The sequence below is a fragment of the Paracoccus sp. NBH48 genome (assembly GCF_015390265.1).
Taxonomy (GTDB): Bacteria; Pseudomonadota; Alphaproteobacteria; order Rhodobacterales; family Rhodobacteraceae; genus Paracoccus; species Paracoccus marcusii.
This window is the reverse complement of sequence record NZ_VUOJ01000009.1, coordinates 1-57465: the sequence shown is the minus strand read 5'-3', so window position 1 is coordinate 57465 and position 57465 is coordinate 1. Positions and strand designations below refer to the sequence as shown.

47 protein-coding genes, 2 tRNA genes and 8 pseudogenes (1 of these 57 only partly in view) are annotated in these 57465 nt (G+C 67.0%); 16 read left to right on the top strand and 41 right to left on the bottom strand.

Going from position 1 to position 57465, the window contains the following annotated elements; all coding sequences use genetic code 11:
• From metZ to F1642_RS13445, 7 genes and pseudogenes are all read right to left on the bottom strand, one after another.
• Window positions 1–803, bottom strand: a pseudogene (gene metZ, locus F1642_RS13475) (O-succinylhomoserine sulfhydrylase); it reaches 401 nt to the left of the window's first position.
• A gap of 404 nt (window positions 804–1207) precedes the next feature.
• Window positions 1208–2534, bottom strand: a pseudogene (locus F1642_RS13470) (sigma-54-dependent transcriptional regulator).
• Between the two features lie 23 nt (window positions 2535–2557).
• A pseudogene (locus F1642_RS13465) lies at window positions 2558–4248 on the bottom strand (ATP-binding protein).
• A 167-nt stretch (window positions 4249–4415) separates the two neighbouring features.
• Window positions 4416–5084, bottom strand: a complete 669-nt coding sequence (gene purQ, locus F1642_RS13460; protein ID WP_046001358.1) for a phosphoribosylformylglycinamidine synthase subunit PurQ — start codon at window positions 5082–5084, stop codon at window positions 4416–4418.
• 172 nt (window positions 5085–5256) lie between these two features.
• Window positions 5257–6469: pseudogene (locus tag F1642_RS13455) on the bottom strand (NADP-dependent isocitrate dehydrogenase).
• Between the two features lie 102 nt (window positions 6470–6571).
• Window positions 6572–7696 (bottom strand): HD domain-containing protein, encoded by a 1125-nt coding sequence (locus tag F1642_RS13450; protein WP_194886457.1) that lies wholly within the window; start codon window positions 7694–7696, stop codon window positions 6572–6574.
• A gap of 11 nt (window positions 7697–7707) precedes the next feature.
• Window positions 7708–8371, bottom strand: a pseudogene (locus tag F1642_RS13445) (alpha/beta hydrolase).
• A 181-nt stretch (window positions 8372–8552) separates the two neighbouring features.
• On the opposite strand from F1642_RS13445, the pseudogene F1642_RS13440 reads away from it, so the two are divergent.
• From F1642_RS13440 to F1642_RS13425, 4 genes and pseudogenes are all read left to right on the top strand, one after another.
• Window positions 8553–9010, top strand: a pseudogene (locus F1642_RS13440) (Rrf2 family transcriptional regulator).
• A gap of 107 nt (window positions 9011–9117) precedes the next feature.
• Window positions 9118–10800: a YadA-like family protein gene (locus F1642_RS13435; protein ID WP_194886456.1), complete on the top strand. Its 1683-nt coding sequence runs from the start codon at window positions 9118–9120 to the stop codon at window positions 10798–10800.
• Window positions 10794–10967: a hypothetical protein gene (locus F1642_RS13430; RefSeq protein ID WP_194886455.1), complete on the top strand. Its 174-nt coding sequence runs from the start codon at window positions 10794–10796 to the stop codon at window positions 10965–10967. Before F1642_RS13435 ends, F1642_RS13430 begins: the two co-directional genes overlap by 7 nt.
• Before the next feature lie 8 nt (window positions 10968–10975).
• Entirely contained in the window at window positions 10976–11311 is a 336-nt protein-coding gene (locus tag F1642_RS13425) for a hypothetical protein (RefSeq protein WP_194886454.1), read from the top strand.
• A gap of 66 nt (window positions 11312–11377) precedes the next feature.
• On the opposite strand, the gene arsC is transcribed toward F1642_RS13425, so the two are convergent.
• Window positions 11378–11752, bottom strand: a complete 375-nt coding sequence (gene arsC, locus F1642_RS13420) for an arsenate reductase (glutaredoxin) (protein WP_194886453.1) — start codon at window positions 11750–11752, stop codon at window positions 11378–11380.
• Window position 11753: 1 nt separating this feature from the next.
• Entirely contained in the window at window positions 11754–12269 is a 516-nt protein-coding gene (locus F1642_RS13415; RefSeq protein WP_045981429.1) for an Lrp/AsnC family transcriptional regulator, read from the bottom strand.
• Between the two features lie 99 nt (window positions 12270–12368).
• Between F1642_RS13415 and F1642_RS13410 the strand changes: the two genes are divergently transcribed.
• The 6 genes from F1642_RS13410 to F1642_RS13385 all read left to right on the top strand — a co-directional run bounded on the left by F1642_RS13410 (window position 12369) and on the right by F1642_RS13385 (window position 18856).
• On the top strand, window positions 12369–12716 hold the full coding sequence (locus tag F1642_RS13410; protein ID WP_045981428.1) for a DUF2849 domain-containing protein: 348 nt from the start codon (window positions 12369–12371) through the stop codon (window positions 12714–12716).
• Window positions 12709–14367 (top strand): nitrite/sulfite reductase, encoded by a 1659-nt coding sequence (locus tag F1642_RS13405; RefSeq protein WP_194886452.1) that lies wholly within the window; start codon window positions 12709–12711, stop codon window positions 14365–14367. The genes F1642_RS13410 and F1642_RS13405 overlap by 8 nt, the downstream gene beginning before the upstream one ends.
• Entirely contained in the window at window positions 14360–15091 is a 732-nt protein-coding gene (locus F1642_RS13400) for a phosphoadenylyl-sulfate reductase (RefSeq protein WP_194886451.1), read from the top strand. The genes F1642_RS13405 and F1642_RS13400 overlap by 8 nt, the downstream gene beginning before the upstream one ends.
• A complete protein-coding gene (locus F1642_RS13395) occupies window positions 15088–15474 on the top strand; it encodes a DUF934 domain-containing protein (RefSeq protein ID WP_045981425.1) in 387 nt (128 codons plus the stop codon). Before F1642_RS13400 ends, F1642_RS13395 begins: the two co-directional genes overlap by 4 nt.
• A gap of 47 nt (window positions 15475–15521) precedes the next feature.
• Window positions 15522–16352, top strand: a complete 831-nt coding sequence (locus F1642_RS13390; RefSeq protein WP_045981424.1) for a ferredoxin--NADP reductase — start codon at window positions 15522–15524, stop codon at window positions 16350–16352.
• Between the two features lie 167 nt (window positions 16353–16519).
• A complete protein-coding gene (locus F1642_RS13385; protein WP_194886450.1) occupies window positions 16520–18856 on the top strand; it encodes an OmpA family protein in 2337 nt (778 codons plus the stop codon).
• A 61-nt stretch (window positions 18857–18917) separates the two neighbouring features.
• On the opposite strand, the gene F1642_RS13380 is transcribed toward F1642_RS13385, so the two are convergent.
• Window positions 18918–20762, bottom strand: a complete 1845-nt coding sequence (locus F1642_RS13380; protein WP_194886449.1) for an ABC transporter ATP-binding protein — start codon at window positions 20760–20762, stop codon at window positions 18918–18920.
• 146 nt (window positions 20763–20908) lie between these two features.
• On the opposite strand from F1642_RS13380, the gene F1642_RS13375 reads away from it, so the two are divergent.
• Window positions 20909–21409 (top strand): ferritin-like domain-containing protein, encoded by a 501-nt coding sequence (locus tag F1642_RS13375; RefSeq protein ID WP_194886448.1) that lies wholly within the window; start codon window positions 20909–20911, stop codon window positions 21407–21409.
• A 44-nt stretch (window positions 21410–21453) separates the two neighbouring features.
• Here the strand turns inward: F1642_RS13375 and F1642_RS13370 are convergent, their stop codons facing one another.
• The 22 genes from F1642_RS13370 to rlmB form a co-directional block, all read right to left on the bottom strand.
• Window positions 21454–23028: a GMC family oxidoreductase gene (locus tag F1642_RS13370; protein ID WP_194886447.1), complete on the bottom strand. Its 1575-nt coding sequence runs from the start codon at window positions 23026–23028 to the stop codon at window positions 21454–21456.
• Between the two features lie 11 nt (window positions 23029–23039).
• A complete protein-coding gene (locus F1642_RS13365; RefSeq protein ID WP_046001345.1) occupies window positions 23040–23561 on the bottom strand; it encodes a twin-arginine translocation pathway signal in 522 nt (173 codons plus the stop codon).
• 57 nt (window positions 23562–23618) lie between these two features.
• Entirely contained in the window at window positions 23619–24014 is a 396-nt protein-coding gene (locus F1642_RS13360; protein WP_045983085.1) for a VOC family protein, read from the bottom strand.
• 92 nt (window positions 24015–24106) lie between these two features.
• The gene (locus tag F1642_RS13355) at window positions 24107–24394 is read right to left on the bottom strand and encodes a ribbon-helix-helix domain-containing protein (RefSeq protein WP_046001342.1); all 288 of its coding nucleotides are present in this window, start codon (window positions 24392–24394) and stop codon (window positions 24107–24109) included.
• A 207-nt stretch (window positions 24395–24601) separates the two neighbouring features.
• Window positions 24602–25777: an elongation factor Tu gene (tuf, locus tag F1642_RS13350; protein WP_045983513.1), complete on the bottom strand. Its 1176-nt coding sequence runs from the start codon at window positions 25775–25777 to the stop codon at window positions 24602–24604.
• 61 nt (window positions 25778–25838) lie between these two features.
• On the bottom strand, window positions 25839–27962 hold the full coding sequence (gene fusA / locus F1642_RS13345; RefSeq protein WP_045981370.1) for an elongation factor G: 2124 nt from the start codon (window positions 27960–27962) through the stop codon (window positions 25839–25841).
• 18 nt (window positions 27963–27980) lie between these two features.
• On the bottom strand, window positions 27981–28451 hold the full coding sequence (rpsG, locus tag F1642_RS13340) for a 30S ribosomal protein S7 (RefSeq protein WP_042252807.1): 471 nt from the start codon (window positions 28449–28451) through the stop codon (window positions 27981–27983).
• Window positions 28452–28463: 12 nt separating this feature from the next.
• Window positions 28464–28835, bottom strand: a complete 372-nt coding sequence (rpsL, locus tag F1642_RS13335) for a 30S ribosomal protein S12 (RefSeq protein ID WP_042252808.1) — start codon at window positions 28833–28835, stop codon at window positions 28464–28466.
• Between the two features lie 256 nt (window positions 28836–29091).
• A complete protein-coding gene (locus tag F1642_RS13330) occupies window positions 29092–29907 on the bottom strand; it encodes a glycosyltransferase (protein WP_194886446.1) in 816 nt (271 codons plus the stop codon).
• Entirely contained in the window at window positions 29907–30845 is a 939-nt protein-coding gene (locus tag F1642_RS13325) for a DMT family transporter (RefSeq protein ID WP_052715330.1), read from the bottom strand. The genes F1642_RS13330 and F1642_RS13325 overlap by 1 nt, the downstream gene beginning before the upstream one ends.
• Before the next feature lie 530 nt (window positions 30846–31375).
• Window positions 31376–35614 carry a DNA-directed RNA polymerase subunit beta' gene (gene rpoC, locus F1642_RS13320; protein ID WP_255522449.1) on the bottom strand — a complete coding sequence of 1413 codons (4239 nt, stop codon included), beginning with the start codon at window positions 35612–35614 and terminating at the stop codon, window positions 31376–31378.
• Window positions 35615–35666: 52 nt separating this feature from the next.
• Window positions 35667–39812, bottom strand: coding sequence for a DNA-directed RNA polymerase subunit beta (gene rpoB, locus F1642_RS13315; protein WP_046001340.1), 4146 nt, complete (start codon window positions 39810–39812; stop codon window positions 35667–35669).
• Between the two features lie 228 nt (window positions 39813–40040).
• A complete protein-coding gene (gene rplL / locus F1642_RS13310) occupies window positions 40041–40412 on the bottom strand; it encodes a 50S ribosomal protein L7/L12 (RefSeq protein ID WP_042249114.1) in 372 nt (123 codons plus the stop codon).
• Between the two features lie 65 nt (window positions 40413–40477).
• Window positions 40478–40993, bottom strand: coding sequence for a 50S ribosomal protein L10 (gene rplJ, locus F1642_RS13305; RefSeq protein WP_045981375.1), 516 nt, complete (start codon window positions 40991–40993; stop codon window positions 40478–40480).
• A gap of 236 nt (window positions 40994–41229) precedes the next feature.
• Window positions 41230–41928 carry a 50S ribosomal protein L1 gene (gene rplA, locus F1642_RS13300; protein WP_046001339.1) on the bottom strand — a complete coding sequence of 233 codons (699 nt, stop codon included), beginning with the start codon at window positions 41926–41928 and terminating at the stop codon, window positions 41230–41232.
• Window positions 41929–41930: 2 nt separating this feature from the next.
• Window positions 41931–42383, bottom strand: a complete 453-nt coding sequence (rplK, locus tag F1642_RS13295) for a 50S ribosomal protein L11 (protein ID WP_045981377.1) — start codon at window positions 42381–42383, stop codon at window positions 41931–41933.
• Between the two features lie 76 nt (window positions 42384–42459).
• The gene (gene nusG / locus F1642_RS13290; protein ID WP_045981378.1) at window positions 42460–42996 is read right to left on the bottom strand and encodes a transcription termination/antitermination protein NusG; all 537 of its coding nucleotides are present in this window, start codon (window positions 42994–42996) and stop codon (window positions 42460–42462) included.
• A gap of 172 nt (window positions 42997–43168) precedes the next feature.
• Window positions 43169–43363, bottom strand: a complete 195-nt coding sequence (secE, locus tag F1642_RS13285) for a preprotein translocase subunit SecE (protein ID WP_042249102.1) — start codon at window positions 43361–43363, stop codon at window positions 43169–43171.
• Window positions 43364–43460: 97 nt separating this feature from the next.
• Window positions 43461–43536 (bottom strand) — tRNA-Trp (locus tag F1642_RS13280).
• A 55-nt stretch (window positions 43537–43591) separates the two neighbouring features.
• On the bottom strand, window positions 43592–44023 hold the full coding sequence (locus tag F1642_RS13275; RefSeq protein WP_046001338.1) for a CoA-binding protein: 432 nt from the start codon (window positions 44021–44023) through the stop codon (window positions 43592–43594).
• 206 nt (window positions 44024–44229) lie between these two features.
• Window positions 44230–44631 (bottom strand): YHS domain-containing (seleno)protein, encoded by a 402-nt coding sequence (locus tag F1642_RS13270; RefSeq protein ID WP_045981380.1) that lies wholly within the window; start codon window positions 44629–44631, stop codon window positions 44230–44232.
• Between the two features lie 89 nt (window positions 44632–44720).
• Window positions 44721–45524, bottom strand: coding sequence for a 23S rRNA (guanosine(2251)-2'-O)-methyltransferase RlmB (gene rlmB, locus F1642_RS13265; protein ID WP_045981381.1), 804 nt, complete (start codon window positions 45522–45524; stop codon window positions 44721–44723).
• A gap of 124 nt (window positions 45525–45648) precedes the next feature.
• Between rlmB and F1642_RS13260 the strand changes: the two genes are divergently transcribed.
• Together F1642_RS13260 and F1642_RS13255 are read left to right on the top strand one after the other, a co-directional pair.
• Window positions 45649–45732, top strand: a tRNA-Tyr gene (locus tag F1642_RS13260).
• A gap of 116 nt (window positions 45733–45848) precedes the next feature.
• Entirely contained in the window at window positions 45849–46850 is a 1002-nt protein-coding gene (locus F1642_RS13255) for a hypothetical protein (protein ID WP_194886445.1), read from the top strand.
• On the opposite strand, the gene F1642_RS13250 is transcribed toward F1642_RS13255, so the two are convergent.
• The gene (locus tag F1642_RS13250; protein WP_194886444.1) at window positions 46847–47083 is read right to left on the bottom strand and encodes a DUF3253 domain-containing protein; all 237 of its coding nucleotides are present in this window, start codon (window positions 47081–47083) and stop codon (window positions 46847–46849) included. The two genes, F1642_RS13255 and F1642_RS13250, sit on opposite strands and share 4 nt — an antisense overlap.
• A pseudogene (gene ileS, locus F1642_RS13245) lies at window positions 47080–49976 on the bottom strand (isoleucine--tRNA ligase). Before ileS ends, F1642_RS13250 begins: the two are co-directional and overlap by 4 nt.
• A gap of 201 nt (window positions 49977–50177) precedes the next feature.
• Here ileS and F1642_RS13240 point away from each other — a divergent pair.
• Entirely contained in the window at window positions 50178–51005 is an 828-nt protein-coding gene (locus F1642_RS13240; protein ID WP_194886443.1) for a DUF6635 family protein, read from the top strand.
• A gap of 7 nt (window positions 51006–51012) precedes the next feature.
• Here F1642_RS13240 and queF read toward each other — a convergent pair whose 3' ends face one another.
• Window positions 51013–51474 carry a preQ(1) synthase gene (queF, locus tag F1642_RS13235; protein WP_045981386.1) on the bottom strand — a complete coding sequence of 154 codons (462 nt, stop codon included), beginning with the start codon at window positions 51472–51474 and terminating at the stop codon, window positions 51013–51015.
• Window positions 51475–51576: 102 nt separating this feature from the next.
• Here queF and F1642_RS13230 point away from each other — a divergent pair, with 102 nt between their 5' ends.
• On the top strand, window positions 51577–51975 hold the full coding sequence (locus F1642_RS13230) for a group III truncated hemoglobin (RefSeq protein ID WP_232303373.1): 399 nt from the start codon (window positions 51577–51579) through the stop codon (window positions 51973–51975).
• Here the strand turns inward: F1642_RS13230 and F1642_RS13225 are convergent.
• The 6 genes and pseudogenes from F1642_RS13225 to F1642_RS13200 all read right to left on the bottom strand — a co-directional run bounded on the left by F1642_RS13225 (window position 51972) and on the right by F1642_RS13200 (window position 56620).
• Complete coding sequence (locus F1642_RS13225; protein WP_232303372.1) at window positions 51972–52628, bottom strand: trimeric intracellular cation channel family protein; 657 nt, start codon at window positions 52626–52628, stop codon at window positions 51972–51974. The two genes, F1642_RS13230 and F1642_RS13225, sit on opposite strands and share 4 nt — an antisense overlap.
• Entirely contained in the window at window positions 52625–53077 is a 453-nt protein-coding gene (gene rnhA, locus F1642_RS13220; protein WP_045981388.1) for a ribonuclease HI, read from the bottom strand. The genes F1642_RS13225 and rnhA overlap by 4 nt, the downstream gene beginning before the upstream one ends.
• Window positions 53070–53675, bottom strand: coding sequence for a glutathione S-transferase family protein (locus F1642_RS13215; protein WP_194886442.1), 606 nt, complete (start codon window positions 53673–53675; stop codon window positions 53070–53072). The genes rnhA and F1642_RS13215 overlap by 8 nt, the downstream gene beginning before the upstream one ends.
• 63 nt (window positions 53676–53738) lie before the next feature.
• Window positions 53739–54068, bottom strand: a complete 330-nt coding sequence (locus tag F1642_RS13210) for a DUF1330 domain-containing protein (RefSeq protein ID WP_045981390.1) — start codon at window positions 54066–54068, stop codon at window positions 53739–53741.
• Window positions 54069–54136: 68 nt separating this feature from the next.
• Window positions 54137–55094, bottom strand: a pseudogene (gene ispH / locus F1642_RS13205) (4-hydroxy-3-methylbut-2-enyl diphosphate reductase).
• A gap of 95 nt (window positions 55095–55189) precedes the next feature.
• Complete coding sequence (locus F1642_RS13200) at window positions 55190–56620, bottom strand: cobyric acid synthase (RefSeq protein ID WP_194886441.1); 1431 nt, start codon at window positions 56618–56620, stop codon at window positions 55190–55192.
• A 165-nt stretch (window positions 56621–56785) separates the two neighbouring features.
• Here F1642_RS13200 and secG point away from each other — a divergent pair, with 165 nt between their 5' ends.
• Window positions 56786–57397 carry a preprotein translocase subunit SecG gene (secG, locus tag F1642_RS13195; RefSeq protein ID WP_255522447.1) on the top strand — a complete coding sequence of 204 codons (612 nt, stop codon included), beginning with the start codon at window positions 56786–56788 and terminating at the stop codon, window positions 57395–57397.
• The last annotated feature ends 68 nt before the right edge of the window (window positions 57398–57465 follow it).

The following is a 57465-nucleotide window of genomic DNA, read 5'->3' as shown; positions in this document are numbered from 1 at the left end:
AGGTCCATGGTCTGCAGCCCGTTCAGCATGATCCAGGAATGGAACGGGCTGATCGCCCCGCCGGTATGCTTCAGATAGGGCTCGGCCACCTCGCGCACGAACTGGCGCGTGCCGCAGATCACCCCGGCCAGCGCCCGCCCGCCGCCGTCGATATGCTTGGTCGCGGAATAGACGACCACATCGGCCCCCTGCTCAACCGCGCGGGAAAAGACCGGGGTCGCAAACACATTGTCGACCACCACCGTCGCGCCCGCCGCATGGGCAAGGTCCGCGACGGCCCGGATGTCGATCACCTCCAGCGTGGGGTTCGACACGCTCTCGAAGAACACCGCCCGCGTGCCGGGCGTGATCGCCGCGGCCCATTGGTCCAGATCGGTGCCGTCGACATAGCTGACCTTGACCCCGAACCGCACCAGCAGATCCAGCACGTACAGGCAGGACCCGAACAGCGCCCGCGCCGCGACGACGTGATCGCCCGGCTTGCACATCGCGAACATCGCGCCGTTGACCGCGGCCATGCCGCTGGCGGTGGCAAAGGCGTCCTCGGTCCCCTCCAGCGCGGCGATGCGGTCCTCGAACATGCGGCTGGTGGGGTTGCCGTAACGGGCATAGATGAACTCGTCCGGGCCGGTGCCCTGGAACCGCGCCTCGGCCGAGGCGGCGTCGGGATAGACGAAGCCCTGGGTCAGGAAGATCGCCTCGGCCATCTCGCCATATTGGCTGCGCCGGGTGCCGTGATGGACGGCCTGGGTCCGGGGATGGGGGGTGCGGGGGGTGAACTTGTCGTCGGACGAAACGCTCATGCGGGCTGCCTTTCCGTGGTCCCCTGCGGCGTAATCCCCACAGGCATCTTTCGCAAGTCCCGCGACCCCGGGCGCGCCGAACTGTCGCCTGGCCGACAAATTGCAGGAAATGCAGATAAAGGGTTAGTTTACAGGGGGATGCTTGATCTTCCTGTCCAAATGGACAGTTGGAAACCGACGGGTCGCAAGCTATGGTTGAACCACGGTCGGGTGATGTTCACCCAAAACCGGTACGGGGCTTTCGCCCCGCTTTCACCAGTGTCCCGCAGGTGCGGGGTCGTGTCACAAGTTTTTCTGAAGACGGTTCCTGCGGTCCAGTGTGTTGCTGTGACCATCGCGTGTTTATTCGGACGGCGGGACCCGGACAGTTGGGGGCGGCAGGTCGCGCCGCCCCCAATGGTCCCTTACAGATAGTCGCCGCGCTGCAGGCCGTACTTGGCCATCTTCTCGTTCAGCGTCCGGCGCGGCAGGCACAGTTTCGTCCATCACCCCGGAAATGCTGCCCTTGTGGCGGCGCATGGTGTTGTCGATCAGCATCTTCTCGAAGCTTTCGACATATTCCTTCAGCGGCTTGCCCTCGGTGGTGGTGGCCTGCTGGTTGTCCTCGCCATCCGCCATCAGCAGCGACGCGATCGACCCCGATCCGCGGCGGTTCTGCAAGACGGCGCGTTCGGCCACGTTGATCAGTTGGCGGATGTTGCCCGGCCAGGGCGCCTGCAGCAGCTGCGCGGCCTCCTGCGCGCTGACCTGAGGCGGCTCGCAGCCGTATTCCTCGCTGAACTGCTCGGTCATGCGGGTGAACAGCGCCAGGATGTCCTCGCCCCGCGCACGCAGCGGCGGCAGGGTGATCTTCAGCGCCGACAGGCGATAGAACAGGTCGGGGCGCAGCGAATCCTCGGCCTTGCGGCCCTCGCCACGGGCGTTGCTGATCGCGATGATGCGCGTCTCGGCAGGTGTGCCCTGCTCGCTGATGAAGGCCAGCAGGCGGGCCTGCAGGGCCTCGGACAGGGCCTCGACATCCTCCAGGCACAGCGTGCCGGCGCGGGCCTCCTCGACGGCGGGCAGCCCGTCCTCGATAGGCCCGAACAGGCGCGATGCCAGGGCCTCGTCGTTATAGGCCGCGCAACTGACCGGCACGAACTTCTTGGACGCGCGTGGACCGACCGCGTGCAGGGCATGCGCCACCAGCGTCTTGCCAGTGCCGGTCTCGCCGTCGATCAGCACGTGGCCGTCGGCCTGGCCCAGGTCCAGGATGTCCTCGCGCAGGCGCTCCATCACCGGGCTGGCGCCGATCAGCTTGGACATGACCTGCTGGCCTTCGGACAGGTCGCGGCGCAGGGCGCGGTTGTCCAGGGTCATGCGCCGGGCCTGCGTGGCCTTCTTGGCCAGCTGGGTCATGCGGTCGGGGTTGAAGGGCTTCTCCATGAAATCCATCGCGCCAAGGCGCATCGCCTCGACCGCCATGGGAACGTCGCCATGGCCGGTGATCATGATGACGGGCAGGTTCGAATCCAGGCCCATCAGGCGTTTCAGAAAGGCCATGCCGTCCATGCCGGGCATGCGGATGTCGCTGACGACGATGCCGGGCCAGTCGGACCCGATGACCTTCAGTGCGTCCTCGGCGCTGGCAAAGGTCTCGGTCTCGAAGCCCGACAGGACCAGCCACTGGCTGATCGATTCGCGCATGTCGGGTTCGTCATCCACGATGGCGATCTTCAGCTTGCGGGACATTCTTGTCATCCTCTCGTGTTGCGTCATTCGGCCGCCAGGGCCTGACGGGGCTGTCCGGGGCGGTGCAGCGGCAGCTCGACCCGGAACACCGCTCCGCCGGTGTTTTCGTTATGGGCGGTCAGGCGACCCCCGAAATCGGCGACGATCGTGGACGAGATCGCCAGCCCCAGCCCGGTCCCCTCGCCGGGCTTCTTGGTGGTCCAGAAGGGGTTCAAACAGCTTTTCCAGGTCCGAGACACCCGGCCCGTTATCGCGGACGGACACATAGGCGTGAGCCGCGGCCTCGACCGTGATCTCGATCGCGGCGTCGGGGCGGCCCTTGACCGCGTCGACCGCGTTGCGCAGCAGGTTGATCAGCACCTGTTCCAGCCGGATGCGGTCGGCCATGACCATCACCCGCTCGCGCGGCACGATGCGGATGATGCGGATGGGCCGGGTGCGCAGCTGGGGCTCCATCATGGTCAGCGCGCTGCTGACCGCGGCGCGCAGATCGACCGGCTCGACCGCCTCGCCGCCCTTGCGGCATAGGACTTCAGCTGCCGGGTGATCGCACCCATCCGGTCGATCAGGTCGTCGATGCGCTGAAAGCTGGACAGCGCTTCCTCGGGGCGGCCGCGCTGCAGCAGCAGCCGCGCCCCCGCCAGATAGGTCTTCATCGCGGCCAAGGGCTGGTTCAGCTCGTGGCTGACGCCGGCCGACATCTCTCCCAGGGCGGCCAGCTTGGAGGATTGCTGCATGGTCTGCTCGGCCACGCGCAGCTCCTTCTGCACGCGCTCGCGTTCCGCGATCTCTCGGGTCAGGCGGGGCGTTCAGGGCGCGCAGGTCGGCCGATTCGCGCATATAGGCCTGGCTCTGGATACGCGCGCGCCGCGACAGCATCCAGAACGCCCCCGCCAGCAGGATGGCGAAACCCATGATCTGCAGCGCCAGGATGGCGTTGACCCGTTCGCGCACGGACGAATAGGCGGTGAAGCTGATCATCCGCCAGCCGCGGAACGGCACCCGCGCCTCGGACTGCATCACCGCGCGGCCCTGGACATAGGCGTCCGCGGGGCTGGAGGTCCAGTCCGCCGTCACCTGGAACGCCCGCCGGATCGCAGAGGGCGCATCGCGCACCGCCTGCGCCTCGGCGACGGTCAGGCCTCGCCAGCGCGGCTCGGTCGACAGGATGATCACGCCCTCGCTGTCGGTGACGGCCACGGCATCGGAAATGCCCGCCCAGGACCGCTCCAGCCGTGTCAGGTCGGCCCCCACGACGATCACGCCCAGCGTCCGCCCCTCGGACACCACGGCGCGGGAATAGGCGAACTCATGGGCGCCCGATGCCAGTTCGGACACGGTGAAGACCGTGTCGCGCGACCGCAGCGCCTCGACATATTGCGGGGGCCGCGACGCTGTTCGTGCCGATCTGATAGCGGTCCGTGGCCCCCACGACCCGCCCCGATGCGTCCAGCAGGCGGATCGAGGCCGCGCCGATCTCTTTCTGCGCGGTCATCAGCCGCGCCGAGGTGGTGGAAAAATCGTTGCCGTTCAGCGCCCCGATCAGCGCCGGATCGCGTGCCAACAGCAAGGGCACGACAGAATTGCGCTGCAGTTCCGACATCAGGTTGCCCGAATACAGCGCCAGACGCAGTTCGGACCGCACGCGCGTGTTCTCGGAGAAGCGGTCGGTCAGCCATGCGTTGGTGACCCAGATCGTGCCCAGCGCCGCCATGCAGATCAGCGCGATCGTCGCACGCAGCCACCACGGGTTGACCGGCTGGCCGACCCTGCCGCGCCGACGTTCGGCGCTGTCTTCGATATGATCCTCAGTGACCACGCACGGACCCGTCCCACAAGATCGGCTGACGCAATCTATGGCGAAGAACGGTCCGGCTCAAGTCAGGCGTGCGTCAGCGCCGTGGCCAGCCCCGTGAACAGCGCCGCCCCGTCGGTGCCGCCCGTGACCGGATCGGCGGCGCGTTCGGGATGCGGCATCATGCCCAGGACGCGCCGGTTTTCCGACAGCACGCCCGCGATGTCACCGACGGACCCGTTGATCGCCGGGGCATAGGTGAAGGCGATGCGGTCCTGATCGCGCAGCTGCGCCAGGCCTTCGGTGCCGATCTGATAGTTGCCGTCGTGATGGGCCACCGGAATGCTGATCCGCTGGCCCTTGGCGTAACCGCCGGTGAAGGCGCTGTCCGCGGTGCCCACGGTCAGGACCGACGGCTTGCACAGGAAAGTCAGCCCGGTGTTGCGCATCAGCGCGCCGGGCAGCAGGCCCAGTTCTGTCAGCACCTGAAAGCCGTTGCAGATCCCCAGCACATAGCCGCCCCGCGCCGCATGGGCGCGCAGCGCGTCGGCGATGGGGGAATGCGCGGCGATCGCCCCGCAGCGCAGATAGTCGCCATAGGAGAACCCGCCCGGCACACCGACCAGGTCGATCCCGTCGGGCAGCTGGCTGTCCTTGTGCCAGACGCGCACCACCTCGGCCCCCGCCTGTTCCAGCGCGACGGCAAGGTCGCGGTCGCAATTCGATCCGGGAAAGGTGACGACGGCGGCTTTCATCGCGGGACTCCTGCTTGGGACGCCCTGCCCTTAGCGCAGGCCGGGTTCCAAAGAAAGGGGGGCCAGCCCCCCATCGCCTTGCGGCGATCCCCCCGGGGGTATTTGGACAACGGAGAAATGCATCCTGCGCCCTCGGAAAGCAGAAGGCCGGACGATTGCCCGGCCTTCGTGATCAGTTCAGCGCCTTGTTCAGGTACTGATCGACCTTTTCCAGATAGCCCATCGTGGTCAGCCATTTTTGGTCGGGACCCACCAGCAGCGCCAGGTCCTTGGTCATGTGGCCGTCCTCGACCGCCTGGACGGTCACCTTCTCCAGCGTCTGCGCAAAGGTCAGCAGGGCGGCGTTGTCGTCCAGCTTGGCGCGGTGCTTGAGGCCGCCGGTCCAGGCAAAGATCGACGCGATCGAGTTGGTCGAGGTCGCATTGCCCTTCTGGTGTTCGCGATAGTGGCGGGTGACGGTGCCATGGGCGGCCTCGGATTCAACGATCTTGCCATCCGGCGTCATCAGGACCGAGGTCATCAGACCCAAGCTGCCAAAGCCCTGCGCGACGGTGTCCGACTGCACATCGCCGTCATAGTTCTTGCACGCCCAGACGTAGCCGCCTGACCATTTCATCGCGCTTGCGACCATGTCGTCGATCAGGCGGTGTTCGTAATGGATGCCGGCCGTCTTGAACCGGTCCTGGAACTCGGCCTCGTAGACCTCCTGGAACAGGTCCTTGAAGCGGCCGTCATAGGCCTTGAGGATCGTGTTCTTGGTCGACAGATAGACCGGATAGCCGCGCGCCAGGCCATAGTTCAGCGAGGCGCGGGCGAAATCGCGGATCGAATCGTCCAGATTGTACATGGCCATCGCGACCCCCGGCGGCGGGGGCGTCATAGACCTCGTGCTCGATCGTCTCGCCGTCCTCTCCGACGAACTTGATGGTCAGCTTGCCCTTGCCCGGAAAGCGGAAATCGGTGGCCTTGTACTGGTCGCCGAAGGCGTGGCGGCCGACGATGATCGGCTGCGTCCAGCCCGGCACCAGCCGCGGCACGTTCTTGCAGATGATCGGTTCGCGGAAGATCACGCCGCCCAGGATGTTGCGGATCGTGCCATTGGGGCTGCGCCACATCTTCTTCAGGCCGAATTCCTCGACCCGCGCCTCGTCGGGGGTGATGGTCGCGCATTTCACGCCGACCCCGTGGCGCTTGATCGCCTCGGCCGCGTCGATGGTGATCTGGTCGTTGGTGCGGTCGCGCTCCTCGATGCCCAGGTCATAATATTTCAGGTCGATGTCCAGATAGGGCAGGATCAGCTTTTGCTTGATGAAGTCCCAGATGATCCGCGTCATCTCGTCCCCGTCCAGCTCGACGACGGGATTGGCAACCTTGATCTTCGACATGAACTGCCCCTTGTGCGGTGGATACGGTCGCGCCGCTTCTAGCCGCAAAAGGGTCCGATTGAAAGACGGTATGCGATGGTATGCAAAACGCCCGCCTGGTGATCAGCTGCCTGCGAAATGGGCGCGAAGGCCGTGGTGCAGCCATTGCCACAGCGGTGCGCAGCCGCGTTCGACCCAAGGGCCCACGCGGCTTTCCACCTGCGCCAGGGTCACGTCGTATTCGACCCAGCCCGCGCCGCCCGACCGCAGGTTCTGGACCGCGGGCTGGCAGCGGTCCAGCGCCTTGGCGAAGACGGCATCGGGGCTGGCCGCCGCCTCGAACTCGCGCCACAGGGCTAGCATCTGCTCTCCTTGCAGGTCGGGCAGCAGGCCGAACAGGCGCCGCGCGGCGGCCTCCTCGGCGGCCTGGATCGCCGCCGATCCATGCGCCTGCCCGCCGGCGGAGTGCAGGGGCACATCGCCCACGTCGATCTCGACCAGATCGTGGATCAGCAGCATGCGGATGACGCGGCCCGGATCGACGCCCGGCCCCGCCAGACCGCCCAGCACCAGCGCGTACAGCGCCAGGTGCCAGCTGTGCTCGGCGCTGTTCTCGCGCCGCGATCCGTCCATTAGGCGGTTTGCGCGCAGGACGCCCTTCAGCGCGTCGGCCTCGGCCAGAAAGGCCAGGCGGCGGGTCAGATCGCCCTGGGCGACCTCCTGCCCGGACAGCAGCGCATGCGCGGCCTGCCACCCCTGCGGCCATTCGCGTTCGAACCGCGCCGCGCGTCCGGCCGACAGGTTGTCGCGCACGATCCGGACATGGTCGGGGATCGGATCGCGCGCCTGCAGTACCTGAAAGATGGGCTGTGCGTGATCCATCCGCTTGGCGGTCACCGCGGCAGCGTCCGCGCGCCCCTCGAAATCGCGCCAGAGGGCGGCCAGCCGCGCCCCGTCCGGCGCCAGGCCGAAGATGCGATCCGCCGCCGCGGCCTCGGCGATGGCCAGTCCTTCCACGTCATGATCCAGGTGGATCGGCTGATCGCCCGTGTCGATCTCGACCAGGTCGTGGATCAGGATCATCGCGATGGCGCGGTCGCTGGCGCCCATCACCATCGCCCACAGGGCGACGTGCCAGCTGTGTTCTGCGCTGTTCTCGGGGCGCGACAGGTCCATCAGGACGCTGGCGCGGTGGACCGACTTCAGCCGGTCCGCCTCGCACAGAAAGGCGAACGCATCGTCCAGCATGGCCGCAGCCCTCAGCGCGACGTCTCGGTCAGGCGCTTCCTGACGTAACCCTGCACCAGGTCGATCATCGGCTTCATGTGGGTCTCGTCGTCGCGGAAGAAATGGTCCGCGCCCTCGATCTCCTCATGGGTGACGGTGATGCCCTTCTGCTCGCGCAGCTTGCCCACCAGGGTGGCGGTGTCCTTGGGCGGGGCGACGCGGTCAGCGGTGCCGTTCACGATCAGGCCCGACGACGGGCACGGCGCCAGGAAGCTGAAATCGTACATGTTTGCGGGCGGCGCCACGCTGATGAAGCCGGTGATCTCGGGGCGGCGCATCAGCAGCTGCATCCCGATCCACGCACCGAAGCTGAATCCCGCGACCCAGCAATGCTTGGAATTGGGGTTCATCGCCTGCAGGTAATCCAGCGCCGAGGCGGCATCGGACAGCTCTCCGATGCCCTGGTCGAATTCGCCCTGGCTGCGGCCCCACGCCGCGGAAGTTGAACCGCATCACCGTGAATCCCATGCGGTGGAACGCATAGTGCAGGTTGTAGACGACGCGGTTGTTCATCGTCCCGCCATATTGCGGGTGCGGATGCAGCACGATGGCGATGGGGGCGTCTGGCTTGCCGGGCTGAGGGTGGTAACGGCCTTCGAGACGGCCTTCGGGGCCGGGGAAAATCAGCTCGGGCATGGTTGTCCTTCACAGGTCCTGTCGGGTTTCTTGACGCGTGCGCGCATGGCTTCTAGACGGGATATCTGGGCAGCCGGCACAGGTTTGGCAAGAAACATGCTGGGCCGGGCATAGCGCGCGACGACGGCGCGCGTCAATGCAAAGGCAGGCCCGGCAGGGACCATCGGGGGGAAGACGCGCCATGAAACTGTCCACCAAGGGACGCTACGCGATCATCGCGCTGACCGACCTGGCCATCGCCAAGGGGGCGACCTGACCTCGCTGGCCGAAATCTCGAAACGCCAGGACATCTCGCTGCCCTATCTGGAACAGCTGTTCGTGCGCCTGCGCCGGGCGGGGCTGGTGGCATCCGTGCGCGGTCCGGGCGGCGGATACCGCCTGGCCCGCACCCCCGAGACGATCCGCGTGGCCGAGATCCTGGAGGCCGTGGACGAGACCGTCAGCGCCATGCATATCGGCGCGGGCGCGTCGGGCGGCATTTCCGGGTCGCGGGCGCAGACCCTGTCGAACCGGCTGTGGGAAAGCCTGTCCGCGCATGTCTATGTCTTCCTGCACAATCACACGCTGGCCGACGTGGCGAAGAACCAGCTGCTGCCCTGCCCCGCGCTGCCCAAGATCCTCAACGTCGTGGACGATTGAGGCCGCCCGGGAATTAATTCGACAAATCCTGCATCCGGTCGGCGGTTTCCCGCGTCCCCCGGTCAGAGGCCCGCAAAAGGCCCTGTCCAACGGATGAGGAGAATCCCATGACCCACCTGACCCGTACCCGCGCCATGCTGCTCGGCGGTGCTGCCGCCATCGCGATGATCGGCGCCGTCGGCACGGCCGCCGCACAGGAATGCCAGCAGGGCGCAGGCGGCGCCGGATCGCTGGCCTGCGGCCCGACCGCCATCGCCGAGGGCCCGCTGTCGGTCGCCATCGGCGACAACGCCTCGACCGATGCGACCGCCGTGGACGGCGTGGCCATCGGCGGAGAGGCGACCGCCACCGGCCCCTCGACCACTGCGGTCGGCGGCGAATCGGTCGCGACCGGTCCCGGCGCCAGCGCCATCGGCTGGCAGGCCCAGGCCACCGCGGAACGTGCGCAGGCCATCGGCCACCTGGCGACCGCCCAAGGCGTCCGGTCCCTGGCCGTAGGCGAGAACGCCGACGCACAAACCGACCTGTCCACCGCCATCGGCAACGAATCCGTCGCCAACGGCGTCGACGCGCTGGCCGTGGGCGACACCGCGGCAGCGAACGGCAACTCGACCACTGCGGTGGGCGGCGAATCGGTCGCGACCGGCCCCGGCGCCAGCGCCATCGGCTGGCAGGCCCAAGCCACCGCCGAACGCGCCCAGGCCTTCGGCCACCTGGCCACCGCACAGGGCGTCCGGTCGATGGCCATCGGCGAGAATGCCGACGCCCAAACCGACCTGTCCACCGCCATCGGCAACGAATCCATCGCCAATGGCGTCGATGCGCTGGCCGTAGGCGACACGGCGGCGGCGAACGGCAACTCGACCACCGCCATCGGTGGCGAATCGGTCGCGACCGGGCCGGGCGCCAGCGCCATCGGCTGGCAGTCCATGGCGACCGCGGAACGCGCCCAGGCCATCGGCCACCTGGCCACCGCCCAGGGTGTCCGCTCGCTGGCCGTGGGCGAGAATGCCGACGCCCAGTCGGATTTCTCGACCGCGATCGGCAACGAATCCATCGCCAACGGCACGGACGCGCTGGCCATCGGCGACACCTCGGTCGCGAGCGGCACCTCGACCACCGCGGTCGGCGGTGAATCGGTCGCGAACGGCACCGCCGCCACCGCCTTCGGCTGGCAGGCGCAGGCCACCGCCGAACGCGCCCATGCCTTCGGCCACCTGGCAGCGGCCAGTGGCGTGCGCTCGACCGCCATCGGCGAGGCCGCGATGGCCATGGGATCGGGGTCGATCGCGCTTGGCAACCAGGCGGTCGCTGCGGCCGACAACTCGGTCGCCATCGGTGATGGCGCGACCGCAACCCGCGCGAACGAGTTCGTGCTGGGCAACGGTGCCAACACCTATCGCGCGGCGGGCATCGCGTCGGATGCCAGCACGGCGGCGCAGGGCACCCCCATCGGCGTCGTGACCTCGGACGCGCAGGGCAACCTGGCGGTCGACCGGTCGATCGGCGAGAGCATGTCGTCGCTGAACGGCCGCGTGCGCTCTTTGGGCCAGCAGGTCGAGGACAACAAGGAAGGCATCGCCATGGCGATGGCGCTGAACACCCCCTATGTCCCCGAGGACAAGACCTATGCCGTGTCGACCAGCATCGGCAGCTTCGAGGGATCGCAGGCGCTGGCCGCGTCGATGGGCTACCGCTTCGATGCGAACACCCAGTTCGACGCGGGCATCACCTATGGCTTCGACCGCAACCAGGTCGGCGGCCGCATCGGCGTGACCTACGCGTGGTAGGCCACGCCGCAACACGGACGGGGACGGCGCATGCGCTGTCCCTGGCCATCGCGATGGCGCTGGCGCTGGTCGGCGCCAGCGCCCATGCGCAGGACGCCCCTGCCGAACCGCAGCCCGAACCCCGGCCGAGGCCCCCCTGGTCGAACCCAGCTATGCCACCGCCCTGATCCGCGACGTGCTGGCGGCGGTGAACCACGGCAACTGGACGGGCAACTATACGGTGCTGCGCGACATCGCCGCCCCTGAATTCGCATTGGCCAACGATCCGACGCGCCTGGCGGGCCTGTTCACGCCGCTGCGCGAGGAACGGCTGGACCTGCTGCAGGCGATGGTCGTCGACCCGGTCATCCTGGACAGCGCGCTGTCCGATACCGGGCAGGAGCTGCGCCTGACCGGCTTTGTCCCGCTGCAGCCGCGTCATGTCAGCTTCGACCTGGTCCTGGGGCTGGAGGGGCGGCGTTGGCTGCTGCTGGGCATCTCTGTCGGGGCGTTCGATCCGATCGATCCGTAAGGCATCTGCCGATGTCGCCGCAGTCTGGGCGTCATCTGTCGGTTCGCACCCCGCACCCCCACCGGATCACGGCGGACCACCTGCGTGATTGCGGGCGATCAGCTCACTGACCCGCTCCTTGGGCCGGCACAGCACGGCGCCATGCGGCGCAAAGACGACCGGCCGTTCGATCAGGATCGGATGGGCCGCCATCGCCGCGATCAGCGCATCATCGGACAGGCCGGGATCACCCAGCCCCAGTTCCGCGAATGGCGTTCCCTTGCGCCGCAGCAACCCCCGCGCCCCGATGCCCAGACGCGACAGCGCATCGCGCAACGCATCCTCGGACGGCGGCGCGGCGATATAGTCGCGCACCTCGGGTGCGATCCCCGCCTCGCGCAGCGCGGCCAGAACCCAGCGCGAGGTGGAGCAGGTCGGCTTGTGCCAGATCACCCAACCCATCTCAGCGCTCCCCGTCCGGGATGGGCAGGGCGCTGGTCGCCTTGATCTCCTCCATCGACAGCAGGGCCGTGACGTTGTGGATCTTCACCTCGCCGATCAGCGATTGGTAAAAGCGGTCATAGGCGCGGGCGTTCCTGACCTGCACCTTGAGGATATAGTCGATGTCGCCCGCCAGACGGTGCGCCTCGACCACCTCGGGCCGCTCGCGCAGCGCGCGCAGAAAGCGCGCGGCCCAGTCGCGGTCATGCTCGCTGGTGCGGATCAGCACGAAGAAGCAGGCCTCCAGCCCCAGCGCCTCGGGATCCAGGATGGCGACCTGCCGGCGGATAACGCCCGCCTCTCGCAGCTTGCGGATCCGGTTCCAGACCGGGGTCTTGGAGGCCCCCACCCGATCGGCGATCTGGTCCAGCGACAGGCTGGCATCCTGCTGAAGCAGGGACAGTATCTTGCGGTCCACCTCGTCCAGGCGGACAGGCGTTTGGCCTGCGCCCGCATCGGGGGAAATCGGTTCCGGCATGGCGCGCTCCTTGGTCGATCGTCCTTATTTGCCGCGACCACTGTGCAGAATCCAGAACGAAATTCTATATAGAGGTCAGCAAAACCGCGAGGTCCAGTCATGAGCAAATCCTTCCCCCTGTCGGCCGCACGCCCCGGCGTCATCACCGCGAATGACCTTCGCGAAGGCCACAATGTGTGGATGTGCGCCGACGGCTGGACCCGCGATCCGCGCCAGGCGACCGTCTATGACGACGAGGCCATTGCCGACCTGGACCTGCTGCAGGCCGTGGCGCAATCCGAGATCGTCGTCGGTCCCTATCTGGTCGAGGCCAGGCGCGGTCCCGACGGACCCGAGCCCGTCCATTTCCGCGAGGCCTTCCGCCAGCGCGGACCGTCCAACTATTTCCACGGCATCCAGGCCGATCGGCAAGCCGACGCCCAGAAGACGGAAACCGCCCATGTTTGATATCCGCCCCGTCGAGACCGATTATGTCCGCCAGCGCGCGGCCGAGTTCCGCGCCCAGGTCGCCCGCCGCCTGGACGGCAGCCTGACCGAGGACGAGTTCAAGCCGCTGCGCCTGATGAACGGCGTCTATCTGCAGCTGCATGCCTACATGCTGCGCGTGGCCATTCCCTATGGCACGATCAGCCCGGACCAGATGCGCACCCTGGCCCTGCTGGCCGAGAAGTGGGACAAGGGTTACGGCCACTGGACCACCCGCCAGAACATCCAGTTCAACTGGCCCAAGCTGGTGGACATCCCGGACATGCTGGACGCGCTGGCCGATGTCGGCATGCACGCCATCCAGACCAGCGGCAACACCATCCGCAACGTGACCACCGACGCCTTCGCCGGCGCGGCCTTTGACGAGGCCGTCGATCCGCGCCCCTATGCGGAACTGCTGCGCAGCTGGTCGACCGATCACGCCGAATTCCAGTTCCTGCCGCGCAAGTTCAAGATCGCCATTTCCGGCGGCAAGAAGGATCGCGCGGTGATCGCCGCCCATGACATCGGCCTGCGGCTGGTGGAACGCGACGGCAAGACCGGCTTCGAGGTCTGGATCGGCGGCGGTCTGGGCCGCACGCCGCTCTTGGGTCAGGTCGTCCGCGACTTCCTGCCCGAGGAGGACCTGCTGCCTTACGTCGAGGCGATCATCGCGACCTACAACCTGGCCGGGCGCCGCGACAACAAGTACAAGGCCCGCATCAAGATCACCGTGCTGGAGCGCGGCCTGGACGTCATGCGCGCCGAGATCGAGGAAGAGTTCCTGGCCCGCCGCCGCGATTTCCACGGCGCCGACCGCGACGCGCTGGCGGTGTTCAAGGACCGTTTCCGCGCGCCGTCCTTCCGCAATGCGCCCGTGGATGGCTATGAGGCCGAGCGGCAGGCGAACCCGGCCTTCCGCAGCTGGTCTGATACGAACCTGCATCAGCACCGGGTCGAGGGCTATGCCAGCGTCGTCGTGACCTTCAAGGCGCCGGGCCAGACGCCGGGCGACGCCAGCGCCGACCAGATGCGCCTGCTGGCCGATCTGGCCGAACGGTTCGGCCACAACGATCTACGCGTGATGCACGACCAGAACGTGGCCCTGCCGCATGTGCACAAGTCGGACCTGCCGGCGCTGTACGCCGAGCTGCGCGCCGCGGGCCTTGCCACCGCGAATGCCGGGCTGACCAGCGACATCATCGCCTGCCCCGGCATGGATTACTGCGCGCTGGCCACCGCGCGTTCCATCCCCATCGCCGAAGAGATCGCCGACCATTTCCGCTCCGTCGGGCTGGAGGAGGAGATCGGCAACCTGAACATCCGCATCTCGGGCTGCATCAACGCCTGCGGGCATCACCACCTGGGCCATATCGGCATCCTGGGGCTGGATCGTGCGGGCGTGGAAAACTATCAGATCACGCTTGGTGGCGATGCCTATGACATCCCGGCCATCGGCGAACGCGCGGGCGCGGGCTTCCCCGCCGAACAGGTCGTCCCGGCCATCGACCGGCTGCTGCGCGCCTATCTGGAGGTCCGTGAGGACGCCTCCGAACGCTTCATCGACGCCTATCGCCGTCTGGGTCAGGCCCCGTTCAAGGCGGCGCTCTATCCCGTGGCCGCCGATGCTTGACGGGAACCTGGACACACGCGCGGGGCGTCTGAACGACCGCTATCGCCACCATGCCGCCATCGAGGTGCTGAAGCGCTCGGTCACCGACCCCGATCTGGGGCAGGTGGCGCTGGTGTCGTCCTTCGGCGCTGAATCGGTCGTGCTGCTGCACATGGTCAGCCGGGTCGCACCGGGCCTGCCGGTGCTGTTCATCGACACGCAGATGCTGTTCCCCGAGACCCTGGCCTATCAGCAGGAGGTCGCGGAGCGGCTTTCGCTGACCAACGTGCAGGTGATCACCGCCAGCGAGGCGGAGATCGCGGCCCATGACCCGGACGGAACGCTGCACAAGTCGAACCCCGACGCCTGCTGCGATTTCCGCAAGACGGTGCCGCTGGAACGTGTGCTGTCGGGCTATGACGCGTGGATCACGGGCCGCAAGCGGTTCCAGAACGGCCAGCGCGCCGCGCTGGAGTTCTTCGAGCCCGAACCCCCGTCGCGCCTGCGCGTGAACCCCTTGGCGCATTGGCGCCCCGAGGACGTGCAGGACTACATGGTCGAGAACCGCCTGCCCCGGCATCCGCTGGTGGCCAAGGGCTATCCCTCGATCGGCTGCGCGCCCTGCACCTCTCCGGTCAAGCCGGGCGAAGACCCCCGTTCGGGGCGCTGGCGCGGCCAGGAGAAATCCGAATGCGGCATCCATTTCATCGGCGGGCGCATGGTCCGCGGAAAGGTCTCGGCATGAGCGAGCAGTTGAACAGCGAACCCGTCCTGGCCCGTGACGACGGGTTTCATCCGGTGACCGACCAGCCCGCTGTGGTGCTGGCCCCCGACACCGCCCCCGCGACCCTGGCCGACCACCTGGATCAGCCGCTGATCGGCATCGCCTTTCCGTCCTTCAGCGACGGGCGCGGTTTCACGCTGGCCCGCCGCTTGCGCGAGCTGGGCTATACCGGTCGCCTGCGCGCGACGGGGCGGCTGATCGCCGATCAATACGCCATGGCGCGCCGCGTGGGCTTCGACGAGGTCGAGGTCGCCGCCGACATCGCCGCCCGGCAGCCGCAGGACCAATGGCTGGCCCGCGCCGACTGGAAGGCCTGGGACCATCGGGCGCAGCTTGCCGGCTGACCCTTTCACCTGCGCGCCCCTTCGATTAGACGACAAGGATTGCAACAATGACGCTGGATCTGCCCGTGACCGAGGCCGCCAAGATTACCGTTCCCGATGCCCAGACCGTGACCTCGGTCACGAAATGGACCGACAGCCTGTTTTCGTTCCGGGTGACGCGGCCTGCCTCGCTGCGCTTCCGGTCGGGCGAATTCGTGATGATCGGCCTGCCGGGCGACAACGGCAAGCCGCTGCTGCGGGCATATTCCATCGCCTCGCCCAACTGGGACGACGAGCTGGAATTCTATTCCATCATCGTCCCCGACGGGCCGCTGACCTCCAAACTGCAGCACATCAAGCCGGGCGACCAGATCATCCTGCGTCCGAAACCCGTGGGCACGCTGGTCCTGGACGCGCTGCTGCCTGGCAAGCGGCTGTGGTTTCTGGCAACCGGCACGGGGTTCGCGCCCTTTGCCAGCCTGATGCGCGACCCCGAGACCTATGAGCGGTTCGAGCAGGTCATCATGATGCATACCTGCCGCACCGGTGAGGAGCTGGTCTATGGCGCCGAGCTGGTGAACAACCTGCGCCACGACCCGCTGCTGACCGAGATCTATGGCGACGATTTCGCCCAGCGGCTGAAATACTACCCGACGACGACGCGAGAGCCCTCGCCCTTCATGGGGCGCATCACCGACAACCTGACCTCGGGCAAGGTGCTGTCGGATCTGGGCCTGCCGCCCATCGATCCGGCACAGGATCGCGCGATGATCTGCGGCAGCCTGGCGTTCAACGTCGACGTCAAGGCGGTCCTGGAAGGGTTCGGCCTGAACGAGGGCGCGAATTCCGAGCCGCGCGAATTCGTCGTCGAAAAGGCCTTTGTCGGCGACGGCGTCTGACGTCGTTTCTATCGAATCGCCCCATGGGCCGCGCCGTTTCGGCGCGGCCTTTTGCATGGCGCACCGCCGCCCATCACGCGTTGGTCACGGCAAGTTTGGGAACCCTTGGCGCAAGTGCCTGTTAAAGCACCAAAGACAGTCATTCGATTTTCCACAAGGAGCGTCTCATGCGCCGGATTATCCATAACACAACCGCCATCGCGGCCTGCCTGTCGCTGATGGCGCCGCATCTTGCGATGGCCCAGACCGCAATGCCTTCCCCCGATCAGGCGGCTCCCCAGAACCTGATCCTGGCGCAGGCCGCGCCCGAAGGTCAGGTCCCGCCCCCGCCCGCAGCCCCCGGCGAGGAGGGACCGCAGGACGGTGCCGACCTGAACCAGGCCCAGAACCCGCCGCCGGCGGAGCCCGCGCCTGCGGAAGAGCCTGCGCCCGAGCCCGCGCCAGTCGAGGAACCCGCGCCGGAAGCCCCGGCCGAGGCGCCCCCTGCCCCCGAGGAAGCACCGGCCGAAGCCCCGGCGGAGCAGCCTGCCGAGGCACCTGAAGCAGCGCCCGCGGCAGAGGCGGAGCCTGCACCTGCCGCAGAACCTGCTCCCGCGCCCGCGGCAGAAGCCGCCCCGGCTGCCGAGCCCGCGCCCGCCGCAGAGCCCGCGCCCCCGGCGGCACCCGAGGCAGCAGCGCCCGAGGCCGAAGCCCAGCCGGCCCCCGCAGCCGAACCTGCACCGCAGCCCGCACCGGATGGCACCCCGCCGCCGCCCGCACCTGACGCGATGCCGGACCAGGCGCCCGAGGCCCGTCCTGCACCGCAGCCCGAGGCCGGACCCGCGCCGAATCCGAACCGCGCCGCCGAGCCCGCCGCAGAGGCCCCGGCCGCCGGCAATGCCGCGCCGCGCGCCAATCCGCAGCGCGAGGCGCCTCCTGCCGCCGACGCTCCGGCAGAGGCTCGTCCGAACGCACGCCCTGCCGCGCAGAACGACCAGCAGCCGGCGGATGCCGTTGAAGAACCCGTCGGAAGCGACCTTGACGCGCTGACCGAGCAGTTGCGCGCGCAAGAGCAGGGCGAGCAGCCCGCAGCCGATCCGGCCGCGACGGCCGATGCACCTGCGGAACCCGCGGCACCTGCGGCTCAGGGTGGCCTGACCCTGGCGACCGGTGCAACGCAGGTCGAACGCGCTGGCGCCCTGCCGGGTCTGGCCGGAGTGCTGACGCAGGAGGTTCAGGGTGGCCTGGACACTTCGGCGCTGACCTGTCTGGACGGCAGCGCGTTCCCCTGTGCGGATGGCGGTCGTGCGATGACCCCGAACGGCGTCGTCGTCGAGACCAACGAGGCAGGCGAATTGCGCCTGGCCCCGACCGAGGCGCAGATGTACCGCGTCGGCCAGAACGGAGAGATGATCCGTCGCGCCGCCGAAGAGGACACCGTCGAGACCGAGGCATCGCGCGAGGCCGCTCAGGCGACCACACCGGCCACCGCGGCGGCGCTGGACGCAGCCGATGGATCGGGCGAGATCACCGAGCAGCAGGTGACCGAGGAAAACGCCCGGTCGTCGTCCGAGGACTTTACCACCAGCCTGCGCGATGCGCTGGCGGGCGCCACCGGTCAGCCTGCACCGCAGGCCGAGGAGGAGGACGACGACAACCGCCTGCGCAATGCCCTGCTGCTGGGTCTGGGCGCCGTGGCGGTCGGGTCCTATCTGAACAACAACCGCCAGGTTGCGCTGTCCGCGCCGGACCGGGTGGTCGTCACCCGCGCCGATGGGAGCCAAGAGGTCATCAAGGACGAGGTCGCCCTGCTGCGCCAGCCCGGCTCGACCGTGCAGACCGAGAACTTCGACGACGGTTCGTCGCGCACCATCGTGACGCGCCAGGACGGCAGCCGCGTTGTGACCATCCGTGACGCGAACCTGCAGGTTCTGCGCCGCACCTTGGTCAGCGCCGACGGCACCACCACGCAGCTGATCGACGACACCGCCGACGTGCAGCCCGTCGATATCGGCGCCCTGCCCGCCCCCGCCCCCGTCCAGACCGGCAATGCGCCCCTGAACGAGGATCAACTGCGCGAGGCCCTTCTGCGCGAGGCGAATGTCGACCGCCGCTTTACGCTGTCCCAGATCCGCAACATCCCCGAGGTGCGGGCGCTGGTGGCGCCGGTCAACATCGACGCGATCACCTTCGATACCGGCTCTGCCGCGATTCGGTCGGATCAGGCGCAGCAGTTGCAGGGTCTGGGTCGTGCGATCCAGGACCAGATCGCCCAGAACCCGCAGGAGATCTTCATGATCGAGGGTCATACCGACACGGTCGGGTCGGACGCCGCCAACCTGGCGCTGTCGGACCGTCGTGCGGAATCGGTGGCGCTGGCACTAACCGAGTACTTTGACGTGCCGCCGGAGAACCTGGTGACCCAAGGCTATGGCGAGCAGTTCCTGCGCGTCCGTGCCGAGGGCGACATCCGCGACAACCGTCGCGCCTCGGTCCGCCGGATCACCGACCTGCTGGCGCAGTAAGCGCACCCACGAAACGACGAAGGCCCCGGCATCGCGCCGGGGCCTTTTTCACGTCCTGCCCTCAGTCCGCGGCCAGGAAACCGCCGGACTGGCGATGCCACAGCCGGGCGTACAGGCCGTCGCGTTCCAGCAGTTCGGCATGGCTGCCCTGTTCGACGATCCGGCCCTGGTCCATGACCACCAGCCGGTCCATCGCGGCGATGGTGGACAGGCGATGCGCGATGGCGATGACCGTCTTGCCCTGCATCAATGCCTCCAGCCGGGACTGGATCGCGGCCTCGACCTCGCTGTCCAGGGCGCTTGTGGCCTCGTCCAGGATCAGGATCGGCGCGTTCTTCAGCGCGACCCGCGCGATGGCGATGCGCTGGCGCTGTCCGCCCGACAGCTTGACGCCGCGTTCGCCCACATGCGCATCAAGCCCCTGCCGTCCCTGGCTGTCGGACAGGGACGGGACGAACCCGTCCGCCTCGGCCATGCGCAGGGCGTGGTCGATCTGATCCGGGGTCGCGTCAGGGCGGCCATAGGCGATGTTCTCGCGCACCGACCGGTGCAGCAGCGAGCTGTCCTGCGTGACCACGCCGATGGCCGCACGCAGGCTGTCCTGGGTCACCTGCGCGATGTCCTGGCCGTCGATGGTGATGCGCCCCGCGTCGATGTCGTGAAAGCGCAGCAGCAGGTTGATCAGCGTCGATTTTCCCGCGCCCGACCGGCCCACCAAGCCCACCCGTTCACCGGGCCGCAGATGCAGCGTCAGGTCGTCCAGAACCGCCATCGGCTGCGCCCCCGCAGCACCGCCATAGCGGAAGGTGACGTTGTCGAACCGCACCGCCGCCGGACCTGGCAGCAGCGGCTGCGCCCCCGGCGCGTCGCGCACCTCTCGTGGCAGGGACAGGCTGGTGATGCCGTCGCGCACGGTGCCGATATTCTCGAACAGGGCGGCGAATTCCCACATGATCCAGTGCGACATGTTGTTCAGCCGCAGCGCCAGCGGCACCGCGATGGCCACCGCCCCGACCGCGATCAGCCCCTGCGTCCACAGCCACAGCCCCAGCCCGGCCACCGCCGCGACCAGCCAGACGTTCAGCAGGTTCAGCACCATGTCCTGCAGGCTGGACAGGCGCATCTGCGCGTGGACGGTGCCCAGGAACCGGTCCATGCCCTGATGCATCCACGCCTCCTCCCGGTCGGAATGAGAGAACAGCTTGACCGTCGCGATGTTGGTATAGCTGTCGACGATGCGTCCGGTCATCGCACTGCGGGCGTCGGCCTGTTCCTGCGCCACGCGGCCAAGGCGCGGCACGACATACCACAGCAGCGCGCCGTAGGCCGCGGCCCAGACCAGGAAGGGCAAGGCCAGACGCCAGTCCTGGCTGGCGGCCAGCACCATCGCGCCCAGGAAATAGATCAGCACATAGCTGCCCACGTCCATGATCTTCATGGACACCTCGCGCACGGCCAGTGCGGTCTGCATCAGGCGCTGCGCAATGCGGCCCGCGAATTCGTCCTGGAAATAGCCGACCGACTGGCGCAGCAGCCAGCGATGCGCCTGCCAGCGGATGCGCTGCGGGAAATTGCCCATCAGCGACTGGTGCAGGACCAGCGATGTCAGCACGTTCAGCGCCGGCATCACCACCAGCAGCACCAGCGCCATCAGCGCGATGCTGCCGCCATGACGGTCCCAGAAGACCTCTCGCGGGGTGTCTGCCAGCTGGTCGATCAGCTGCCCCAGCCAGCCGAACAGCGCCACCTCGATCAGCGCGATCAGGCCCGATCCCACGGCCAGCAGCACCAGCCAGGGCAGCGTGCCGCGACTGTAATGCAGCACGAACCGCCACAGACCCGACGGGGGCATGGTCGGGGTCTGGTCGGGATAGGGGTCGATGCGTCGTTCGAACCAGGCGAACATGGGGATGTCCTCCGCTGCTGAAGGGGCCGCAGTGCTGACCCGGACGGCCCGCAAAGTCAAGCGCGCAGGGGCGATCTTTGCCATCGCGATGGAACGGGGCGGGCCGGGGATCGTTGGTCATCCAGCACCATCAGAAAGGCCGTATCATGACCATGAATTCCCTCAAGGACCTGTATCTGGACCAGCTGCAGGACCTGTATTCCGCCTGCAAGCAGTCCATGCCCGTCGTGACCGAGATGGGTCGCGTCGCCAAGTCGCGCGAACTGGCCGAGGCGCTGATCGCCGGCAACGAAGGCATCGCCCGCGGCATGGAGCATCTGGCGACCCTGTGCAGCCAGCACGGCGTCGACCCCACCGGAGAGCACTGCAAGGGCATGGAAGGTCTGGTGACCGAGGCCCGCAAGCATGCGCTGCAGACCGATTTCGGTGATGACGACGTCCGCGACGCGGCCATCATCACCCAGTATCAGCGCCTGACCCATTACGCGATCGCGGGCTATGGCTGCGTGCGCAGCTTTGCCAACCGCCTGGATCTGGATGCCGATGGCGGCGTTCTGCAGGAATGCCTGGAGAGCACCCGCGACGGCGACAAGCACATGACCCGCATCGCCGAGGGCGGCGTCAACCAGAAGGCCGCCAACGGCTGATCCACCACGACCGCCCGGAGGACATCCCCGGGCGGTCGTCTTTTTCAGATCGTGCCTGCGGCCATTTCCTTGGCGATATGGTCGGCCTGACGGATCGCCAGCGCGACGATGGTCAGGGTCGGGTTTTCCGCCGCGCCCGTCGTGAACTGGCTGCCATCGGACACGAACAGGTTCGCGATGTCGTGCGTCTGTCCCCATTTGTTGACCACACCGTCCTCTGGCCGCTCCGACATGCGGTTGGTCCCAAGGTTGTGCGTGGACGGATAGGGAGGCGTCGGCAGGGTCCGCGTGGCCCCCATCGCCCGGTACATCGCCTGCCCCCGCTCATAGGCGTGATTGCGCATCGCCACATCGTTGGGATGGTCGCTGAAGTTCACGTTGGCGACCTTCAGGCCGAACTTGTCGACCGTGTCCGACAGGGTGACGCGGTTCGTCTCCTGCGGCATGTCCTCTCCGACGATCCACAGCCCGGCCATGTATTCGTACTGGTCCAAGGCGGTCGTGAACTCGCGCCCCCACCGGCCGGGGTCCAGGAAGGCGGCCATGAAGGGCAAGCCCAAGGACAGGGTCTCCAGCTCGTATCCGCCGACGAAGCCGCGGGAGGGATCGTGGCGCGCCTCGTCCTGCATGATGCCGGCCATGGTCGTACCCCGCCACATGCGCACGGGTTTTTCGAAGATGCCATAGACCGACCCGGTCGTGTGGCGCATGTAGTTGCGTCCCACCTGACCGCTGCTGTTGGCCAGACCGTCGGGGAACATCTCGCTGGCGGAATTCAGCAGCAGCCGCGGGCTTTCAAAGCTGTTGCCCGCCACCGCCACGATGCGCGCGGCCTGAAACTGCAGGGCGCCGTCCTTGTCGAAATACTCGACCCCGGTCACGCGGCCCTGGTCGTTGTGCAGGATGCGGGCCACATGGGCGTGGTCGCGGACCTCAAGGTTGCCGGTCGCCTCGCCCTTGGGGATGTCGGTATAGGCGGCCGACCACTTGGCGCCCCATTTGCAGCCCTGGAAACAGAACCCCGTCTGCTGGCAGGCCGGCCGTTCGTCATTGTCGATGCTGTTGATCGCCATGCGCCCGGTCGAGACCTCGGTATAGCCGATGGCCTTGGCCCCCGCCTCGAACACCTTGTAGTTGTTGCTGCCCGGCAGGCCCGGAAAGTCGCCGGTCCGGGTCACGGCCAGCTTGGCCTCGGCCTTCTCGTACCAGGGCGCCATCTCGGCCGCGTCGATGGGCCAGTCCAGCAGGTTCGCCCCCTCGACCGCGCCATAGGTGGTCAGGGCCTTCCATTCATGTTCCTGGAACCGGATCGAGGCGCCCGCCCAATGAGTCGTGGTGCCGCCGACCGCCTTGACGATCCAGGCGGGCAAGCCGCTGAAATCCTTGGCCACGCGCCAGTCTCCGCTGGTCGTGCGCGGGTCGGTCCAGGCCAGCTGGCCAAAGCTCTCCCATTCGTCGTTGATGTAGTCCTCGGGCAGATAGCGCCCGCCCGCCTCCAGCGCCACGACCTTGACGCCCTTCTGCGCCAGTTCGTTGGCCAGCACGCCGCCGCCCGCGCCGGTGCCGATGATGACGACCACGCTGTCGTCGGTCAGTTCGAATTTCGCTGCCGTAGCCATGATCCGCCCCCTTACAGCCAGTCGATGTCGTCAAAGCCACGATAGATGTAGCCGCCCTGGGAGAAGCTCTCTCCCTCATAGCCGAAGATCGGCCAGACCTCTTTCTGGTTGTAGAGACCGGTCACCAGCCCGCCCCGGACGGTCTGGAAGAACGCGCTGTCCTCCATCCCGCGCAGGATCGCCACGCGGTCCTGCTCCCACCCGATCGAGACATAGTCGTCATGCCCGGCCGCCTGCGCGGCGGCGTCCAGCGCGGCGATGCCCTCGGCCACCATGGGCTGGTTCTCGGCGGTGTCGTATCCCTTGATCGCGATCGCATAGAAGCGGTCGCCCACGCGGTCATGCGGATAGATGTCGCGGGCCATCTGCAGCAGCGTGGCCATCTCGTGCTCGCTGATCGCGGTCACCTCGACGGCCCAGGCCGCGTCGGGGGCCGCGATGAAGCCTGCGCCGGCCACTGCCAGCGCGCCCGCCGCGACGGCCCGCGACAGCAGCGCCCGACGGGTCAGGCCCTTGGTCGTTGGTTCAGACATGGGTTCCTCCTCCCTTGATGTGGTCCCGCGCCCCCTCCCAAGGGCGCGGCAGGCTGATCAGCTGTAGCGGCCGCCCCGCTGCAGGACCTCGATCTCGTATCCGTCCGGGTCCTTGATAAAGAAGAAGCGGGCGATCACCTCGCCGCCCGGCGCGAAATCGACCAGCTTGCGAGGGGCAAAGCCGATCTCCTCCAACCGGGCGTGGGTCGCGTCGACATCGTCGACCGAAAAGGCCACGTGCCCATAGCCGTCGCCCAGGTCATAGGGCTCGGTGCGGCCCTTGTTGACGGTCAGCTCCAGCTCGGTCCCGCTTTCGCCATTGGACAGGTAGATCAGCGTGAATTTTTCGAAATCCAGCCGCTCGGCCACCTTCAGTCCAAAGCAGCGGTCATAGAAATCGACCGAGGCCGCCTCGTCCAGAACGCGGATCATCGAGTGGATGTACTTGGCCATCTGGCCCTCCCTGCACGTGTCTTGCCTGATCGAGGCTAGGGGCTTGGGGACGGGCCGGGTAGTATCGGATTACTACAGCGAAAATATTCGCGTCACTCTGCGGCGATCGCCGGGGCGACGTCGTCCTCGCCCAGATAGATCGTACAGGCGCAGCGCAGCAGCGAGGTGAAGTTCCGCGCCTCTCCGTGCAGCTCCAGCACTTCGGCGTGCAGCTTGGAGATGAAGGCGGGCGTCGTCACGCCTTCGCGGGCGGCGATGCGGTCCAAGATGCACCAGAATGCACGCTCCAGCCGGATCGAAGTCGACTGGCCGTTCAGGCGCAAACGGCGGGTGACGGTCTCATAGCGGTCCGGGTGCTGCCCGGCAAAGATCTGGCACATCAGCTTGATCTTGTCCTGTTCCTGACCTGCAGTCTCGCGCGCGGCCCCGCTTCGGTCAACGCGACTTTTTGGTCATGTCATCCATATTGGCACCCTCGCCAGCCGCAAACGACAAAGGCCACCCCGAAGGGTGGCCCTGTCCGCCGCGATATCCCCGAGAGGATCATCCGGCAGCATCAGCATTCCCTGGCCCGTTCGGGCCCTGGATCACTTGATGATCTTGGAGACGACGCCTGCGCCGACGGTACGGCCGCCTTCGCGGATGGCGAAGCGCAGCTTCTCTTCCATCGCGATCGGGGCGATCAGCTCGACCTCGAACTTCAGGTTGTCGCCGGGCATCACCATCTCGGTGCCCTCGGGCAGCTTGACGGTGCCGGTGACGTCCGTGGTCCGGAAGTAGAACTGCGGGCGGTAGTTCGCGAAGAACGGCGTGTGGCGGCCGCCTTCTTCCTTGGTCAGGATGTAGGCCTCGGCCTCGAACTGGGTGTGCGGGGTGACCGACTTCGGCTTGACCAGGACCTGGCCGCGCTCGACGCCGTCACGGTCGATGCCGCGCAGCAGGACGCCCACGTTGTCGCCGGCCTCACCGCGGTCCAGCAGCTTGCGGAACATCTCGACGCCCGTGCAGGTGGTCTTCTTGGTGTCGCGGATGCCCACGATCTCCAGTTCGTCGCCCACGTTGACCGCGCCGCGCTCGATGCGGCCGGTGACCACGGTGCCGCGGCCCGAGATCGAGAACACGTCCTCGATCGGCAGCAGGAACGGCTGGTCGATCGCACGCTCGGGGGTCGGGATGTACTCGTCGACGGCGGCGATCAGCGCGCGGATCGAATCCTCGCCGATGGCGTTGTCGCGGCCTTCCATGGCTGCCAGCGCCGAACCCTTGATGATCGGGATGTCGTCGCCCGGATAGTCGTACGAGCTCAGCAGCTCGCGGACTTCCATCTCGACCAGTTCCAGCAGTTCCTCGTCATCCACCTGGTCGACCTTGTTCAGGTAGACGACCATGTAGGGGATGCCCACCTGGCGACCCAGCAGGATGTGCTCGCGCGTCTGCGGCATCGGGCCGTCGGCGGCGTTCACGACCAGGATCGCGCCGTCCATCTGGGCGGCACCGGTGATCATGTTCTTGACGTAGTCGGCGTGGCCCGGGCAGTCGACATGCGCATAGTGGCGCGTCTCGGATTCGTATTCCACGTGCGCGGTCGAGATCGTGATCCCGCGGGCCTTCTCTTCGGGCGCGCCGTCGATCTGGTCATAGGCGCGGAATTCGCCGAAGTACTTCGTGATGGCCGCCGTCAGCGTCGTCTTGCCGTGGTCAACGTGGCCGATCGTGCCGATGTTGACGTGCGGTTTGTTCCGTTCAAACTTTGCCTTTGCCATGGAATGGCTCCTTGTTCTTCAATGCTTGTAAAGTGGCGGGGCGTGACGCCCCGCCGCAAGATCAGGCGTATTTCTTCTGGATCTCGTCCGAGATGTTCTGCGGAACGGCCTCGTAGTGGTCGAACTGCATCGAGAACACAGCACGGCCGGACGACATCGAACGCAGGTTGTTGATGTAGCCGAACATGTTGGCCAGCGGCACGAAGGCGTCGATGACGTTCGCGTTGCCGCGGCTGTCCTGCCCCCGGACCATGCCACGACGGCTGGTCAGGTCGCCGATGATCGAACCGGTATACTCTTCCGGCGTGACGACCTCGACCTTCATGATCGGCTCCAGCAGCTTGGCGCCGGCCTTGCGCAGGCCTTCGCGCATCGCGGCACGGGCCGCGATCTCGAACGCCAGAACCGAGGAGTCGACGTCGTGGAACGCACCGTCCGTCAGCGCGACCTTGAAGTCGATGACCGGGAAGCCTGCCAGCGGACCCGAGTCCATGACGGACTTGATGCCCTTCTCGACGCCGGGGATGTATTCCTTCGGCACCGCACCGCCCACGATCTTCGATTCGAACGAATAGCCTTCGCCCGGCTCGGTCGGGGTGATGGTCAGCTTGATGCGGGCGAACTGGCCCGTACCACCGGTCTGCTTCTTGTGCGTGTAGTCGATGTCTGCCGACTGCGAGATGGTCTCGCGATAGGCCACCTGCGGCGCACCGATGTTCGCCTCGACCTTGAACTCGCGCTTCATGCGGTCGACCAGGATGTCGAGGTGAAGTTCGCCCATGCCCTTCATGATCGTCTGGCCCGATTCAAGATCGGTTTCCACACGGAAGGACGGGTCTTCCGCCGACAGGCGCTGAAGGGCCAGGCCCATCTTCTCCTGGTCGGCCTTCGACTTGGGCTCGACGGCGATCTCGATCACCGGCTCGGGGAAGGTCATGGTCTCGAGGACCACCGGCTTGGCCGGATCGCACAGGGTGTCGCCCGTGGTGGTGTCCTTCAGACCGGCCAGCGCGATGATGTCGCCTGCAAAGGCCTCCTCGATCTCCTCGCGGTTGATCGAGTGCATCATCATCATGCGGCCGACGCGCTCGCGCTTGCCCTTGGTGGCGTTCAGCAGCTGATCGCCCTTCTTCATCACGCCCGAATAGATGCGCGTGAAGGTCAGCGAGCCGACGAACGGGTCGTTCATGATCTTGAACGCCAGGCCCGAGAAGGGCATCGCATCGTCCGCACGGCGTTCGATGTTGCGCGTCTCGGTCTCGTCGCCCGGGGTGAAGCCCATGTAGGCCGGCACGTCCAGCGGGTTCGGCAGGAAGTCGATGACCGCGTTCAGCAGGGGCTGCACGCCCTTGTTCTTGAACGCCGAACCTGCGGTGACGGGGAAGAACGACAGCGACAGCGTGCCCTTGCGGATCAGCGCGCGCAGCGTCTCCTCGTCGGGCTCGTTGCCCTCCAGGTAGGCTTCCATGGCGGCGTCGTCCATCTCGACGGCCAGCTCGATCATGTTCGAGCGCCACTCGTCGGCCAGGTCCTTCAGCTCGTCACGGATGGGCTTGCGGACCCAGGACGCGCCCAGATCTTCGCCTTCCCACACCCACTCTTCCATCTTGATCAGGTCGACGATGCCTTCCAGCTTGTCCTCGGCGCCGATCGGCAGGGCGATCGGGCAAGGGATGCCGCCGGTGCGGTCCTTGATCATGCGGACGCAGTTGAAGAAGTCCGCGCCGATCTTGTCCATCTTGTTGACGAACACGATCCGCGGAACCTTGTAGCGGTCGGCCTGACGCCAGACGGTCTCGGTCTGCGGCTCGACGCCGGCGTTGGCGTCTAGCAGACAGATCGCGCCGTCCAGAACCGCCAGCGAACGCTCGACCTCGATGGTGAAGTCCACGTGGCCGGGGGTGTCGATGATGTTGAAGCGGTACTTCGTGTCCGAAGTCCCCTCGGTGGTGGGGTCTTCCTGACGCTGCCAGAACGTGGTGGTCGCGGCAGACGTGATCGTGATGCCGCGCTCCTGCTCTTGCTCCATCCAGTCCATGGTCGCAGCGCCGTCATGCACTTCGCCGATCTTGTGCGACTTGCCGGTGTAGTAAAGGATGCGCTCGGTCGTCGTCGTCTTGCCGGCATCGATGTGGGCCATGATGCCGAAGTTGCGATAACGCGGAAGCTGATATTCGCGTGCCATGAAGTGGATCCTTTCGCCTTACCAGCGGTAGTGGCTGAACGCCTTGTTGGCGTCGGCCATCTTGTGCGTGTCTTCGCGCTTCTTGACGGCGGTTCCGCGGCCGTTGACGGCATCGGACAGCTCGCCCGCAAGGCGCTCTTCCATCGTGTTCTCGTTGCGCTTGGCCGCGGCCGTGATCAGCCAGCGGATGGCCAGCGCCTCGCGGCGGATCGGACGGACTTCGACCGGGACCTGGTACGTTGCACCACCGACGCGGCGCGAACGCACCTCAACGGATGGCTTCACGTTTTCCAGCGCCTCGTGGAAGACCTCGATGGGCTCGCGCTTGAGGCGGGTCTCGACGCGCTCCAGCGCGTTGTAGACGATCCGCTCGGCAATCGACTTCTTGCCGTCAACCATCAGGTTGTTCATGAATTTGGTCAGCACGCGATCGCCATACTTGGCGTCGGGCAGGACATCGCGCTTCTCAGCGGCGTGACGACGTGACATGGATGCCTCTCCTTACTTCGGACGCTTCGCGCCGTATTTCGAACGACGCTGACGACGGTCTTTGACGCCCTGGGTATCCAGCACACCGCGCAGGATGTGGTAACGGACACCCGGAAGGTCCTTGACGCGGCCGCCGCGGATCAGCACGACGCTATGTTCCTGCAGGTTGTGCTTTTCGCCCGGGATGTAGGAGATGACCTCGAAGCCATTCGTCAGGCGGACCTTGGCCACCTTACGCATAGCGGAGTTCGGTTTCTTCGGCGTCGTGGTGTAGACGCGCGTGCAGACACCGCGTTTCTGCGGGCAGCCCTGAAGGTGCATGGATTTAGACCGCTGCACTCTCGGCTGCCGCGGCTTGCGGATCAGCTGTTGGATCGTCGGCATTCGGTTCCCCGTCTTGCTCTGTCAATACTCGCAACCCACCGGTTGCGCCGCTTCTCGACGGCATCCTGCGCGAATCGCAAAATGCCAAGCCCGTCCCGCCCATAAAGGGCTGACGGGCATAATTCCAGAGGATCGAGGCTGTTCTGCCCGGACCCTGACCTCACAGGTTCTGGCACCCGATGCGGTTTCCCGCCGGGTCGCGTGGTCATAGGGGGAATCCCCGCCCCTGTCAACAAGCCCCCATGGCCCCCGCGGCCTAGCCCAGGCTGCGCGCCAGCGCGGCCAGATCCGCCCGGCGCAGGCCGAAACGGCTGCGCAGCAGCCTGTTCATCGTGCCTTCCTCGGGCTGCCAGGGCAGCCCCGGCCCCATGTCGCCGGAATCGCTGTCGGCATGAATCGAGCGGATGAACATCAGGGGTCGCGTCACCTGAACCCCCGGCATCCACTGCGCCAGCTTGGTGTGGTTGAAATGCAGCGCTGTCCGCGGCGCGTCGGGCGCCAGGAAGATGGTCAGCGCCACCCCCATGTTGTGACAGATCCGCGGGGTGATCTTCAGCTGACCGTCGCGCGCCGCGATGATCAGGCCGCGGCCATAGTCTAGCGACAGCTTGCCCTCGACCTGCCACAGCGGGCTGACGCGCGCGAAATCGGCGCGCGCATGGGCGATGTAATCGACCGCCACCGCGTCGTCGTCGTCATGGCGGAAATGACCGATCACCTGCGCATCCGGATCCAGATGCGGCGCCACCGCCGCGTGACAGGCCTCCAGGTGATAGTCCATCGCTGGCACCAGCGACAGGCGCAGCTGCGGCACCCGGTCGCACAGGTCGCGCAGCTGGCCCAGCCAGGGTTCGGGCAGGTCCGGCCCGGTCATGATCACCAGCGTGAAGTCTGGATCGGTCTGCGCCAGCCAACCCGGCAGGGCCACGGTCTGGAACCACAGCCAGCGCCGGGCCAGCCGGTCGGGATCGTACAGATAGGCACGGCGCGCCGCGATGCTGTCATGTTCGACCTGATAGCCGCGCAGTCCCAGATAGGAAAAGCGGCACAGTCCCAGCATCTGCACCCGCATCAGCGCCGCCGTCCCAGTTGAGCCTCGCGCCAGATGGTATAGATGCCCGCCCCCACGACAAGGGCCGATCCGACCCAGGTCCAGAGGTCCGGCCAGTCGCCGAAGATCACCAGTCCCAGAAAGATGGCCATCAGCAGCGAGGTATAGCGGAAGGGCGACACGGCCGCGATCTCTCCGACGCGCATGGCGGCCACGGCGCACAGGTAACCGACGGTCAGGAAGGCGCTGCCCAATGCCAGCAGGGCAAGGTGCCACAGCTGCGGCATCACCCAGCCCTGACCCAGGCTGAGGACGAACCCGGTCAGCGTGACCAGCACCGCGCCATAGAACGCGATGGTGTTCGAACTGACATCGCGCCCGAACTGGCGCGTCGACAGGTCGCGCACCGCGACCAGCAGCATCGCCCCAAGCGCGACCAGCGACCAGATGCCGAACGTGCCGCTGCCTGGACGCAGGATGATCAGCACACCCAGCATGCCCACCCCCACCGCCAGGATGCGCCGCCAGCCCAGGGTCTCCTTGAAGAACAGCGCCGCCCCTAGCATCACCACCAGCGGCAGCGACTGCATCACCGCCGTCAGGTCGCCGATGGCCATGCGCTGCAGCGCGTTCAGGAACAGCAGGGTCGAGCCGATCTCTCCGACCAGCCGCAGGACCATCGGCGCGCGGGCTAGGGCCGGAATGCGCAGGCGCAGGCCCCCCGCACGCTGCGCGAGGATCATCAGGGCCAGTAGCACGAACACCCCCCGCAGCGTGATCGCCTGGTACAGCGGAATGTCCTGGACCACGAACTTGATGATCGCGTCGTTGCAGGTGAACCCCATCATCGACAGCGTCATCAGCCCTGCCCCGCGCAGGTTGTCGCCCGGTTGCAGCGGTTCTGGCCGGATCGAGGCGGGCCGCGTGCGGCGCAGCGGGGACATCAGGGGCGTGGACATGGCGGCTTTCCGGAACAGGATGGCAGGGGGCTTGCGGCGACGGGTCAGGCCGCCGGAGGATCCCCGCTGTCGGCATCCTGCGCGGGGTGCCGCGACTGCCCTGCCCGTGCGGAACGTGGTGCGGGCACGGATGTCGGCTGCGCCCTGGACCGGTCGATCGACGCTCGCGCATTGGCACTGCCGACAGTGACAGGATGCTGACGCGACAGGCCCCGATCGGCCTGATCGCCATCGCCGCAATCGGTATCACGCACGAAAGGTTTGACCATGCAGGCGGTTTGACGACGCTGGCACGTCCGCATCGTAAGGGGTTCGGAATGGCGACCCATGCGGGCCCGGACGTCTCCTGCCACGATCTGCAACCCGCCCTGCACCGGCAGGGGGAAACGGCACAGACCCAGGGCTTGCATGCGCATCACGGTTCCTTGAACGGCAGATGCAGTATGTGCAGCACGCAAGGGCGGTCAACCCAAAAGACAAAGGCCCGGCACTGGGTGCCGGGCCTTTGCATCATCAGTCAGGCGTCGCGATCAATCGTCGCTGCCGTCCTGCGGCAGATCCACCGGATCGACCGCCGGGGTGGCAAAGGACGGCTCGGGCGCGGCCAGGGCTGCAGCGGCCTCGGCCTCGGCGCGGCGTGCCTCGATCACCTCGGCGTCGCGTTCGGTAGCGATGCGGCGAACGCGCGTGGTCGCACCACCGGTGCCCGCCGGGATCAGGCGGCCCACGATGACGTTCTCCTTGAGACCGACCAGCTTGTCGCGCTTGCCTTGGACGGCAGCCTCGGTCAGCACGCGGGTCGTCTCCTGGAAGGAGGCGGCCGAGATGAAGCTGCGGGTCTGCAGGCTGGCCTTGGTGATGCCCAGCAGGACAGGCTCGCCCGTGGCGGGACGTCCGCCGCGTGCCTCGATCTTGGCGTTCTCCTCGACGAACTCGTCACGCTCGACGTTCTCGCCCTTCAGCAGCGTGGTGTCGCCGCCGTCCAGGATCTCGATCTTCTGCAGCATCTGGCGAACGATCACCTCGATATGCTTGTCGTTGATCTTCACGCCCTGCAGTCGATAGACGTCCTGCACCTCGTCGATGAGATAGTCGGCCAGGGCCTCGATCCCCATGATGCGCAGGATGTCATGCGGCGCAGGATTGCCGTCCATGATGTAGTCACCCTTCTGCACGAAGTCGCCTTCCTGCACCGGGATGTGCTTGCCTTTCGGCACCATGTACTCGACGGGGGTCAGACCCTCCTCGGACGGCTCCAGCGTAATGCGGCGTTTGTTCTTGTAGTCCTTGCCGAAGCGGACATAGCCGTCGATCTCGGCGATGATCGCGTGATCCTTGGGACGACGCGCCTCGAACAGTTCCGCCACGCGCGGCAGACCACCGGTGATGTCCTTGGTCCGCGCGCCTTCGCGCGGGATGCGGGCCACCACGTCGCCGGGCTTGATCTCCTGGCCGTCCTCGATCGACAGCACGGCATCCACCGACATCGGATAGCTGACCGGGTTGCCCTGGTCGTTGCGCACTGGTTCGCCGTTGGCGTCCATGATGATGATCTCGGGCTTGAGGTCGTTGCCCTTGGGCGCCGACCGCCAGTCGGTCACGATCTTCTGGGTCATGCCCGTCGCATCGTCGGTCTCGTCGCGGACCGAGATCCCCGACAGCAGGTCGACGAACTTGGCGATGCCGCCCTTCTCCGCGATGATCGGCAGGGTATAGGGGTCCCATTCGAACAGCTTCGCGCCGCGGATGACCCGCTCGCCTTCCTTCACGAACAGCTTGGAGCCGTAGAACAGTTTGTGGCTGGCGCGCTCCTGCCCCTGGTCGTCCATGACCAGGATCTGCATGTTGCGCGACATCACGACCTGTTCGCCATTGGCGTTTTCCAGGATGCTCTCGTTGCGGAAGGCGATCGTGCCTTCGTGCGAGGCGGCCTGGAACGACTGCTGGCCACCCTGCGCGATGCCGCCGATGTGGAAGGTCCGCATCGTCAGCTGGGTGCCCGGTTCGCCGATCGACTGCGCGGCGATGATGCCGACAGCCTCGCCGATGTTGACCAGCGTGCCGCGGGCCAGATCGCGGCCATAGCACAGCGCGCAGATCCCGTCCTCGGATTCGCAGGTCAGCGCCGAACGAATGCGCACGGACTGCACGCCCGCCGCCTCGATGGCGTCGGCCTTGCGTTCGTCGATCACCTCGTTGGCGCGGACGATGATCTCGTCCTCGCCCGGCACCAGCACGTCCTCGGCCGCAGTCCGGCCCAGCACGCGCTCGGCCAGCGGGCTGATGACCTCGCCGTCGTTCACGGCGGCGGATGCGGTGATCGCGCGCTCGGTTCCGCAGTCATGCTCGCGGATGATGCAGTCCTGGGCGACGTCGACCAGACGACGCGTCAGATAGCCCGAGTTCGCGGTCTTCAACGCGGTATCCGACAGACCCTTCCGGGCGCCGTGGGTCGAGTTGAAGTATTCAAGAACGGTCAGACCTTCCTTGAAATTCGAGATGATCGGCGTCTCGATGATCTCGCCCGACGGCTTGGCCATCAGGCCCCGCATGCCGCCCAGCTGCTTCATCTGGTTGACCGAGCCCCGCGCACCGGAATGCGCCATCATATAGACCGAGTTCGGCTCCATCTCGGCGCCGTTCTCGTCGCGCTTGTTGGCCGAGATGGTGGACATCATGGCCTCGGTCACGCGGTCGTTGCACTTCGACCAGGCGTCCACGACCTTGTTGTACTTCTCGCCCTGGGTGATCAGGCCGTCCAGATACTGCTGTTCGAACTCCTTCACCTGCTCCTGGACCTCGCCGACGATGGTCCACTTGGTGTCGGGCACGACCATGTCGTCCTTGCCGAAGCTGATGCCGGCACGGAAGGCCTCGCGGAAGCCCAGACCCATGATCTGGTCGCAGAAGATCACCGATTCCTTCTGGCCGCAGTAGCGGTAGACGGTGTCGATGACGACCTGCACGTCCTTCTTGCGCAGCAGGCGGTTGACCAGCTCGAACGGCGCCTTGGCGTTCAGGGGCAGCAGACCGCCAAGCCGCAGGCGGCCCGGGGTGGTCTCGAAACGCTTCCAGACCTCGTTGCCGTTCTGGTCGATCTGCTTCAGGCGCGCCTGGATCTTGGCGTGCAGATGCACCTCGCCGGCGGCCAGGGCATGCTCGACCTCGTCGATATTGGCGAAGGCCATGCCCTCGCCCTTCATGCCGTCACGCTGCATCGAGACGTAGTACAGGCCCAGGATCATGTCCTGCGACGGCACGATGATCGGCGCGCCGTTGGCGGGCGACAGCACGTTGTTCGTCGACATCATCAGGACGCGCGCTTCCAGCTGCGCCTCCAGCGACAGGGGCACGTGCACGGCCATCTGGTCGCCGTCGAAGTCGGCGTTGAAGGCCGAACAGACCAGCGGGTGCAGCTGGATCGCCTTGCCCTCGATCAGGATCGGCTCGAACGCCTGGATGCCGAGACGGTGCAGCGTGGGCGCACGGTTCAGCAGGACCGGGTGCTCGCGGATGACCTCGTCCAGGATGTCCCAGACCTCGGGGCGCTCCTTCTCGACCAGCTTCTTGGCCTGCTTGACGGTGCTGGACAGACCCTTCGCCTCAAGCCGCGAATAGATGAACGGCTTGAACAGCTCGAGCGCCATCTTTTTGGGCAGGCCGCACTGATGCAGCTTCAGCTCGGGGCCGGTCACGATGACCGAACGACCCGAGAAGTCGACGCGCTTGCCCAGAAGGTTCTGGCGGAAGCGGCCCTGCTTGCCCTTTAGCATGTCGGACAGCGACTTCAGCGGGCGACGGTTGTTGCCCGTGATGACGCGGCCGCGACGGCCGTTGTCGAACAGCGCATCGACCGATTCCTGCAGCATGCGCTTTTCGTTGCGCACGATGATGTCAGGCGCACGCAGTTCGATCAGCCGCTTGAGGCGGTTGTTGCGGTTGATGACGCGGCGATACAGGTCGTTCAGGTCCGACGTCGCGAACCGGCCGCCGTCCAGCGGGACCAGCGGGCGCAGTTCCGGCGGAATGACCGGGATCACGGTCAGGACCATCCATTCCGGACGGTTGCCCGATTCCAGGAAGCTCTCGACGATCTTCAGGCGCTTGATGATCTTCTTGGGCTTCAGCTCGCCGGTGGCGGCCTTCAGGTCCTCGCGCAGCTGGTCGGCGGTCGCCGCCAGATCGATGTTCGACAGCATCGCGCGGATGGCCTCGGCCCCGATGTCCGCCTGGAAGGCGTCGGCGCCGAAGTTGTCCTGCGCGTCCAGGAACTCCTCCTCGGACAGCAGCTGGCCATAGGTCAGGTCGGTCAGACCCGGCTCGATGACGACATAGTTTTCGAAGTACAGAATGCGCTCCAGATCGCGCAGCGTCATGTCCAGCATCAGGCCGATGCGCGACGGCAGCGACTTCAGGAACCAGATATGCGCGACCGGCGCGGCGAGTTCGATATGGCCCATCCGCTCGCGGCGGACCTTCTGCAGGGTCACCTCGACGCCGCATTTCTCGCAGACCAGGCCGCGATACTTCATGCGCTTGTACTTGCCGCACAGGCACTCATAGTCCTTGATCGGACCAAAGATGCGCGCGCAGAACAGGCCGTCACGCTCGGGCTTGAACGTGCGGTAGTTGATGGTCTCGGGCTTCTTCACCTCGCCGAAGGACCAGGCCAGAATTTCTTCGGGCGAGGCCAGCGAGATCTTAATTTCATTGAACTGCCGCGGCGGGGCCAGCGGGTTCAGGGGGTTGGTGGCGAGTTCCTGGTTCATTCTCAATTCCTAATGAAGGGCACGGAGGAAGGGGTGGTGAGGGCGCGGGCCCTCACTCCTCCTCGTCCGCATCCAGGAGTTCCATGTTGAGGCCCAGACCCCGGACCTCCTTGACCAGCACGTTGAACGATTCCGGCACGCCCGCCTCGAAGTTGTCCTCGCCCTTGACGATGGACTCGTAGACCTTCGTGCGGCCGGCGACGTCGTCCGACTTGACCGTCAGCATTTCCTGCAGCGTGTAGGCCGCGCCATAGGCTTCCAGGGCCCAGACCTCCATCTCGCCAAGACGCTGGCCGCCGAACTGGGCCTTGCCGCCCAGGGGCTGCTGCGTGACCAGCGAGTACGGACCCGTGGAACGCGCGTGCATCTTGTCGTCGACCAGGTGGTGCAGCTTCAGGACGTACTTCATGCCCACGGTGACCTTGCGGGCGAACTGTTCGCCCGAACGGCCATCGAACACCACCGACTGGCCCGACGTGTCGAACCCGGCACGGGTCAGCGCGTCGTTGACGTCGGCCTCCTTGGCGCCGTCGAAGACCGGCGTCGCGATTGGCACGCCCGTGCGGACGGTGCCCGCATGCTCGCGCAGGGTCTCGTCGTCCAGGCCGTCGAACATCTCGGAATACAGCTCGTCGCCGTAACCGATGCGCATCGCCTCGCGGACCGGAGTCATGTCGCCGTTGCGGCGATACTCCTCCAGCGCCTCGTCGATCTTGAGGCCCAGGGCGCGGCTGGCCCAACCCATGTGGGTCTCCAGGATCTGACCCACGTTCATGCGCGACGGCACGCCCAGGGGGTTCAGAACCAGGTCGACGGGGGTGCCGTCCGCAAGGAACGGCATGTCCTCCATCGGAACGACCTTGGACACGACGCCCTTGTTGCCGTGACGACCGGCCATCTTGTCCCCCGCCTGAAGCTTGCGCTTCACGGCGACGAACACCTTGACCATCTTCATCACGCCCGGCGGCAGGTCGTCGCCCTGACGGACCTTCTCGACCTTGTCCTCGAAGCGCGCTTCCAGCAGCTTCTTCTGGGTGTCGTACTGACCGTTCAGCGCCTCGACATCCTTGGCGATGTCCTCTTCGCTGACGGCCAGCTGCCACCACTGGCCGCGGGACATGGTGCCCAGCAGCTCCTCGGTGATCTCGGTCCCCGACTTGATGCCTTTCGGCCCCTTCAGGGCGGTCTTGCCCAGGATCAGGGTCTTCAGACGCGCATAGATGTTGCGGTCCAGGATGCCCTGTTCGTCGTCGCGGTCGCGCGCCAGACGCTCGACTTCCTCACGCTCGATCTGGAGGGCGCGCTCGTCCTTGTCGACGCCGTGGCGGTTGAACACCCGGACCTCGACGATCGTGCCATAGGCACCCGGCGGCAGACGCAGCGAGGTGTCGCGGACGTCGGACGCCTTCTCACCGAAGATGGCGCGCAGCAGCTTTTCTTCCGGCGTCATCGGGCTTTCGCCCTTGGGGGTGATCTTGCCCACCAGGATGTCGCCCGGTCCGCATTCGGCGCCGATATAGACGATGCCGGCTTCATCCAGGTTGCGCAGGGCTTCTTCGCCCACGTTCGGGATGTCGCGGGTGATCTCCTCCGGCCCCAGCTTGGTGTCGCGGGCCGCAACCTCGTATTCATCGATATGGATCGAGGTGAACACGTCGTCGCGGTGGATCCGCTCGGAGATCAGGATCGAGTCCTCGTAGTTGTAGCCGTTCCACGGCATGAAGGCCACGACCACGTTCCGACCGATCGCCAGTTCGCCCTGGTCGGTCGAGGGACCGTCCGCGATGACCTGGTTGGCCACGACCTTCTCTCCGACCTTCACCAGCGGGCGCTGGTTGATGGTCGAGGACTGGTTCGAACGCTTGAACTTGCGCAGGCGATAGATGTCGACGCCCGCGTCGCCCGCGCCCATGTCCTCGGTCGCCCGGACCACGATGCGCTGCGCATCGACCTGGTCGATGATGCCGCCACGGCGCGCCATGATCGCGGCGCCCGAATCGCGCGCCACGGTGGCTTCCATGCCGGTGCCCACGAACGGCGCCTCGGCACGAAGCAGAGGCACGGCCTGACGCTGCATGTTCGAGCCCATCAGCGCGCGGTTGGCGTCGTCGTTCTCAAGGAACGGGATCAGCGCCGCGGCGACCGAAACCAGCTGCTTGGGCGACACGTCGATTAGATCGACCGCATCGACCGGGTTCAGCATGAAGTCGCCCGACTGGCGGGTCGAGATCAGCTCGTCGGTGAAGTTGCCATTCTCGTCCAGGGTCGCGTTGGCCTGCGCCACGGTGTGACGCATCTCCTCGGTCGCGGACATGTAGACGACGTCGTCGGTCACGTGACCGTCGACCACCTTGCGGTAGGGCGTCTCGATGAAGCCGTACTTGTTCACCCGTGCAAAGGTGGCAAGGCTGTTGATCAAGCCGATGTTCTGGCCTTCCGGCGTCTCGATCGGGCACATCCGGCCGTAATGGGTCGGGTGAACGTCGCGAACCTCGAAGCCTGCGCGTTCGCGCGTCAGACCGCCCGGCCCAAGGGCCGACAGGCGACGCTTGTGCGTCACTTCGGACAGCGGGTTCGTCTGGTCCATGAACTGCGACAGCTGGCTGGAGCCGAAGAATTCACGCACCGCCGCCGCTGCGGGTTTCGCGTTGATCAGGTCCTGCGGCATGACGGTGTCGATCTCGACGCCGGACATGCGCTCGCGGATGGCACGCTCCATGCGCAGCAGGCCGACTCGGTACTGGTTCTCCATCAGCTCGCCGACCGAACGCACCCGGCGGTTGCCCAGGTGGTCGATGTCGTCGATCTCGCCCTTGCCGTCGCGCAGTTCGACCAGGCCGCTGATGCAGGACACGATGTCCTCGTGGCGCAGCGTGCGCTGCGTGTCGGGGGCGTCCAGATCAAGGCGCATGTTCATCTTGACCCGGCCAACGGCGGACAGGTCGTAACGCTCGCTGTCGAAGAACAGCGAGTTGAACAGGTTCGACGCGGCCTCGACGGTGGGCGGCTCGCCCGGGCGCATGACGCGATAGATGTCCATCAGCGCGCCTTCGCGGCCCATGTTCTTGTCGGCCGCCATCGTGTTGCGGATGTAGGGACCCACGTTGACGTGGTCGATGTCCAGAACCGGCACGTCGGTGATGTCGTTGTCCAGCAGCACCTTCAGCAGGCCGCCGGTCATCTCGCCCTGCTTGTCGTATTCCGCGGTGATCTCGTCGCCGGCCTCGGCATAGATGAAGCCGGTCTGGTCGTTGACGATGTCCTTGGCGACGAAGCGGCCGACGATGCGCTCGAACGGGACGAACAGGTTCAGCTGCTCTTCGGATTCCAGCAGCTTCTTCACAAGGCGCGGGGTGACCTTCTCGCCGGCCTTCGTGATGACTTCGCCGGTATCGGCGTTCACCAGGTCATAGGCAGGACGGGTGCCGCGCACGCGCTCGGGGAAGAACCGCGTCACCCAGCCCTGCTCGCGCCCCTCGCGGCGCAGGGAGTAGGTCACGGTCTCGTAGAACGCGTCCATGATCGCTTCCTGATCCATGCCAAGGGCATAGAGCAGCGTCGTCACCGGCAGCTTGCGGCGGCGGTCGATGCGGGCGAACACCAGGTCCTTGGCGTCGAATTCGAAGTCCAGCCACGAGCCGCGATAGGGAATGATGCGGCAGGCGAACAGCAGTTTGCCCGAGGAATGGGTCTTGCCGCGGTCATGGTCGAAGAACACGCCCGGGCTGCGGTGCATCTGGCTGACGACCACGCGCTCGGTGCCGTTCACGATGAACGTGCCGTTCGTCGTCATCAGGGGCATGTCGCCCATGAAGACGTCCTGTTCCTTGATGTCCTTGACGGATTTCGCCCCGGTGTTCTCGTCGACATCGAACACGATCAGACGCAGGGTGACCTTCAGCGGCGCGGCATAGGTCATGTCGCGCTGCTGGCACTCGTCCACGTCGTATTTCGGCTTCTCCAGCTCGTACTTGACGAACTCCAGCGTGGCCGTCTCGTTGAAGTCCTTGATCGGGAACACCGACTGGAACACGCCCTGGATGCCGTCACCATCGTTATGACCGCTGCCCTCGCCCGAGTTCAGGAACAGGTCATAGGAGGATTTCTGAACCTCGATCAGGTTCGGCATCTCCAGAACTTCACGGATGTTGCCATAATAGCGGCGGATCCGCTTTTGGCCGACATAAGCTTGCGCCATGGGGTCTTGTCACCTTTCGTCTTCGCGCGCGTCCGGGTCGGGGCCCCCGGAACGCACCTACGAATGCAGGGGTGAGGTTCCATTCGTGCCACGCGTCCCACCGCGCGGCTCCCGAACCTCGAACATGCCCTGAAGGAATGTCCGCCAGCCGGACCGCCCTTCAAGACAGGTTCGGCAGGGACCGGGAAACCCCGGACCCTGCCTGTCTTCAACCGATCAAAGGATCGATTACTTCAGCTCGACCTTGGCGCCGGCTGCTTCCAGCTTCTTCTTCACTTCTTCGGCGTCGGCCTTGGAAGCGCCTTCTTTGACCTTGCCGCCAGCTTCGACCAGGTCCTTGGCTTCTTTCAGGCCCAGACCGGTGATGCCGCGAACTTCCTTGATCACGTTGATCTTGTTAGCGCCGGCTTCGACCAGGACGACGTCGAATTCGGTCTTCTCTTCGGCGGCTTCTGCCGAAGCAGCGGGGCCAGCCATCATGACGGCGCCACCGGCAGCCGGCTCGATGCCGTACTCATCCTTCAGGATGGTCTTCAGTTCCTGGGCTTCCAGCAGGGTCAGGCCCACGATTTCTTCGGCGAGTTTCTTCAGATCAGCCATTTTTCCGTTCTTTCCAGTTAATGTTCCAACGTCGGGTCTTCAACCACCAGTCGGGAATAGGTTGCTTACGCAGCCTCACGTTCCTCGAGGGTCGTGAGGATGCTCGCGATGTTCGAAGCAGGCGCGCCAATGGCACCGGCGATGTTCGAAGCGGGCGCACCGAGGCACGACACGATCTGAGCGATCAGCTCATCACGCGACGGCATCGAGGCGACGGCTTTCACACCGGCCGGATCCAGGGCCGAACCACCCATCGCACCGCCCAGGATCACGAAACGATCGTTATCCTTGGCGTACTTGTCGGCGATCCGCGCAGCAGCGGTCGGATCCTCCGAATAGGTGATCACGGTCATGCCCGTCAGGTAGTCGGCGATGCTTGCGCAAGGCTTTCCTTCCAGGGCGATCTTGGCGAGCTTGTTCTTGGCAACGCGAACCGAACCACCCGCTTCGCGCATGCGCGCGCGGAGGTCCTGCATATGTGCAACCGTCATCCCCTCGTAGTGGGCAACCACCACGACGCCAGAGCTTTCGAAGATCTGGCCGAGTTCCTCGACCAGCTGTTCTTTCTGTGCTCTATCCACGGTTTCACTCCAAGTTGGGGGTTTCCCCCCGGCTCTCACTTTTCCCGGTCTCGAACGGGACCGGGTCGGGTCCGTTAGGGCAAGATCACCCGAAGGACTGGGCCTTCGGAAAAACGCTTCCCCATCTCAGGAAGGCAATTAAGCAAGGTTTCCCCCGCACCCTCCGTCTCGGACAGGACAGGGCCGCGTGCGGCCCCGCCATTCCCCGCCCTTGTCCGGCGGGGAAATTCCTGTGGTCAGTTCGCGGTCGCAGAGACCACGTCGATCGACACGCCCGGACCCATGGTCGAGCTGATCGAGACCTTTTTCATGTAGGTGCCCTTGGCACCCGTCGGCTTGGCGCGGCTGACCGCGTCCACGAAGGCGCGCAGGTTCTGGGCCAGCTTGTCCTCGTCGAACGAGACCTTGCCGATGCCGGCATGGACGACGCCCGCCTTCTCGGCCTTGAACTGGACCTCGCCGCCCTTGGCTGCTTCGACGGCCGATTTCACGTCCATCGTCACGGTGCCGACCTTGGGGTTCGGCATCAGGTTGCGCGGGCCCAGGATCTTGCCCAGACGGCCGACCAGCGGCATCATGTCCGGCGTCGCGATGCAACGGTCGAACTCGATCTTGCCGGACTGGATGGTCTCCATCAGGTCCTCGGCGCCGACGATGTCCGCACCGGCGGCCTTGGCTTCGTCTGCCTTGGGGCCACGGGCGAAAACGGCGACGCGGACGTCCTTGCCGGTGCCTGCGGGCAGGGTCACCACGCCGCGGACCATCTGGTCGGCGTGACGCGGGTCGACGCCCAGGTTCAGCGCGATCTCGACGGTCTCGTCGAACTTGGCCGAGGCCTGCGCCTTGACCAGCTTGACGGCGTCCTCGACGGTCAGGTTGGCCTTGCCTTCGAAGGCGGCGCGGGCGGCGGTCTTTTTCTTGGAAACGTTTGCCATGATCAGCCCCTCACCTCGATGCCGATCGACCGGGCGGAACCGACGATGATCTTCATCGCGGCATCCACGTCGTTCGCCGACAGGTCCTTCATCTTGGTCTCGGCGATCTCGCGGATCTGCTTGACCGTCACGGTGCCTGCGGTGGCACGGCCCGGCTTGTCCGAACCCTTGGCGCGGTTGCGCTTGCCGACCGGCTTCAGGCCGGCTGCCTTCTTGAGCAGGAAGGACGCGGGCGGCGTCTTCGTCTCGAAGGTGAACGACTTGTCGGCATAATATGTGATGACGACGGGCACGGGCGAACCCTGCTCCATCTCCTGGGTCTTGGCGTTGAACTCTTTGCAGAACGCCATGATATTGATGCCGCGCTGACCCAGGGCCGGGCCGACGGGGGGCGACGGGTTCGCTTGGCCCGCCTTGATCTGCAGCTTCAGGCTGCCAACAACTTTCTTGGCCATCTGGCCTTCTCCTTTGTCATCAAGCCCCGCACGGGGGCCGATTTAGCGGTGCGGCCTCACGGCCTCCCGCAGCTGATCACGAAGATTTCGAAACCTGCGTGAATTCCAGTTCGACCGGCGTCGGCCGGCCAAAGATCGACACCGTCACCTTGATGCGCGAGGAAATCTCGTCGATCTCCTCGACCATCCCCGAGAACCCCTCGAACGGGCCGTCGGTCACGCTGACCTTCTCGCCAACGTCAAAGCGGATCAGGTTGCGCGGCGCGGCGGGTGCGCCGTCGTCCGAGCGGTGCAGCATCATGTTCACTTCGTCGTCGCGCATCGGCATCGGTTTGCCCTGCGCGCCCAGAAAGCCGGTGACGCGGTTGATCGAATTGACCAGGTGATAGGTCCGGTCCGACATCTCCATGTGCACCAGCACATAGCCGGGCATGAAGCGGCGCTCGGACGTCACCTTCTTGCCGCGACGGATCTCGATCACTTCCTCGGTCGGGACCAGGACCTCGTCGATCTGGTCGTCCAGGCCCTTCTCGGCGACGGACTGGCGAATCGCCTCGGCGACCTTCTTTTCGAAGTTCGACAGGACGCTGACCGAATACCAACGTTTTGCCATGTCTCGATCGACCCCTGCTCATCTTTCGGGAATCACGCGGACAGCGCGCCAACCCTTTGAATTCCATGTCGTCCGGAAATATGCAAATCGGCGCGCATGCGCATTCGATGCACGCCGTGTCCCGGACAGTCGGGGGGAAATACCGCCCCCCGCCCGCAATTGCAAGCCCCGATCAGCCGCTGATCAGGCGCAGCCCCTGGGTCAGACCGGTGCGGATCGTCAGGTCGACCAGGAAGAAGAACAGGCTGGTGATCGAGGCGAAGATCAGGACCATGATGGTCGTGGTGATCACCTCGCGGCGCGTCGGCCAGGAAATCTTGGCGGCTTCGGCGCGGACCTGGTTGATGAACTGGACGGGATTGGCCACGGGCGGCTCCTTGGGCAAATGCGACCGCGGGTCTAGCCGGGCACGCCCGGCTTTTCAACCCTGATCGCGGTCAGGACGCAGGTCTGGCGGAAGGACCTGGCAGGGGCAGGGGGACTCGAACCCACGACCCTCGGTTTTGGAGACCGATGCTCTACCAACTGAGCTATACCCCTGAGGTCGGGCCTGATTAGTGCCACCCTGTCCGCCCGTCAAGCAGATATCGGACCGCTACAGGTGGCGCGGAAACTCGATCTTGGGACAGCGGTCCTGAACCACGGTGATGCCGCGCGCGCGGGCACGTTCGGCGGCCGCATCGTCGCGCACGCCAAGCTGGGTCCAGATCACCTGCAGGTCGGGCAGATGGGCCAGCGCCTCGTCGACCACCTGCCCCACCGCGTCCGAGCGGCGGAAGATGTCGACAAGCTGCACCCCTTCGGCAGCCGGGATGTCGGCCAGCGTCGCATAGACCCGCTCTCCCAGGATGGTCTGGCCGTCGTGACCTGGATTGACCGGGATGACGCGGATGCCCTGGGACTGCAGATAGCGGGCGACGCCCCAACTGGGCCGCGCCTCGTTGGGGGACAGGCCCACCATTGCCACAACCTTTGTGTCGCGGGCGATGCGCGCGATGTCGTGATCCTCGTCCGTGTGGATGTCCATGATCGTCCCTCCTCCGGGCCGCAGCCGCAGGTTGCAGCCTCTCATAGAAAAAGCGCCCGGTCCATACGATGGCCGGGCGCAAGTCGCGGAACGAGGGACAGTGATCTGGACATGACCGTTCCGGGGTCATGCCATGAGGTGTAAATGGGCATCAGGAAGAAAAGTTCCACCCCGATCACGCATTTGTGATTCTTGTGTCGCCAGCGTCAGCGCCACAGGCGCTGAGCCTCTGCCACGATCCCGGCGGGGTCGCTGGACAGGCGCCGTTCCGCGGCACCTGATTCCAGCAGGTACAGCCTGCCCGCCACCACCGCGAAATGGCGCGGATCGCCCATCTGCGGGCGTCCGTCGACGATGGACACCGGGCACATACCGTCCAGCGCCGGGGCAAAGGATCGCGGGTTGGCCTCGAACCGGGCGCGATTCTCTTCGGATGCGAAATGCCACAGCTGGCCCTTCCACATCGTCGCGATGTCGCTGCGCCCCGGGGTCGGGCGACCGGCCTGCGCATAGCCCACCGGGTCGAACCCGCCCACGGCCCAGTCCTGCGCCGCCGCGGGAAGCGCGGCCGCAAGGCTGATCAGCAGGCACAGGACAGAGGCTTTCATGACGACTCGACGGTTGCGGTCCGGTCTACTTGACAGCAGCCGGACCAAATCTCAACGCGCGTGACATAATCGTCGCAGGGATGTGATATTCAGGCACGCCCCGCGGCATACAGGGCCACGGCGGCGGCGTTCGACACGTTCAGCGACCCGAAATCGGCGGCAAAGGGAATCCGCGCGACATGGTCACAGGTCTTCATCGTCAGCTCTCGCATGCCCGGCCCTTCGGCGCCCATCACCAGGCAGACCGCCCTGCCCGACAGGTCCGACATCAGGTCAGGCAATGATTCGGTGCCGGTGCCGTCCAGACCCACCAGGATGAAGCCCATGTTCTTCAGCTGGGTCAGCGCCTCGGCCAGGTTCGGCACGCGCAGATAGGGCTGACGCTCCAGCGCGCCCGACGCCGTCTTGGCCAGGGCGCCCGTCTCGGGGGCGGAATGGCGGTGCGGGGCGATGACCGCGCGCGCGCCGAACACCTCGGCCGAGCGCAGGATCGCGCCGACGTTGTGCGGGTCGGTCACCCGGTCCAACGCGACCAGCAGCGGCCGCGTCTCTCCGGGCGCCTCGCGCAGCGCGACCTCGGACAGGCTGCCCCATTTCAGCGGCTTGACCTCCAGCGCGGCGCCCTGGTGGACGCTTTCGGCGGCCAGCCCCACGGCCTTGTCGAAGATGCGCGGATCGGTGATCTCGGGCTCCATCCCGTGCAGATCGCCAAGCCGGGCCAGCGCATTCTGGGTGACCACCAGCCGCAGCTTCTGACGCACCGGGTTGGCCAGCGCGTCGCGGACCGCGTGCAGGCCGAACAGCCAGACCGTCTCGGCGGCGGCCGCGCGGCGGGCGCGTTCCTTGTCGATGACCCATGTGGGCTTCTTGGCGTTTCCGCTCTTGTCGGACATGCGCGGCCTCCTTTCCTTGTGGACCCTTCTCTGCGCGCAGGGCGCGCATCGCGCAAGCCCCGGAAATCCGCTTGACGCCCCCCGACGGGGCGGCTAATCACCCCGCACGCCGAAAGCGATCGGCGGGCGACGTGCTGCAAGGTGCGGCAGCGGACTGTAACTCCGCCGGGGAGACCCACGCCTGGTTCGATTCCAGGGTCGCCCACCACTTTCCCGACATTCCGGATGATCAAGTGGTGGCAGGGACCACCCTTGCGGTGGGGCTTTTGCTGTGCCCGCACAACCGCTAGGCTGAACCCGATCACGTTCCGCAAAGGATGTCGGGTGCCCCCCAGGAAACTTACGCAGCCCAATCTGCTGATCGTCGCCCAGGCCGGACGGCTGGAGTTCGAGGCTGTGATCCTCATGGCCAGCCTGCGCGCGCATGCCCCGGATTTCACGGGCACGGTGTTCATCGCCGAACCCACCCCCGACGGCGCCTGGAGCGGGCATGACACGGCCATATCGGACCCGTGCCGCCAACTGCTGACCGATTTCGGCGCCACGATCGTGCCGTTCACCGCGCGCCATTTCGGTGCTTCCTATCCTCAGGGCAACAAGATCGAGGCCCTGTCGGTCCTGCCTGCGGGCAAGCCGTTCCTGTTTCTGGACACCGACACGCTGATCACCGGGCCGCTGGACCGGGTCCGCTTCGACTTCGCCCAGCCATCCGCCTCGATGCGGCGCGAGGGGACCTGGCCCAAGCCGCCGCTTTACGGCCCGGGCTATCACGGCATCTGGCAATCGCTTTACGACCGGTTCGGGCTGTCCTTCGCCCCCACGCTCGACCTGTCGCAGCCTGACGAACACTGGGAACGCTATCTGTACTTCAACGCGGGGTGGTTCTTCGGGTCCGACCCTGCAGAGTTCGGTCAGCGGTTCCTGGCCTGGGCGCTGGCCCTGCGCGATAGTCCGCATGACGCATTGGCCTGCCAGGTGATGGACCCGTGGCTGGACCAGGCGGTGCTGCCGCTGGTCATCCACAGCCTGGGCGGCGGGCGGCCCGGCCCTGCGCTGGACGGTCTGGACGGCGACGTGACCTGCCATTACCGCCGGCTGCCGCTCCTCTATGCCCGCGACCCCGAGGCTGCGATCACCGCGCTGGAGGGCGCCGTCGCCGCCAGGGAGGTCAAGCGCGTGCTGCGGGAATGGGAGCCTGCGCGCAAGCTGATCTATCAGGACAAGGGACGCCAGAAGGTGCGCCCGATCTTTGCCGACAGGCCGACCCCTGCCCCGGAAAAGATGATTCGCAACCAGTTGAAGGCACGGGGGTGGTGGCTGGTCTAGCGCCGCGCCAATCGGATCGGGCCGCGCGGATCGGGCCCCACGGGGAGCCCCTTCTGCAGGACGGCGATTTCCCCCTCCGCCGCCATCTGCAGCGCCAGACGCCGCAGCGGGTCCATCAGCGGGCGCCAGTCCTCGGCCAGATCGCGTGCGATCCGGCTGGGGCAGCAGGTCGTGCCCGGCCGCAGCCGGGCGACCTGCGTAAGGATGGCCCTGCGCAGGTCGTCATCGGTCATCCCAGGGCCGCGTCGCAGCGCGCGCAGACGCCCGGATGGGCATGCGTGCCGACATCGGGCAGGATCTTCCAGCAGCGCTGGCACTTCTCGCCCTCGGCGGTCTCGAAGACGACGCCGATGCCCGGGGTCTCGGCCATGCGGAACGCCTCGGTGGGCGCGGGGTCCGCGGTCAGCGACAGGTCCGACGTGATGCACACATCCGCGAAGGCCACCGACTTCAGCGCGGCCAGCATCTGGGCATCCTCGACATGGACGACGGGCGCGGCCTCCAGGCTGGCGCCGATCGTCTTGTCGGTCCGCTTGACCTCCAGCGCGGCAGTGACCACGCGGCGGGCGCGGCGGACATGCTCCCATTTGGCGGCCAGCGGCTCGTTCAGCCAGTCGGCCGGCGTCTGCGCGAAATCGTGCAGGTGCACGCTGTCGTCTTCCGACGGGAAGCGCGACAGCCAGACGTCCTCCATCGTGAAGGCAGGATCGGCGCCAGCCAGGTCACCAGCCGGTGGAACAGCAGGTCCAGCACCGTCCGCGCTGCCCGCCTGCGGTCGCTGTCCGCCGCGTCGCAATACAGCGCGTCCTTGCGCACGTCGAAATAGAAGGCCGACAGATCGATGGTGCAGAACTGGAACAGCGTCTGGAACACGCCCTGGAAATCGAACGCCGCATAGCCCTGGCGGACCTGGTGGTCCAGCTGCGCCAGCCGGTGCAGCATCCACTGCTCCAGCTCGGGCATCTGGGCGGGCGCGATGCGTTCGGCATCGTCGAACGCGGCCAGCGCCCCCAGCAGGAAGCGCAGCGTGTTGCGCAGGCGGCGATAGCTGTCGGCGGTGCCCTTCAGGATCTCGGGGCCGATCCGCTGGTCGGCGGTATAATCGGCCTGCGCCACCCACAGGCGCAGGATGTCGGCGCCGTACTGTTCGATCACCTTGGCGGGCACGATGGTGTTGCCAAGCGACTTGGACATCTTCATGCCCTTCTCGTCCAGCGTGAAGCCATGCGTGACCACGTTGCGATAGGGCGCGCGGCCCTTGGTCGCGCTGGCCTGCAGCAGCGAGGACTGGAACCAGCCGCGATGCTGGTCGGTGCCTTCCAGATAGACGTCGGCGATGCCGTCCGGCGCGCCATCCTCGCGGTCGCGCAGCACGAAGCTGTGGGTCGAGCCGCTGTCGAACCACACGTCCAGCACGTCCATGACCTGGTCATAGGCCTCGGGGTCCGCGATCCCGTCCAGCATCCGCGCCTTGAAGCCCGCGCTGTACCAGACATCCGCGCCATCCGCCTCGAAGGCCGCGACGATGCGGTCGTTCAGGCGCGCATCGCGCAGCAGGAAGTCGTCGTCGGTGGGCTTGGCGCCCTTCTTGACGAAGCAGGTCAGCGGCACGCCCCAGGCCCGCTGGCGCGACAGCACCCAGTCGGGGCGGTTCTCGACCATGGAATGGATGCGGTTGCGCCCGGTCTTGGGCCACCACTTGACCAGCTGGTCGATCGAGTTCAGCGCCCGCGCCCGGATCGTGTCCCCATGCTGGCCCAGCCCGTCGTCCAAGGGCTTGTCGATGGCCGCGAACCACTGGGGCGTGTTGCGATAGATCAGCGGCGCCTTGGACCGCCAGCTGTGCGGATAGGAGTGCTTGATCTTGCCCTTGGCCAGCAGCGCGCCCGCCCAGGCCAACTGCTTGATGACGCTGACATTGGCCGGGCCGTCCTTGCCGTCGGGCGCCACGATTGCCTCGCCGCCAAAGATCGGCAGGTCCTTGCGATAGCTGCCGTCCGGCTCGACATTGTAGGTCATCGGCAGCTTGAAGCGCAGGCCCAGCTGATAGTCGTCGTCGCCATGGCTGGGCGCGGTGTGGACGAAGCCCGTCCCCGCCTCGTCAGTGACATGATCGCCGGGCAGCATGGGGACGTCGTAATCCCACTCGCCCGCGCCACCTTCGACCCCGCGCAGGGGGTGGGACAGGATCAGCCCGTCCAGATCGGCGGCGGTCACGTCCGCCGCGCGGGTGAAGCCCGTGACCTTGGCCTGCGCCATCACCCCCTCGGCCAGCGCATCGGCCAGCACCAGACGCTCTCTGGCGACGGCGGTCGAGCCTTCGGCCACGGCATCGACCTGATAGAGGCCATAGGCGATCTGCGGGTTGAACGCGACGGCGCGGTTCTGCGGAATGGTCCAGGGGGTGGTGGTCCAGATGACGACCTCGGCGTCCGACAGGGCGCCCTGCCCCTGCACCCCGAACCGCACCCAGATCGTGTGGCTGGTATGGTCGTGATACTCGACCTCGGCCTCGGCCAGGGCGGTCTTCTCCACCGGCGACCACATCACGGGCTTGGACCCCTGATAGAGCGAGCCGTTCATCACCAGCTTCATGAACTCGGCCGCGATGACGGCCTCGGCGTGGTAATCCATCGTCAGATAGGGCCGATCCCAGGCCCCGGTCACGCCCAGGCGCTTGAACTCCTCGCGCTGGATGTCGACCCATTCATCCGCAAAGCGGCGGCATTCCTGGCGGAACTCGACCATGTCGACCGCGTCCTTGTCGCGGCCTTCCTTGCGGTATTTCTCCTCGATCTTCCATTCGATCGGCAGGCCGTGACAGTCCCAGCCCGGCACATAGCGCGCATCGAAACCCATCATCTGGTGCGACCGCACGACGATGTCCTTGATGGTCTTGTTCAGCGCGTGGCCGATATGCAGATGCCCGTTGGCATAGGGCGGGCCGTCATGCAGCACGAACGGCTTGCGGCCCGCCGCGGTCGACCGCAGGCGGTCGTAGACGCCGATGCGCGCCCAACGCTCCAGCCATTCGGGTTCGCGCGCGGGCAGGCCCGCACGCATCGGAAACTCGGTCTGGGGCAGAAAGACGGTATCGCGGTAATCGGGCTGCGTGGCGTCGGCCATCGGGGCGTTCCTTTGAGAGATGTTCGGACAAGACTGACCCGGCGGCGTGAAACCTCACGCCACCGGGCTGCTAATTCGAGATCCGAACGCCGGAAATTTCATCCGCCCTCTATAGAAAGCGCCGCTTGGCGCTGCAAGCGCCGAACCTAGCGCATGGGCCCCCGTCCCGCTAGACTGCGGTCACCGCCCTCGGAGAGCCCGATGCCCCCCGCCCCGCTGCGCAGCCGCCTGACCCGTCGCGATGCGGCGCTGCGCCGGTTCGCACGGCTGCGCTACGGACCGCGTGGCACGCTGGCACTGCACCGCCACGCGATCGGCGCGGACCTGCTGCGCGCGCCGGTGAACGTGATGCTGGCGCCGGTGGCCCTGCTGATGCTGGGCGCGGGCTGGGCCCTGACGCGGATGGGGGCCACGCGGGTGGGCGGCTGGCTGCGCAGCCGGCGGGTGTTCCTGCGGTCCGACGTCTCGACGGTGATCCAGCGCGACCTGGGCGCGCTGATCGCCGATCTGCAGCGGCAGGGCCTGGGTCCGGACACGTCCCCCGACCGCATCGCCCGCGCCATCCGCAGCCATGCCGACACCCGCAATGCCGTGGCCGAGATCACGACCTCGCTGATCGTGCTGACCGTGGGGATCGCGCTGTTTCACCGCGCGACGCCGGGCATGATCTCGCTTGCCGGGCCGATGGCGCAGATGCGCGCGCATGGCGCCGCGGTGCGCGACTTCGCCCTGGGCGACACGTTGGGGCGGGCGTGGTACTGGGACTTTCCGGTGGAGACCGCGCCGCTGACGGTCGTCGCGACCGGGGTGGCGCTGGCCGTGGCGGGGTCGCTGGTGACCACCTTCGCGGGGCTGATCGCGGACCCGGTCCAGCTGTGGACCGGCATCCACCGGCGGCGCCTGTCGCGCCTGATGGCACGGCTGGACGCCGAGACGGACAGCGGCGCGCCCGAACCCGAACACCTGCTGGCCCGACTTGGCGACGTGATCGACACGGCGCTGATCGCGCTGCGATCCTGGCGCGGCTGAACGCCGCCTAGCCGCGCCCGCGATAGGTCGGCACGCCCTGATCGGGCAGCCACAGGCCCGCAGGCGCCGCGCCCGTCTGCCAGAACACGTCGATCGGCATGCCGCCGCGCGGGTACCAGTATCCGCCGATGCGCAGCCAAGCAGGCTCCAGCAGGTCGGCGATGCGGCGGCCGATGCCCACAGTGCAATCCTCGTGGAAGGCGCCGTGGTTGCGGAAGCTGCCCAGGAACAGCTTCAGCGATTTCGATTCGACCAGCCAGTCGCCGGGGACATAGTCGATCACCAGATGCGCGAAATCGGGCTGGCCGGTCAGCGGGCACAGGCTGGTGAATTCGGGCTGGGTGAAGCGCACGGCATAGGTCTGGCCGGGCTGGGGGTTGGGCACACGTTCCAGCACGGCCTGGTCGGGGTGCTGCGGCAGGGGGGTATCGCTGCCCAGCTGGGTCAGCGCGTCGGTATAGTGGCTCATGGCTCGCTCCTGTTTTGTCCGGGTGGGCTGCGACCGGGTGGCCCCCCTTACGGCGGCACGCGGCCCCTTGCAACCGCGCCGCCCCTGCCCCAGATGCGGCGCATGGACCCGCGTTTCGACATCACCGAGGCAGAGATCGCCCGCACCGTCGCCGTCTTCTACGGCGCCGTGCGGCGGCACGAGGTGCTGGCCCCGATCTTTGCCGAACATGTCGGCGACTGGGCCGCGCATGAGGATCGCATCGCCGCCTTCTGGAAGGGCGCGATCCTGCACAAGGCCGGCTACAACGGCAGCCCGATGCGCGCGCACCTGTCCGCGGGCAACGTCCGCCCCGAGCATTTCGAGATCTGGCTGACGCTGTTCGACGAGGCGCTGCGCCGCACCCTGCCGCCCTGGTCGGCCCGCGCCTGGTCGCAGATGGCGCATCGCATCGGCCAGGGGCTGCGCGCCGGGGTGCAGAACATCGACGCGGGCCGCGCGGGGCCGCCCGTCCTGCGCTAGCCGCGGGTGCGCGGCGGGCGGGGGCGATAGACCGGCAGCTTCCAGCCGCGCACCATGCTGCCCGCACGCAGCACGAAGGTGACCATGCCGCAGGCGGCCAGGGCCTCGACCCGGCCCAGGCCCATCCAGACCAACAGCACCGCCGCCAGCGCCCCGCCAAACGCCGCCGTCAGGTACAGCTCGCCCTGCTTGAGGACCAGCGGAACCTCGTTGCCGACCACGTCGCGCATCAGCCCGCCGAAGGTGCCTGTGACGACGCCCATGATGACCACGATGACCGGACTGAACCCGCCCGCCAGGGCCACGGCGACGCCCGCGGGCACCGCCACGGACAGGGCAAAGGCGTCCAGCCACAGCAGCAGGCGATAACGGCTTTCGAACCGATGCGCGGTCCAGAACACGACCATCGCCGCCACCGCGGCCACCACGACCAGCGACGGCCGGGCGACCCAGAACACCATGTCCCGGCCCAGGATCAGATCGCGCAGCGTCCCGCCGCCCACGGCCGTCATCGCGGCCATGAAGACAAAGCCCACCGGATCCAGCTGCGCGCGGCTGGCCACCAGCGCCCCGGTCAGCGCAAAGACCAGCACCGAGGCATAGTCCAGCACCCAGACCAGCGTGGGCAGCCCCGCGATCACCTGTCCCGTCACGGCTTGAACGGCGCCATGCCCGCGCGGGCCAGTTCGTCCGCGCGTTCGTTCTCGGCATGGCCGGCATGGCCCTTGATCCAGCGCCATTCGACGCTGTGGGTGGCCTGCGCCGCATCAAGCCGCTGCCACAATTCGACGTTCTTGACGGGCTTCTTGTCGGCGGTCTTCCAGCCGTTGCGCTTCCAGCCGTGGATCCACTGGGTCACGCCGTTCTTGACGTAGTTGCTGTCGGTCACGATCACGATGGTGCTGGGCCGGGTCAGGGCCTCCAGCGCGCTGATGGCGGCCATCAGCTCCATCCGGTTGTTGGTCGTGGCGGGCTCTCCGCCCTGCAGCTCGCGCTGCTTGACCACGTTCGCGCCGTCCAGCGCGCGCATCAGCACGCCCCAGCCGCCGGGGCCGGGATTGCCGCTGCAGGCGCCGTCGGTCCAGGCGAACAGTTCAGCCATCGATGGTCACGTGCCCCGGAAGGGCCGCCACCCGCGCCAGCCAGCCGCGCACGGCCGGAAAGCGGTTCATGTCGAACCCGCCGCGCGCACCCGCGCTGTGCGTATAGGCATAGAGGCAGATGTCGGCCAAGCTGGCCGCGTCGCCCACCAGCCAGTCTTGGGTCGCCAGGTGATCCTCCATCACGGACAGCAGCGCGTGGCCGCGATCCAGCAGGTCGGCCAGCCGGTCGGGCGTGGCATCCGCCGCGCGATGGGGATAGCTGACCAGCGCCTGGCGCACCGCGATGACCGGTTCGTGGTTGTACTGTTCCCAGAACATCCAGCCCAGCATCTGCGCCCGCAGGGTCCGGCTGGCGGGCCAATAGGCCGTGCCCTCGCCCAGATAGCACAGGATCGCGTTAGATTCCGCCAGCGTGGTCCCGTCGTCCAGACGCAGCGCCGGCAGCTTGCCGAAGGGCAGCGCGCCCTGGTCCTTGGCCTGCTGCAGGGCGGCCGATCCGTATTCGCAATCGACCCGGTCCAGCGACTGGCCGGTCAGCGCCGCCAGCAGCCTGACCTTGTAGCTGTTGCCCGATGAGGGCATCGAATAGAGCCGCATGCTGTCCCTTTCCGCCATGTCCGCGCCGCTATAGCCGCGATCGGCGCGGCAGGCCAGCGGGCCTCAGGCGGGCGCGGGAAGATAGGGGATGCTGCCGGCCGCGTCGCTGTCGTCGATCAGCCGGAAATGGCTGACGGACCCGCCCTTGCGGGCATTGGCATGGGGCGCATAGTCGGGATCGTTGACGAAGCCCATCGCGTCCTCGCGGGTCGGGAACTCGATCAGCGCGATCAGGGTGACGTCGCGGGCCTCGCCCTCCAGCGTCTCGATATGGCCGGACCGGGACAGGTAGCGGCCGTTGTGGCGGGCGGCGATGTCATGGACCGCCGCCGCATAGGGGGCGATCCAGGCGTCGTCGGTGACGGTGACTTCGGCAATCAGATAGACGGTCATGTGGGGTCCTCCAACCTGTGGCCGGAGGATAGGACCGGGGCGGGCGATCCGGCAAGGGGCCGGTTCGGTCAGGCCGTCTCGCGCAGGACGCGGGGGACCTTGAACTCGACCCGTTCCACGGCGGTCTCGACCACCTCGACGGTCACGTCATAAGCGGGCGTGGAAGGCGTCGATGACCTCGTTGATCAGCACCTCGGGGGCGCTGGCGCCGGCGGTCACGCCGATGCTGCGGATACCGTCCAGCGCCCGCCAGTCGATCTCGGCCGCGCGCATCACCAGCTGGGCATAGCCGCAGCCCGCGGCACGCCCGACCTCGACCAGGCGCTTGGAGTTGCTGGAATTCTCGGCCCCGATCACCAGCAGCGCATCGACATGCGGCGCCACCGCCTTGACCGCCGCCTGGCGGTTGGTGGTGGCATAGCAGATGTCTTCCTTGGCGGGCCCGATGATCGCAGGGAACCGCGCCTGCAGGGCCGCGACCACGGCGGCGGTATCGTCGACGGACAGGGTGGTCTGGGTGATGAAGGCCAGGCGCGCAGGGTCGCGGACCTGGACGCGGGCCACGTCGGCCACGTCCTCGACCAGGATCACCTCGCCCTCGGGCAGCTGGCCCATGGTGCCAAGGACCTCGGGGTGACCCCTGTGCCCGATCATGATCATCTGCAGGCCCGCGGCGTGGTGCCGCTCGGCCTCGATATGGACCTTGCTGACCAGCGGGCAGGTCGCGTCGACATAGACCATCTCGCGGCGCTGCGCCTCGGCCGGGACGGCCTTGGGGACGCCATGGGCGGAAAAGATCACGGGCCGGTCGGCCGGGCATTCGTCCAGTTCCTCGACGAAGACCGCGCCCTTGTCGCGCAGCGTGTCGACGACATACTTGTTGTGCACGATCTCGTGGCGGACAAAGACGGGGGCGCCCCATTTTTCCAACGCGAGTTCCACGATCTTGATGGCGCGGTCGACGCCTGCGCAGAAGCCGCGCGGGGCGGCCAGATACAGGGTCAGGGGGGCTTTGATCTGTTCCATGCCCCTCAGGTAGCGTGCCGACCCGGTTTCGTCCAGCGCCACGCGGTCACATCTGCTGCACCCTGCGCGCATGGCGGGGGCGCCCGCATCGGGGATCAGCGCGCGACGGCCAGCAGGGCCGCCACGTCCAGATGCGCCTCCAGGTGATCCGCCAGATCGTCCAGCGCGGCATCCACCCCGGCCTCGAACCCCGGACGCGAGGCGGCACCAAGCCGGGCCAGGAAGGCCGCGCGGAACGCATCGTCGGAAAACAGCCCGTGCAGATAGCTGCCCGTTACGCGGCCATCCGCGCTGATGGCCCCGTCGGGGTCGGGGACATGAGCGAAGGGGCGCGCGCAGTCCGGGCCGTCGGTGCGGCCCATGTGGATCTCGTATCCCGACACAGGCTGGCCCAGGGCGGTGCCGGTTACGCGGGTCAGCCGCTTGTCGGGGGCCATGACGGTGGTCACGTCCAAAAGGCCCAGCCCCGCCACCTGCCCTGCCACCCCGTCCGCGCCCGACGGATCGTCGATCATCCGGCCCAGCATCTGATAGCCACCGCAGATGCCCAGCACATGCCCGCCGCGCCGGTAATGCGCGGCCAGGTCGATGTCCCAGCCCTGTGCCCGCAGGAAGGCCAGATCGCCCAGGGTCGATTTCGTGCCCGGCACGATCACCAGACCGGCGTCGCCCGGGATCGCCTGTCCCGGCGTCAGCATGGTCAGGCGCAGGCCGGGTTCCGCCGCCAGCGGGTCCAGGTCGTCGAAATTGGCGATGCGCGACAGGGTCAGGCAGACGACATGCAGCCCCGCCCCGCCACTGGCGCGCAGATCGACCGCATCCTCCGCCGGCAGGCGGTGCGCGTCCGCGAACCACGGCACGACACCGAAGCCGCGCCAGCCGGTGCGCGCCTCGATCATCCGGTAGCCGTCGTCGAACAGGCGCGGATCGCCGCGGAACTTGTTGACCAGGAAGCCCCGGATCATCGCGGCGTCGCCAGCGTCGATCACGGCCTGGGTGCCGACGATCTGGGCGATGACCCCGCCCCGGTCGATGTCGCCCGCCAGCACGACGGGCACCCCCGCCGCGCGGGCAAAGCCCATGTTGGCGATGTCGCGGGGGCGCAGGTTGACCTCGGCGGGGCTGCCCGCCCCCTCGACGATCACCAGGTCATGGGCGGCCGACAGGCGGGCAAAGCTGTCCAGAACCCCGCCCAGCAGACGGGGCTTCAGCCCCTGGTAATCGCGCGCCTCGGCCCGGCCGATGGCGCTGCCCTGCAGGATCACCTGCGCGCCGCGGTCGGTCTCGGGCTTCAGCAGGACCGGGTTCATGTCGGTATGCGGCTCCAGCCCGCAGGCGCGGGCCTGCAGGGCCTGGGCGCGACCGATCTCTCCGCCGTCGGCGGTGACGGCGGCATTGTTGGACATGTTCTGCGGCTTGAAGGGCGCCACGGACAGGCCGCGGCGGGTCGCGGCGCGGCACAGGCCCGCCACCAGCATCGACTTGCCGACATTCGAGCCGGTGCCCTGGATCATCACCGCAACCATCGGACACTCTTGCTTGCCATCACCCTGACAGGTGACTAGATAGGCGCGTCCGCAAATGAAAGGGCCGAAAGCCGTGGAAAACGTCATCCTGACCGTCCATCTGATCCTGGCAGTGATGCTGGCCGGGTCGTCCTGCTGCAGCGTTCCGAAGGGGGCGGGCTGGGCATGGGCGGCGGTGGCGGTGCCGGTGGCGGCGTCATGTCGGGCCGCCAGGCGGCCAACGTGCTGACCCGGGTGACGTGGATCCTGGGCGTGGCGATCTTCGCGACCTCGATCGCGCTGACGATCCTGGCGGCGCGCCAAGCCAACAACAGCTCGATCATGGACCAGTTTGGCGGCCAGGCCCCGACCGAGGCACCGGCGACCGGACTGCCGGGTCTGCCGGCCTATACCCCGCCGCCCTCGACCGCGGGCAACCCGCTGACCCCGCCCAGCCCCGATGCGGCGACCGACGCCCCGGCGACCGAGACCCCCGCGGCGGACGCCCCGGCGACAGACGCGGCCGTGACCCCGGCCCCCGCGGCCCAGACCCCGGCAGAGGCCCCCGCGACGGCACCCGCCGACGCGCTGACCCCGCCCGCCCCCGACGCCCCGGCACCGGCCGCGACGTCCCCGGCGGCGACGCCCGACGCCGCGGCGGAAACCCGCCACCCCGGACACCGCGCCCGCACCGGCGAACTGACGACAGACACCACTGCGGGGGGCGCCAGGCGCCCCCCTTCCACTTGCGGTCCGTTGCGGCCACGGGGCGAATCGGTTATTTCGTGGGTCCCGTGATCGTCGTCATTCGGACGGCCCGCTAAGACAGAATTGCACATCACGGGGGCCTCATGGCGCGTTACATC

What these genes read in the sequence shown, in the direction of transcription:
- purQ (WP_046001358.1), bottom strand. Translation starts at nt 5,084, where the DNA reads ATGAAAGCCGCCGTCGTCACCTTTCCCGGATCGAATTGCGACCGCGAC.
- F1642_RS13450 (WP_194886457.1), bottom strand. Translation starts at nt 7,696, where the DNA reads ATGCTGGACGATGCGTTCGCCTTTCTGTGCGAGGCGGACCGGCTGAAG.
- F1642_RS13435 (WP_194886456.1), top strand. Translation starts at nt 9,118, where the DNA reads ATGACCCACCTGACCCGTACCCGCGCCATGCTGCTCGGCGGTGCTGCC.
- arsC (WP_194886453.1), bottom strand. Translation starts at nt 11,752, where the DNA reads ATGGGTTGGGTGATCTGGCACAAGCCGACCTGCTCCACCTCGCGCTGG.
- F1642_RS13415 (WP_045981429.1), bottom strand. Translation starts at nt 12,269, where the DNA reads ATGCCGGAACCGATTTCCCCCGATGCGGGCGCAGGCCAAACGCCTGTC.
- F1642_RS13410 (WP_045981428.1), top strand. Translation starts at nt 12,369, where the DNA reads ATGAGCAAATCCTTCCCCCTGTCGGCCGCACGCCCCGGCGTCATCACC.
- F1642_RS13405 (WP_194886452.1), top strand. Translation starts at nt 12,709, where the DNA reads ATGTTTGATATCCGCCCCGTCGAGACCGATTATGTCCGCCAGCGCGCG.
- F1642_RS13400 (WP_194886451.1), top strand. Translation starts at nt 14,360, where the DNA reads ATGCTTGACGGGAACCTGGACACACGCGCGGGGCGTCTGAACGACCGC.
- F1642_RS13395 (WP_045981425.1), top strand. Translation starts at nt 15,088, where the DNA reads ATGAGCGAGCAGTTGAACAGCGAACCCGTCCTGGCCCGTGACGACGGG.
- F1642_RS13390 (WP_045981424.1), top strand. Translation starts at nt 15,522, where the DNA reads ATGACGCTGGATCTGCCCGTGACCGAGGCCGCCAAGATTACCGTTCCC.
- F1642_RS13385 (WP_194886450.1), top strand. Translation starts at nt 16,520, where the DNA reads ATGCGCCGGATTATCCATAACACAACCGCCATCGCGGCCTGCCTGTCG.
- F1642_RS13380 (WP_194886449.1), bottom strand. Translation starts at nt 20,762, where the DNA reads ATGTTCGCCTGGTTCGAACGACGCATCGACCCCTATCCCGACCAGACC.
- F1642_RS13375 (WP_194886448.1), top strand. Translation starts at nt 20,909, where the DNA reads ATGACCATGAATTCCCTCAAGGACCTGTATCTGGACCAGCTGCAGGAC.
- F1642_RS13370 (WP_194886447.1), bottom strand. Translation starts at nt 23,028, where the DNA reads ATGGCTACGGCAGCGAAATTCGAACTGACCGACGACAGCGTGGTCGTC.
- F1642_RS13365 (WP_046001345.1), bottom strand. Translation starts at nt 23,561, where the DNA reads ATGTCTGAACCAACGACCAAGGGCCTGACCCGTCGGGCGCTGCTGTCG.
- F1642_RS13360 (WP_045983085.1), bottom strand. Translation starts at nt 24,014, where the DNA reads ATGGCCAAGTACATCCACTCGATGATCCGCGTTCTGGACGAGGCGGCC.
- F1642_RS13355 (WP_046001342.1), bottom strand. Translation starts at nt 24,394, where the DNA reads ATGTGCCAGATCTTTGCCGGGCAGCACCCGGACCGCTATGAGACCGTC.
- tuf (WP_045983513.1), bottom strand. Translation starts at nt 25,777, where the DNA reads ATGGCAAAGGCAAAGTTTGAACGGAACAAACCGCACGTCAACATCGGC.
- fusA (WP_045981370.1), bottom strand. Translation starts at nt 27,962, where the DNA reads ATGGCACGCGAATATCAGCTTCCGCGTTATCGCAACTTCGGCATCATG.
- rpsG (WP_042252807.1), bottom strand. Translation starts at nt 28,451, where the DNA reads ATGTCACGTCGTCACGCCGCTGAGAAGCGCGATGTCCTGCCCGACGCC.
- rpsL (WP_042252808.1), bottom strand. Translation starts at nt 28,835, where the DNA reads ATGCCGACGATCCAACAGCTGATCCGCAAGCCGCGGCAGCCGAGAGTG.
- F1642_RS13330 (WP_194886446.1), bottom strand. Translation starts at nt 29,907, where the DNA reads ATGCGGGTGCAGATGCTGGGACTGTGCCGCTTTTCCTATCTGGGACTG.
- F1642_RS13325 (WP_052715330.1), bottom strand. Translation starts at nt 30,845, where the DNA reads ATGTCCACGCCCCTGATGTCCCCGCTGCGCCGCACGCGGCCCGCCTCG.
- rpoC (WP_255522449.1), bottom strand. Translation starts at nt 35,614, where the DNA reads ATGAACCAGGAACTCGCCACCAACCCCCTGAACCCGCTGGCCCCGCCG.
- rpoB (WP_046001340.1), bottom strand. Translation starts at nt 39,812, where the DNA reads ATGGCGCAAGCTTATGTCGGCCAAAAGCGGATCCGCCGCTATTATGGC.
- rplL (WP_042249114.1), bottom strand. Translation starts at nt 40,412, where the DNA reads ATGGCTGATCTGAAGAAACTCGCCGAAGAAATCGTGGGCCTGACCCTG.
- rplA (WP_046001339.1), bottom strand. Translation starts at nt 41,928, where the DNA reads ATGGCAAACGTTTCCAAGAAAAAGACCGCCGCCCGCGCCGCCTTCGAA.
- rplK (WP_045981377.1), bottom strand. Translation starts at nt 42,383, where the DNA reads ATGGCCAAGAAAGTTGTTGGCAGCCTGAAGCTGCAGATCAAGGCGGGC.
- nusG (WP_045981378.1), bottom strand. Translation starts at nt 42,996, where the DNA reads ATGGCAAAACGTTGGTATTCGGTCAGCGTCCTGTCGAACTTCGAAAAG.
- F1642_RS13275 (WP_046001338.1), bottom strand. Translation starts at nt 44,023, where the DNA reads ATGGACATCCACACGGACGAGGATCACGACATCGCGCGCATCGCCCGC.
- F1642_RS13270 (WP_045981380.1), bottom strand. Translation starts at nt 44,631, where the DNA reads ATGAAAGCCTCTGTCCTGTGCCTGCTGATCAGCCTTGCGGCCGCGCTT.
- rlmB (WP_045981381.1), bottom strand. Translation starts at nt 45,524, where the DNA reads ATGTCCGACAAGAGCGGAAACGCCAAGAAGCCCACATGGGTCATCGAC.
- F1642_RS13250 (WP_194886444.1), bottom strand. Translation starts at nt 47,083, where the DNA reads ATGACCGATGACGACCTGCGCAGGGCCATCCTTACGCAGGTCGCCCGG.
- F1642_RS13240 (WP_194886443.1), top strand. Translation starts at nt 50,178, where the DNA reads ATGCCCCCCGCCCCGCTGCGCAGCCGCCTGACCCGTCGCGATGCGGCG.
- queF (WP_045981386.1), bottom strand. Translation starts at nt 51,474, where the DNA reads ATGAGCCACTATACCGACGCGCTGACCCAGCTGGGCAGCGATACCCCC.
- F1642_RS13230 (WP_232303373.1), top strand. Translation starts at nt 51,577, where the DNA reads ATGGACCCGCGTTTCGACATCACCGAGGCAGAGATCGCCCGCACCGTC.
- rnhA (WP_045981388.1), bottom strand. Translation starts at nt 53,077, where the DNA reads ATGGCTGAACTGTTCGCCTGGACCGACGGCGCCTGCAGCGGCAATCCC.
- F1642_RS13215 (WP_194886442.1), bottom strand. Translation starts at nt 53,675, where the DNA reads ATGCGGCTCTATTCGATGCCCTCATCGGGCAACAGCTACAAGGTCAGG.
- F1642_RS13210 (WP_045981390.1), bottom strand. Translation starts at nt 54,068, where the DNA reads ATGACCGTCTATCTGATTGCCGAAGTCACCGTCACCGACGACGCCTGG.
- F1642_RS13200 (WP_194886441.1), bottom strand. Translation starts at nt 56,620, where the DNA reads ATGGTTGCGGTGATGATCCAGGGCACCGGCTCGAATGTCGGCAAGTCG.
- secG (WP_255522447.1), top strand. Translation starts at nt 56,786, where the DNA reads ATGGGCGGCGGTGGCGGTGCCGGTGGCGGCGTCATGTCGGGCCGCCAG.